General features: G+C 55.2%; 47 protein-coding genes and 1 tRNA gene. 28 read left to right on the top strand and 20 right to left on the bottom strand.

The window, feature by feature from the left end:
* Window positions 1–521: hypothetical protein (locus VLY20_12725; protein ID HUK57509.1), on the bottom strand; the 521-nt coding region annotated here is incomplete at its 3' end.
* A gap of 156 nt (window positions 522–677) precedes the next feature.
* On the opposite strand from VLY20_12725, the gene pabB reads away from it, so the two are divergent.
* Window positions 678–2,153 carry an aminodeoxychorismate synthase component I gene (gene pabB, locus VLY20_12720; GenBank protein ID HUK57508.1) on the top strand — a complete coding sequence of 492 codons (1,476 nt, stop codon included), beginning with the start codon at window positions 678–680 and terminating at the stop codon, window positions 2,151–2,153.
* Between the two features lie 6 nt (window positions 2,154–2,159).
* The gene (locus tag VLY20_12715; protein ID HUK57507.1) at window positions 2,160–3,047 is read left to right on the top strand and encodes an aminotransferase class IV; all 888 of its coding nucleotides are present in this window, start codon (window positions 2,160–2,162) and stop codon (window positions 3,045–3,047) included.
* A 42-nt stretch (window positions 3,048–3,089) separates the two neighbouring features.
* Here VLY20_12715 and VLY20_12710 read toward each other — a convergent pair whose 3' ends face one another.
* Entirely contained in the window at window positions 3,090–4,403 is a 1,314-nt protein-coding gene (locus tag VLY20_12710; protein ID HUK57506.1) for a hemolysin family protein, read from the bottom strand.
* 204 nt (window positions 4,404–4,607) lie between these two features.
* Here VLY20_12710 and VLY20_12705 point away from each other — a divergent pair, with 204 nt between their 5' ends.
* From VLY20_12705 to sat, 6 genes are read left to right on the top strand one after another with little or no spacing between them, the layout of a single operon-like run.
* Entirely contained in the window at window positions 4,608–5,069 is a 462-nt protein-coding gene (locus VLY20_12705; protein HUK57505.1) for an Rrf2 family transcriptional regulator, read from the top strand.
* Window positions 5,070–5,087: 18 nt separating this feature from the next.
* Window positions 5,088–5,957 (top strand): sulfite exporter TauE/SafE family protein, encoded by an 870-nt coding sequence (locus tag VLY20_12700; GenBank protein HUK57504.1) that lies wholly within the window; start codon window positions 5,088–5,090, stop codon window positions 5,955–5,957.
* 14 nt (window positions 5,958–5,971) lie between these two features.
* Window positions 5,972–7,735 (top strand): adenylyl-sulfate reductase subunit alpha, encoded by a 1,764-nt coding sequence (locus tag VLY20_12695; GenBank protein ID HUK57503.1) that lies wholly within the window; start codon window positions 5,972–5,974, stop codon window positions 7,733–7,735.
* Between the two features lie 29 nt (window positions 7,736–7,764).
* Window positions 7,765–8,145, top strand: coding sequence for a 4Fe-4S dicluster domain-containing protein (locus VLY20_12690; protein HUK57502.1), 381 nt, complete (start codon window positions 7,765–7,767; stop codon window positions 8,143–8,145).
* 39 nt (window positions 8,146–8,184) lie between these two features.
* On the top strand, window positions 8,185–10,611 hold the full coding sequence (locus tag VLY20_12685; GenBank protein ID HUK57501.1) for a sulfurtransferase TusA family protein: 2,427 nt from the start codon (window positions 8,185–8,187) through the stop codon (window positions 10,609–10,611).
* Window positions 10,612–10,624: 13 nt separating this feature from the next.
* Complete coding sequence (gene sat / locus VLY20_12680) at window positions 10,625–11,803, top strand: sulfate adenylyltransferase (GenBank protein ID HUK57500.1); 1,179 nt, start codon at window positions 10,625–10,627, stop codon at window positions 11,801–11,803.
* On the opposite strand, the gene VLY20_12675 is transcribed toward sat, so the two are convergent.
* Window positions 11,800–12,498: a helix-turn-helix domain-containing protein gene (locus tag VLY20_12675; protein HUK57499.1), complete on the bottom strand. Its 699-nt coding sequence runs from the start codon at window positions 12,496–12,498 to the stop codon at window positions 11,800–11,802. The genes sat and VLY20_12675 overlap by 4 nt on opposite strands.
* Before the next feature lie 116 nt (window positions 12,499–12,614).
* On the opposite strand from VLY20_12675, the gene VLY20_12670 reads away from it, so the two are divergent.
* The 3 genes from VLY20_12670 (at window position 12,615) to VLY20_12660 (ending at window position 14,832) form a co-directional block, all read left to right on the top strand.
* Window positions 12,615–13,295, top strand: coding sequence for an iron-containing redox enzyme family protein (locus VLY20_12670; protein ID HUK57498.1), 681 nt, complete (start codon window positions 12,615–12,617; stop codon window positions 13,293–13,295).
* A gap of 74 nt (window positions 13,296–13,369) precedes the next feature.
* Entirely contained in the window at window positions 13,370–14,320 is a 951-nt protein-coding gene (locus VLY20_12665) for an Mrp/NBP35 family ATP-binding protein (protein ID HUK57497.1), read from the top strand.
* Window positions 14,317–14,832, top strand: coding sequence for a hypothetical protein (locus VLY20_12660; GenBank protein HUK57496.1), 516 nt, complete (start codon window positions 14,317–14,319; stop codon window positions 14,830–14,832). Before VLY20_12665 ends, VLY20_12660 begins: the two co-directional genes overlap by 4 nt.
* Here the strand turns inward: VLY20_12660 and VLY20_12655 are convergent.
* The gene (locus tag VLY20_12655) at window positions 14,798–15,985 is read right to left on the bottom strand and encodes an anhydro-N-acetylmuramic acid kinase (protein HUK57495.1); all 1,188 of its coding nucleotides are present in this window, start codon (window positions 15,983–15,985) and stop codon (window positions 14,798–14,800) included. The two genes, VLY20_12660 and VLY20_12655, sit on opposite strands and share 35 nt — an antisense overlap.
* A 200-nt stretch (window positions 15,986–16,185) precedes the next feature.
* On the opposite strand from VLY20_12655, the gene VLY20_12650 reads away from it, so the two are divergent.
* On the top strand, window positions 16,186–16,920 hold the full coding sequence (locus VLY20_12650; GenBank protein ID HUK57494.1) for a 50S ribosomal protein L11 methyltransferase: 735 nt from the start codon (window positions 16,186–16,188) through the stop codon (window positions 16,918–16,920).
* Window positions 16,921–16,934: 14 nt separating this feature from the next.
* Here VLY20_12650 and VLY20_12645 read toward each other — a convergent pair whose 3' ends face one another.
* Complete coding sequence (locus VLY20_12645) at window positions 16,935–17,585, bottom strand: bifunctional precorrin-2 dehydrogenase/sirohydrochlorin ferrochelatase (protein ID HUK57493.1); 651 nt, start codon at window positions 17,583–17,585, stop codon at window positions 16,935–16,937.
* Window positions 17,582–18,325, bottom strand: a complete 744-nt coding sequence (gene bamD / locus VLY20_12640) for an outer membrane protein assembly factor BamD (protein HUK57492.1) — start codon at window positions 18,323–18,325, stop codon at window positions 17,582–17,584. Before bamD ends, VLY20_12645 begins: the two co-directional genes overlap by 4 nt.
* Before the next feature lie 104 nt (window positions 18,326–18,429).
* Here bamD and VLY20_12635 point away from each other — a divergent pair, with 104 nt between their 5' ends.
* Both VLY20_12635 and rnr read left to right on the top strand, forming a co-directional pair.
* The gene (locus tag VLY20_12635) at window positions 18,430–19,407 is read left to right on the top strand and encodes a beta-ketoacyl-ACP synthase III (GenBank protein ID HUK57491.1); all 978 of its coding nucleotides are present in this window, start codon (window positions 18,430–18,432) and stop codon (window positions 19,405–19,407) included.
* 43 nt (window positions 19,408–19,450) lie between these two features.
* Entirely contained in the window at window positions 19,451–21,673 is a 2,223-nt protein-coding gene (gene rnr / locus VLY20_12630) for a ribonuclease R (protein HUK57490.1), read from the top strand.
* Window positions 21,674–21,717: 44 nt separating this feature from the next.
* Here rnr and VLY20_12625 read toward each other — a convergent pair whose 3' ends face one another.
* From VLY20_12625 to VLY20_12615, 3 genes are all read right to left on the bottom strand, one after another.
* Entirely contained in the window at window positions 21,718–22,155 is a 438-nt protein-coding gene (locus VLY20_12625) for a CoA-binding protein (GenBank protein HUK57489.1), read from the bottom strand.
* A gap of 2 nt (window positions 22,156–22,157) precedes the next feature.
* A complete protein-coding gene (locus tag VLY20_12620) occupies window positions 22,158–22,409 on the bottom strand; it encodes a hypothetical protein (GenBank protein ID HUK57488.1) in 252 nt (83 codons plus the stop codon).
* Window positions 22,410–22,512: 103 nt separating this feature from the next.
* Complete coding sequence (locus VLY20_12615) at window positions 22,513–23,277, bottom strand: NYN domain-containing protein (protein ID HUK57487.1); 765 nt, start codon at window positions 23,275–23,277, stop codon at window positions 22,513–22,515.
* 211 nt (window positions 23,278–23,488) lie between these two features.
* On the opposite strand from VLY20_12615, the gene smc reads away from it, so the two are divergent.
* Window positions 23,489–27,115 carry a chromosome segregation protein SMC gene (gene smc, locus VLY20_12610; GenBank protein HUK57486.1) on the top strand — a complete coding sequence of 1,209 codons (3,627 nt, stop codon included), beginning with the start codon at window positions 23,489–23,491 and terminating at the stop codon, window positions 27,113–27,115.
* Window positions 27,116–27,207: 92 nt separating this feature from the next.
* Here the strand turns inward: smc and VLY20_12605 are convergent, their stop codons facing one another.
* From VLY20_12605 to VLY20_12595, 3 genes are all read right to left on the bottom strand, one after another.
* Window positions 27,208–27,504, bottom strand: coding sequence for a cell division protein ZapA (locus VLY20_12605; protein HUK57485.1), 297 nt, complete (start codon window positions 27,502–27,504; stop codon window positions 27,208–27,210).
* The gene (locus tag VLY20_12600) at window positions 27,501–27,779 is read right to left on the bottom strand and encodes a hypothetical protein (protein HUK57484.1); all 279 of its coding nucleotides are present in this window, start codon (window positions 27,777–27,779) and stop codon (window positions 27,501–27,503) included. Before VLY20_12600 ends, VLY20_12605 begins: the two co-directional genes overlap by 4 nt.
* 377 nt (window positions 27,780–28,156) lie before the next feature.
* Window positions 28,157–30,538, bottom strand: coding sequence for a tetratricopeptide repeat protein (locus VLY20_12595; GenBank protein ID HUK57483.1), 2,382 nt, complete (start codon window positions 30,536–30,538; stop codon window positions 28,157–28,159).
* 73 nt (window positions 30,539–30,611) lie between these two features.
* Between VLY20_12595 and rlmN the strand changes: the two genes are divergently transcribed.
* From rlmN to VLY20_12570, 5 genes are read left to right on the top strand one after another with little or no spacing between them, the layout of a single operon-like run.
* Window positions 30,612–31,673, top strand: coding sequence for a 23S rRNA (adenine(2503)-C(2))-methyltransferase RlmN (rlmN, locus tag VLY20_12590; protein ID HUK57482.1), 1,062 nt, complete (start codon window positions 30,612–30,614; stop codon window positions 31,671–31,673).
* 41 nt (window positions 31,674–31,714) lie between these two features.
* Window positions 31,715–33,034: a pitrilysin family protein gene (locus tag VLY20_12585; GenBank protein HUK57481.1), complete on the top strand. Its 1,320-nt coding sequence runs from the start codon at window positions 31,715–31,717 to the stop codon at window positions 33,032–33,034.
* Between the two features lie 7 nt (window positions 33,035–33,041).
* The gene (locus tag VLY20_12580) at window positions 33,042–34,415 is read left to right on the top strand and encodes a pitrilysin family protein (protein ID HUK57480.1); all 1,374 of its coding nucleotides are present in this window, start codon (window positions 33,042–33,044) and stop codon (window positions 34,413–34,415) included.
* A gap of 20 nt (window positions 34,416–34,435) precedes the next feature.
* On the top strand, window positions 34,436–35,290 hold the full coding sequence (larE, locus tag VLY20_12575; protein HUK57479.1) for an ATP-dependent sacrificial sulfur transferase LarE: 855 nt from the start codon (window positions 34,436–34,438) through the stop codon (window positions 35,288–35,290).
* Window positions 35,287–35,958, top strand: coding sequence for a hypothetical protein (locus tag VLY20_12570; protein HUK57478.1), 672 nt, complete (start codon window positions 35,287–35,289; stop codon window positions 35,956–35,958). The genes larE and VLY20_12570 overlap by 4 nt, the downstream gene beginning before the upstream one ends.
* A 4-nt stretch (window positions 35,959–35,962) precedes the next feature.
* Here VLY20_12570 and atpF read toward each other — a convergent pair whose 3' ends face one another.
* From atpF to VLY20_12550, 4 genes are read right to left on the bottom strand one after another with little or no spacing between them, the layout of a single operon-like run.
* Window positions 35,963–36,466, bottom strand: a complete 504-nt coding sequence (gene atpF / locus VLY20_12565; protein HUK57477.1) for a F0F1 ATP synthase subunit B — start codon at window positions 36,464–36,466, stop codon at window positions 35,963–35,965.
* Between the two features lie 5 nt (window positions 36,467–36,471).
* Window positions 36,472–36,702: an ATP synthase F0 subunit C gene (atpE, locus tag VLY20_12560; protein ID HUK57476.1), complete on the bottom strand. Its 231-nt coding sequence runs from the start codon at window positions 36,700–36,702 to the stop codon at window positions 36,472–36,474.
* Window positions 36,703–36,722: 20 nt separating this feature from the next.
* Entirely contained in the window at window positions 36,723–37,577 is an 855-nt protein-coding gene (atpB, locus tag VLY20_12555; GenBank protein HUK57475.1) for a F0F1 ATP synthase subunit A, read from the bottom strand.
* Window positions 37,578–37,591: 14 nt separating this feature from the next.
* Window positions 37,592–37,822 (bottom strand): AtpZ/AtpI family protein, encoded by a 231-nt coding sequence (locus VLY20_12550; protein HUK57474.1) that lies wholly within the window; start codon window positions 37,820–37,822, stop codon window positions 37,592–37,594.
* A 166-nt stretch (window positions 37,823–37,988) separates the two neighbouring features.
* Here VLY20_12550 and gltX point away from each other — a divergent pair, with 166 nt between their 5' ends.
* Window positions 37,989–39,422, top strand: coding sequence for a glutamate--tRNA ligase (gene gltX / locus VLY20_12545; GenBank protein HUK57473.1), 1,434 nt, complete (start codon window positions 37,989–37,991; stop codon window positions 39,420–39,422).
* Window positions 39,423–39,466: 44 nt separating this feature from the next.
* Window positions 39,467–39,540, top strand: a tRNA-Gln gene (locus tag VLY20_12540).
* Between the two features lie 1,144 nt (window positions 39,541–40,684).
* Here VLY20_12540 and VLY20_12535 read toward each other — a convergent pair.
* A complete protein-coding gene (locus tag VLY20_12535; GenBank protein ID HUK57472.1) occupies window positions 40,685–41,491 on the bottom strand; it encodes a hypothetical protein in 807 nt (268 codons plus the stop codon).
* A gap of 342 nt (window positions 41,492–41,833) precedes the next feature.
* Between VLY20_12535 and VLY20_12530 the strand changes: the two genes are divergently transcribed.
* The 4 genes from VLY20_12530 to VLY20_12515 all read left to right on the top strand — a co-directional run bounded on the left by VLY20_12530 (window position 41,834) and on the right by VLY20_12515 (window position 43,973).
* On the top strand, window positions 41,834–42,037 hold the full coding sequence (locus VLY20_12530; protein ID HUK57471.1) for a hypothetical protein: 204 nt from the start codon (window positions 41,834–41,836) through the stop codon (window positions 42,035–42,037).
* The gene (locus VLY20_12525) at window positions 42,034–43,122 is read left to right on the top strand and encodes an AAA family ATPase (protein ID HUK57470.1); all 1,089 of its coding nucleotides are present in this window, start codon (window positions 42,034–42,036) and stop codon (window positions 43,120–43,122) included. Before VLY20_12530 ends, VLY20_12525 begins: the two co-directional genes overlap by 4 nt.
* Before the next feature lie 89 nt (window positions 43,123–43,211).
* Window positions 43,212–43,511, top strand: a complete 300-nt coding sequence (locus tag VLY20_12520) for a hypothetical protein (GenBank protein ID HUK57469.1) — start codon at window positions 43,212–43,214, stop codon at window positions 43,509–43,511.
* 42 nt (window positions 43,512–43,553) lie between these two features.
* Window positions 43,554–43,973, top strand: a complete 420-nt coding sequence (locus tag VLY20_12515; GenBank protein ID HUK57468.1) for a hypothetical protein — start codon at window positions 43,554–43,556, stop codon at window positions 43,971–43,973.
* 69 nt (window positions 43,974–44,042) lie between these two features.
* Here VLY20_12515 and VLY20_12510 read toward each other — a convergent pair whose 3' ends face one another.
* The 3 genes from VLY20_12510 to VLY20_12500 all read right to left on the bottom strand — a co-directional run bounded on the left by VLY20_12510 (window position 44,043) and on the right by VLY20_12500 (window position 45,064).
* Window positions 44,043–44,372 (bottom strand): hypothetical protein, encoded by a 330-nt coding sequence (locus VLY20_12510; GenBank protein ID HUK57467.1) that lies wholly within the window; start codon window positions 44,370–44,372, stop codon window positions 44,043–44,045.
* Between the two features lie 189 nt (window positions 44,373–44,561).
* The gene (locus VLY20_12505; protein HUK57466.1) at window positions 44,562–44,837 is read right to left on the bottom strand and encodes a type II toxin-antitoxin system RelE/ParE family toxin; all 276 of its coding nucleotides are present in this window, start codon (window positions 44,835–44,837) and stop codon (window positions 44,562–44,564) included.
* 2 nt (window positions 44,838–44,839) lie between these two features.
* A complete protein-coding gene (locus VLY20_12500; GenBank protein ID HUK57465.1) occupies window positions 44,840–45,064 on the bottom strand; it encodes a toxin-antitoxin system, antitoxin component in 225 nt (74 codons plus the stop codon).
* 430 nt (window positions 45,065–45,494) lie between these two features.
* Between VLY20_12500 and VLY20_12495 the strand changes: the two genes are divergently transcribed.
* Both VLY20_12495 and VLY20_12490 read left to right on the top strand, forming a co-directional pair.
* The gene (locus tag VLY20_12495; protein HUK57464.1) at window positions 45,495–47,903 is read left to right on the top strand and encodes an AsmA-like C-terminal domain-containing protein; all 2,409 of its coding nucleotides are present in this window, start codon (window positions 45,495–45,497) and stop codon (window positions 47,901–47,903) included.
* 213 nt (window positions 47,904–48,116) lie between these two features.
* On the top strand, window positions 48,117–49,844 hold a 1,728-nt coding region (locus VLY20_12490; protein ID HUK57463.1), incomplete at its 3' end, for a hypothetical protein.

Here is a 49,844-nt window from a genome sequence, read left to right as displayed (position 1 = left end):
ATCGGCGTTATGGTTTCACGTATAAAATCACTGGTCACCAAATAGTTAACGTGGATAAAATGTCTTTCCCACAATAGCGTCACCATATCGTCATCCGGATTACTTGGATCATATTCTCTCCCGACGATCTCCAATAAACTCGTAATCTCGTCTTTATCAATGCCTTCATGGAAAGTTACCTCTCGAACCCCGTCCACGAAGAGCTTGAATGCCAAGCTTTCCAGCCTGTTCGTGTTCTCGTACACAACCTGCCCCTTATAGTAAACGGCGTATTGCTTGATTTTCAGCTTTAACGTCTCATATTCACGAAGATGAGTATCGAACCGATTTTGAAGTTCTTGAAGGAATTTTTGGTAGACGGGATTATTGGGAAGATAGATTTTAAGGGTTTTGGCCGTTTTGGTCAGTTGGAGTAGAACGTCTTTGACCGACTTGAGCTCTTCTTTATCAATCTCGCCATCCGCATCGATTTTAGAATCAGGGTCTGAACTTTTAACCGGTTCTGGGAGTTTCGTATCCATCTCTGAACTCTTGTTTGTGATTAATTATAGATGCGGACCGTCTGAATGTCAAAATCGTTTTTTGCGGATATGTCTGCATAACGGCTTGACAAGCCAGTGGATTAAGGTATGATGAAACCCGTTTGACACGGCAACATTTCACGATTGGGAAAACTAATGAAACCTCTTCCAATGGATATCCATACCAGAGAACGCTTTCTAAACAATCCCCTTCCCGGTTCACTGATTAAAAAGGTATCTTGGAATACCATAACACCGGTTGCAGCATACGAACGCATCGCAACCGGTCCGTATAGTTTCCTGTTGGAAAGCGTGAAGGGATCGAAGACAACCGCACGCTATTCATTTGTAGGAGGTGAGCCTTTCCTCGTTTTGAGGACGAAGGGTCTGCAGGCAGAGATTCATCGGTCAGGTTCTCGTCAAGTCATCCAAGAGTCTCCGTTAACGATTCTGAAAACCCTGCTTGATGACTTTTGGGTACCCCGGTCGGAGGGATTACCCTGTTTTCCTGGGGGTGCCGTCGGGTTCTTCAGTTACGACCTCGTCCGTTTGTTTGAAAAACTTCCTCGGCTAAGTCTGGAGCACCCCGGTTGGCCGGATCTTTTGCTCATGTTCACGGATACCGTCATCGCTTTCGATCATGAGCAAAAAACCATCCAGATTATTTACACACCTCCTAAAAGTCATGTTGTGAACACGGACCGGAAGACCCTGCTGGAAAAGGGCCTATGGAAGATTTCACAGATTGAGGAAAAACTGACAGGTCCAATCCAATGTCGTTTTTCCAAACGCCGTTCGACTCCGGCGGGTCGTCCAGATTCGAACTTCACGAAGGAACAATACATTAAAATGGTTCTGCGATGCAAAGAATACATCGCCGCGGGTGACATATATCAGGCCAATCTTTCACAGCGCTTTTCGGCTTCCTTTGATCAGGACCCTTGGTTGTTGTATAAAGTCCTGCGCAAAATCAACCCCTCTCCTTTTGCTGGCTTTCTCCACATGGAAGACCTTTATCTGGTTAGTGCCTCTCCCGAGCGTCTTATCCGGCGGCAAGGCGACTTTCTTGAAACTCGACCGATCGCAGGCACTCGACCCCGAGGGAAAACCTCCGACGAAGACCGGGCTATGCGCACGGAGCTTTTTTCCAGTGCGAAAGAGCGGGCGGAGCATCTAATGCTGGTTGATCTTGAGCGGAATGATCTTGGCAAAGTCTGTCGTTACGGAAGCGTCCAAGTCGATGAGTTCATGGTAGCCGAACGTTACTCACATGTAATGCACATCGTTTCCAATATCCGGGGGACCCTTTCACCCGGCACGCATCTTCTCGATGTCATCCGATCCGTCTTTCCGGGCGGAACCATTACTGGCGTGCCCAAGATCCGTTGCATGGAGATCATCGAGGAATTGGAGCCGGTGGTGCGAGGTCCGTATACAGGCTCCTTCGGATACATCAGCTTTGCGAATGAAATGGACCTCAATCTGATTATCAGGACGTTTGTGATTAAAAATAACCGCGCTTATATCCAGGTTGGGGGCGGCATTGTCGCCGATTCGGAACCTGAACGCGAATATGGAGAAACTCTTTACAAGGCTGAGGCCTTGCTTCGTGCTCTGAATCATTTGCGTTAAGGGACAATGCGCATCTACCTCAACAACAACTTTGTGAGCGAACAGAACGCCGTCATCTCCGTATTCGACCATGGTTTTCTTTACGGAGACGGCGCGTTTGAAACCCTTCGGGCTTATGGCGGCAGGCTCTTTCGGCTCCGCCAACACCTGCGACGGCTAAAAGAATCGGCGCAAGGACTTGAAATCTCCCTTCCTCACACTTTCCCGGTATTAGGTCGCCTCCTCTATCAAACCCTGTCCGTTAACCATCTCGAAAATGCGTTGCTTCGAGTCTGCGTTTCTCGCGGTCGTGGACCGATTGGTTTGGATCCTGCTCTCTGTCGAAAGCCCACGTTTGTAATTATTCCAAGGGTCTTCAATGGCTATGGCCCCCATAAATACCATAACGGTTTAGAAATAACCGTGGTCTCGGTGCGCAGGACCCCTCGTCAGGCCTTGGATCCCAAGATTAAATCGTCCAATTTCCTCAACAATATTCTAGCCAAAATCCAGGCCAAACGAAACCATTCGCACGAAGGGCTGATGCTCTCTGTTAACGGTCATTTAACCGAAGGTAGTATCAGCAATTTTTTTATCGTGAAGCGAGGCCGTCTTTATACACCGGGGGTCAATTTGGACATTTTACCAGGCATCACGCGTGGGCTCGTCGTCGATTTGGCCAAGGAGTCTGGCATTCCTGTGAAAGAAACCCGTCTTAGACCTTCTGACCTTTACAATGCGGATGAGTGTTTTCTGACCAACACTTCTATGGAAGTCATGCCTGTTGTAAAGGCCGACGGATTCACGATCGGGGGCGGAAAACCCGGTCCTATTACTCGTCTTTTACAGGAATTGTATCGAAAAACCGTTCGACGCGAATGTCAAATTCGGATGAGGCCTTCTAGAGCTAAATGACGTGTATTAACGAAGGGGGGCACTCGCTAATGAGATCTCCATCTAAGAAGAAACCTTCTCAGGGATTTTCTCGATCTTGATCTTGGCGATTCGTCGGTCCGCCATGTCAACAACTGTAAACTTATATTTTCCATGCTGAATAATCTCGCCGCCGCGGGGAATACTCTGGATCTGTGAAAGAAAAAACCCGCCCAATGTTTCGTACTCTGAAGATTCAGGCAGAGATAGACCGTAATCATCATGAAGATCACGGATTGACATCGAGGCATCCACCACCATGGACCCATCCTTTAACCGTTCGACGGGGCGTTCGCTCCGGTCTACCTCATCCTGGATTTCACCAACAATTTCTTCGACAAGATCTTCCAACGTAACCAGGCCTTCAACACTACCGTATTCATTAACAACAATGGCCATCTGAATTCGTCGGCGCTGAAGCTCTTTTAATAGATGGCTCACTTTCATCGTTTCCGGAACGAAATAAACGGGTCGAATAAGATCCTTTAAGACAACCGGTTCTTTGCTGACTAATTGACTCATGAGATCCTTGTAGTACAGAATTCCCACGATTTCATTAACCCCTCTGCGATAGACCGGGTAACGAGAAAATTTATGGGTGGACACAATCTTCAATAGGTCATCCGCTGCCGTATCGATCTGTAGAGCATGAATTTTCGGGCGAGGAATCATCACTTCCTTGACCGAAATATCCGTAAATTCAAACACGCTGTGTATTAAATCTTGCTCGGTCTGGTCAAAAATTCCCTTTTCGCGCCCTTCACGGATCAGGATTTTTATTTCCTCTTCCGAGACAAAGGTTTTCTCATGCGAAGTTGGTCCTTTAAATAAACGAAGCAACAGTCGGCTTGAAATGGTCAGGATTTTGATAAACCTCGAAGTAATTTTTGACATCCAAACGATCGGAAGAGCCACGCGAAGCGCAATGTATTCCGAATATTTAAGTGCGAGGGACTTTGGAACCAGTTCCCCCATGATGAGCGAAAGATAGGAAATCACAAGCACGACACTTCCAACCGCCAGAGCTTCACTGGCCTTTTGGACCGTTTCATTCGGGATCAGCTGGATAGCGGGTTTTAATGTTTCCACTGCAATGACGCCACCCACGGCCGCAGCCAAGGAACTCACCAGTGTTATACCGATTTGAATCGTTGCCAAAAAGCGCTCGGTATCTTCCTGAAGTTGATGGACAAAAACCGCCCGACGATTGCCTTGCTCAAGTAGCTGCTTGATCCGACTTCGGCGAACTGCAATAATCGCGATCTCGGAACACGCGAAGAATCCGTTCAACAAAATAAGCAAGAAAATTGAAACTATTTCTACCCAAGTATGAGTCAAATGGCGTCCTTATTTATTCAATAAAACGAGTGCGACGATAACATAAAATAGATTAAATTGCAAGACGGTATTGTATATTGGCAAGACGGTATATTTAGCAATACATTGATTTTATTTTATTTTTTTAATTTTATAAAAAATTATTGACATCACAGTCACAAATCATATATATAATACATAAATTTGATCGGAAAGGTGGGAATTGTGCGCTTTTCAGCAAAGGGAGAATATGGGGTATTGGCTGTATTTGAACTGGCCAACCATGCGCAAGAAACTCCTTTCCAAGCTAAGACAATCGCGAAGAACCAGCGGATCCCGCTTCGCTTTTTGGAACAGGTTTTAAGCAGCCTTCGAAAAGCCGGTCTAATTGAAAGTGTGCGGGGTGCACAAGGCGGATATTCATTGAGCCGGCCGCCCTCCGAGATTCGAATTAGCGATGTTTTAGAAGCGATTGAAGGTCCGATTAATCCATCCAACCGCGCGTCCGGAAACGCCGACCGTTACCGACCGTATGAGGGAATGGACAGCGGTGATGATATTCTAAAACCAATTTGGGAAGAAGCTCGAACGGCCGTGATGGAGGTTCTGGATTCCATTACGATACAAAATCTATGTGAACGAAAGCAGGAAAGGGAACGACAGAAAGTTTTGATGTACCATATATGATGCGAGTTTTGTGAAGCGATGAGCACCCAGTCGGACTTGATTATACTGATATCGATCACTCTTTTTGCCGCATTCGTCAACGGAGGGCTGGGGCATGGTTTTTCGTCCATCACCGTACCGGTCGCGCTACTGTTCTATACCAATCGGATTTTGAACCCTGCCCTGGTTTTGGTCGAAATCTTCATTAACAGTTACATCTTACTGATTAACCGGAAAGGCCTGTCGAAGGTTTGGAGACGTGTCATCCCCATCCTGATCGGGATGGTACCTGGCATCATCTTCGGCAGTTATGTCCTGTCGTACGTACATCCCGGCTGGATCAAATTCACGACCTTCGCCGTTCTTCTCCCTTTAATTCTCTCTCAAGCAGCCGGCGTGCGCAAGCCCATCAATTCCGAACAGGCCGTGGGCCTACCTTTCGGTACCGGTGTCGGTTTTCTTTATTCCGTCACCACCGTTTCGGGCCCTCCGCTGGCCCTCATGTTCAACAACCAAGGCCTTGTGAAAGAAGAATTCCGGGCGGCTCTGGGTCTCATCCGTGTAACCGAAGCTCTGCTTACCGCGAGTGCGTACTACTTCCTGGGTCTATACAGCGTTCAAAGCGGGGGGATCTTTGTATCGATCGCGCCGAGTGTTTTGATCGGCGTTCCTCTGGGCGCTTTTGTAATCCACCGGCTTAATCCGGAAACCTTCCGGAGACTTTGCATGAGCTTTGACGCCTGGGTCGTTGGGTTCGGACTTTCCAGAGTTTTAATCGAGCTTAATCTGGTAACCAGTCCATCGGCGTATCTGCTCTGGTGCTTTGTCATCGCTGTTGACACGTTTCTTCTCTATCAATTTTTCACAAAAGGTAAACTCTATCAATCCCAGAAGGTGAAAACCGTTTAGATTGGGGTGATCGCATGAATAGAGAGTTCTCTTCCGCGCCAAAAGTCAGCCTCGGGCATACCGTCAATCGACAGACGGTGGAAACCGATGTCCTCATTATCGGCGGCGGAACGGCCGGTTGCCTCGCTGCCACCGAGCTACGTGAACGATATCCGCATCTTAAAGTAACGATCTTGGAAAAAGCCCATATCGACCGAAGCGGGTGTCTGGCCGGCGGGATGAACGCCATCAATGCCTATCTGAATCCGGGAGAGACACCGGAGAGTTTCGTAAAGTATGTGCGATTTGATTCCTGCGGCCTGATCCGCGAGGATTTGGTTAAGAGTCAGTCGGAGTTGTTCGAATATTGCGTCAAAAAAGTCGAGCGGTGGGGTCTGCCGATTCTGAGCGATGAAAAAGGCAACTACCTTCCCCGTGGACGATGGAATATCAAAATTAACGGCGAATCCTTAAAACCCATCCTGGCCAAAGCGGTCCGGGACGCTGGCGTCCAGATATTAAACTGGACGGTTGCAACAAATTTTTTACGCCGGGAACGACGCATTATCGGCGCCACCGGCTTCAGCATCCGCAACGGCAAATTTTATATTATAAAGGCAAAGGCCGTGATCGTGGCCACCGGTGGCGCCGCGGGTCTTTACCGACCCAACAACACCCATGATGCTCAACATAAGACCTGGTACTCTCCCTACAACACCGGGGCCGGTTACGCCATGGGGATTCGTGCCGGGGCCGAGATGACCAGCTTTGAAATGCGCTACATCGCTTTGAGGACCAAGGATGCCATCGCGCCGACCGGCACGATCGCCCTCGGGGTCAACGCGCCCCAAATCAATGGCAAAGGCGAAAAATTCATGGCGACGCGCTACACCCATTTGGGTGGCGACAGCGCACCAACGCCGTATCGGGCTTACGGACCCATCATGGAGTTAAAAGAGGGGCGGGGACCGGTTTATCTAGACACACGTCATATCAACGACGAACAGGTTAAGAATCTGAAGGCCGCCTTTCTAGATATGTATCCCTCCCAGGTTCTCTACTGGCTTTCGAACGATATTGACCCGAGCAAAGAACCGGTTGAAGTTCAGTTGACCGAACCCTATATCGTCGGGGGACATTGTCAGGCCGGTTATTGGATCGATATCGATCGTCGAACAACCCTAGAAGGACTTTATGCCGCCGGGGATGTCGCCGGAGGCGCGCCGTTCAAGTTCGTCAGCGGTTGTTGGGCCGAAGGGGTCATCGCGGCCCGTGCGGCGGGAAAGTACGTCGACCAAGTTCAGCGGGCCGAGCCCGATGACGACTGGATCAACCGTGAGCAGGGACGGGTCTTTCAGCCGCTGCATCAGCATGGCAGAATTTTTGCCGGGATCCGGGCCGACGAGGTAGAGTCGAGACTGCAAAAAATCATGGAGGAATACGCCGGGGGTGCTTCTCGATATTACGAAATGAACGAGGCGCAGCTCCTTGTGGCACGAAAACACCTTGCCCAACTCCCGAATCAGCTGGACCTCCTCGTTGCCGAAGAACTCCATGATCTGATGAAGGTTCATGAAATCTTGGACCGGATCGATGTGGCACAAGTTTTGGTCGAACACCTGCTCCATAGACGAGAAACCCGCTGGCCAGCCTATCAGACCCGGATGGACTATGCGGAGCGAGATGATCAAAACTGGTTGAAGTTTGTCAACTCCCGACGGAATCCAAATACGGGAGCCATTACGATGCTTGAACGACCGTATGAACAATTGGTTCCAGGAGACCGATACAAACCCTAAAAGACCGACTGATTAGATAAGGATGCTTTATGCCTGTTATTGTTGACCCAGTAAAATGTGACGGCTGCGGAAATTCTGTTCAACCACCCTGTGTTCGAATGTGCCCGGGCGACCTTATCGTGAAGGACCTAGGAACGAACAAGGCTTATCTCAAGTATCAGGACTGCTGGGATTGTCTTGCCTGCGTGAAGGCCTGCCCGGAAGAGGCCATTCTGTTCCGGCTCTCATTCCAACTGGGCTTTCCCAACGCGAGCCTCCAGCCACATGTGCATACCACACAGAACGTGATCACATGGGAAGCGGTCGACAGCCGCGGCCATAAAGAGACCTTTACCATTCCGACCAAGGTCCTCCCGGTTGCGTTAGATGAAAAGGTCGAAGGATCAGGACCGCCCGATTTTTCGATTTGATTCGATCCTTTTGGGGATGAACGGATGGGAGGTAGCATCATGGGAACAACAATCTCTCCACAGAAATTGACTGTGGATCTTTCCAAGATCCCAGCCGAGGTTTTGAAAGAGATCGAGATCTTCGAAGGCGAAGTCGCCCGTCTGAAACGGGGCGAGATCACGGCGGATCAATTCAAGCCGTTTCGTCTGCAGCACGGGGTGTATGGGCAACGGCAACCGGGCGTTCAGATGTTCCGGGTCAAGATTCCACTGGGACGACTGAACCCGGCACAGCTGAGGCGGTTGGCGGACGTGGCCGAGACCTATGCTTCCGGTGTCTGCCATCTTTCCACTCGCCAGAACATCCAGATGCACTTCGCCATGATCGAAAGCGTCTCGACCATGATGCGGCTGATCGCCGAGGTCGGACTGACGACGCGCGAGGCCTGCGCCGATACCGTCCGCAACGTCACAGCCTGTCCGATGGCCGGCATCAGCCCCACCGAAGTGGTGGATGTCACCCCGTACGGGCTTGCGATCACACAACACTTTCTGCGTAATCCGATCTGTCAGAAGCTGCCTCGGAAATTCAAGATCGCCCTTGAGGGCTGCACCGACCAGGATCACGCCGCCACCGCAGTGCATGATATTGGGGTCACGGCCCGGAAGCGAGACGGACAACTGCGCTTTCGCATCGTGGTGGGAGGCGGGCTGGGCTCTACGCCGCGGACGGCAAACGTTCTGGACGAGTTCGCGCCGCCCGAAGACCTGGTCGCGATCTGCGAAGCGATCATCCGAGTCTTCGACCGACACGGCCAGCGTCAGAACCGGTACAAGGCCCGCATGAAGTTCCTGGTTGAAAAGCTGGGGTTTGAAAAATTCTATCAGCTCTGGAAGACCGAACTCGATCTGGTTAAGTCGCAAAACGGCCACTACACTCTTCCGGCAATTGAAGAGGTCCCGTTAAAGCAACCGGCCTCTCCCCGAGCCTGGAATCGGGAAATGGCGGCCGGTCCGTTTGCGACCTGGTTGAAGTACAATGTCTTGCGGCAAAAGCAACCGGGTTACAACCTCGTCACGATCAAGATTCCACTGGGGGACATCAAGAGCGCCCCGCTTCGCGCCGTGGCGGACATCTGTGAGCGGTTCTCTGACGGATACATTCGGGTCACGGTCCAGCAGAACTTCGCGATGCGTTGGGTCCATGAAGCCGATCTCCCGGCCGTGCACGATGCCTTGGTGAAGACCGGACTGGCCGAGGCCGGATCGGATCGGATCGAGAACATCGTCTCTTGTCCCGGAACGGATTCCTGCGGCCTTTCGATCACATCGTCCAAAGGTCTGGCGCGGGCCCTGTCCGGTCCGTTTCCACCGGGGGATCCGGTCAACGATGATCTCGCCGGAATGTCGCTAAAGGTTTCCGGCTGTCAGAATGCCTGTGCGCAGCACCAACTGGCCTCGATCGGTTTTCAAGGTGTTGGAAAAAAGGTGGGTGGTCACACCGCGCCTTTCTATGAATTGCATCTCGGAGGGTCGCATACACAGATCGGGTTGCAGGTCTTAAAAATCCCGGCCAAGCGGATTTTGGACGCGGTCAAACACCTGGTCCAGTGGTATCGAACCGACCGACAAGGGGGCGAGACTTTCGAACGGTTCGTGCGGCGTATAGGCAAAGACAACCTCAAAGAAAGGCTGATGCCCTTCACGTTCCTTCCGGCCTACCAAGAGGATCGCAGCTTCTACGTCGATTGGGGGGATGAAAAGGATTTTACAACGGAGGATCTAGGCCCGGGCGAATGCGCCGGAGGGGCCTACGAAATGATGGAGGGCTTCCTTTTCGAGGCCGATCAGGAGCTTCATTTGGCTAGCGTCATGGTCGAAAAGGGACAGACCGGACATGCAGTGAACAAGGCTTATCGAGCGATTGTGGCCGCCGCGAAGGGTCTTTTGGTCCTGGAAGGAATCGATTCCTCCATTGATTCCGAGATTCTATTCAAAGCCGAAACGCTACTGGTTGGAAAAGAAATCCTGCCCAGGACGTTTGCCCGCCTGACCGATCAGGTCAAGGATCTTGGACCGAAGTCGCCCACGGTGGAATTTACACAAGAAAAGATCGCTTATGCCAAATCGTTTGTCGAGGCCAGTCATTCGGCCTTCGACAAGCACGGCCGCACGCTTAAACAAGGGAAGACCCATGCCGCTGCCGTAGCACCGGAGGCGGCCGGGCGACCTGCCGAGAAAGCGCCGGCGAAAACGGTTCCGGCCGTCCTGCTCGACCTGAGCGGCGTCGCCTGCCCGATCAATTATGTGAAAACCAAGCTGAAACTGGAGGAGTTGGAGATCGGTCAGCGACTCGAGGTGATTCTGGACGAGGGTGAGCCGATTCGAAACGTTCCGAAGAGTCTCCTGGGCGACGGGCAGAAAATTCTGTCCCAAGAGAAAGCGGACGATCACCATTACCGTCTTCTGGTAGAAAAAGTTTTCTAAATCGGAGAATCAAATGACGACGAACACGCCCCATGAAGAAATCCCGGCGCACGGTGGCCGCTTGATCGACCGCATTGTTCGGGGAGCCGAACGTGAGCGACTGATCAATAAGGCGAATGAGATGAAAAAAATTCCGCTCACACGGCGTAAACTATGCGACCTGGAAATGCTCGCCGTGGGCGCTTACAGTCCGCTCGAAGGCTACATGGGTCGGAAGGATTATGAACGCGTCGTCGCCGAGATGCGCTTATCGAGCGGACTTCCCTGGAGCATTCCGATCACCTTCCGGGTTGATCATAAAACGGCCGCGTCGATCCGCGAAGGTCAGGAAATCGCTCTAACGGACGAACGCCAAGCCGTCCTGGCGATCTTGCATCTTGAGGAAAAATTCGATCACGACAAAAAAGTCGCCGCAAAAGCGGTCTACGGAACCGACAGCCCCGAGCATCCGGGCGTCGATATTCTTTACAAACGCGGAGATGTGCTGTTGGGAGGTAAGATCAGCGTGCTGCAGTTGCCGGATAACCGCGAGTTTCTCCCCTACCGTCTCACACCGCTCGAGACCCGCCAAATTTTCAAAGACCGCGGTTGGAAAACCGTTGTCGGTTTCCAAACCCGTAACCCGGTTCACCGGGCCCATGAATATATCCAAAAATGTGCGCTGGAGATCGTGGACGGGCTTCTGCTCCACCCCCTGATCGGCGAGACGAAGAGCGACGACATTCCAGCGGATGTTCGAATGAAATGCTACGAGGTATTATTGGAGAAGTATTATCCCAAGGACCGCGTCGTGCTCTCGGTGCTTCCCGCGCCGATGCGATATGCCGGCCCCCGGGAGGCGATTCATCATGCGATCGTCCGGAAAAACTACGGCTGCACCCATTTCATCGTCGGACGCGATCATGCCGGCGTCGGCAGTTTCTACGGCTCGTTTGACGCCCACCATATCTTCAACGAATTTGCCCCCGGAGAACTGGGCATTACGCCGCTCTTTTTCGACAACACTTTTTATTGCAAGGCCTGCGGGAGCATGGCTTCGGTCAAAACTTGTCCTCATGATAAAACCGAACATATCAGTCTTTCCGGCACGAAGGTTCGTGAGATGCTCCGAGCCGGAATTCCACCCCCGCCCGAATTCTCACGTCCCGAAGTGGCCAAGATCCTGATCGAAGCGATGAAGAGCGGGCGTTAAACGGCGGCGGGTTTAAGTTGCACATGGACAAGACAGGATTCCTCCCCATGCGCGATGCCGTTTTGCAAGGATGACCTGTACGGCCCGACGAACGGGGTCAGTAATCCTTCCAGCACCCCGTGCAAGAGCGGGCAGACGATTTCCGGGTTGAACTCCACAACCTCTTTGAAGATGCAATTATGCAGTTGGATCTTCACTTGCTGGCCAGCCGCCCCTTCAACCCGGGGTTCAAAACCCCAAGCCCCAAACTGATCCGCTAAAAATCGAGCGATTGTTTCGGCCGACCGTTCGACCGTCTGCCCGCCGGATAATTTCTTTGCAAGGCCCTCACCCCATTGCCGTCCAAAAGTCTTAATTTCATCCGGAGACACCCCCTTGAGCGCCAACAGACCCAAAAGCATTTCAGAGAGCAGGCGGTAGTCTCGCGGAAGCAGTTCGAGTCCGACTACGGGCCGGACCTTCCGGTACACACGCCGGGGTCGGCCCGAGACGCCCGTCTTCATGGCAATGGATGAAACCAACTGGGCTTCCGATAACTTTGAGAGGTGTTGGCGGATTGCGCTGGGATGAAGATGAAAACGTTGGGCCAGTTCCTTGATCGAAACCGCTCGATGCTTTCTTTCCATATATTGAATAATCGCAAAGCGCGTCTCATCCGCCAAAGCCTTGCTGGTTTTTAATAGATTACCTTGCATGTATCACTCCATTTTTTGTTGACTCATAACATAGCGCTGTCTATAATGTCAAACAGTTTTAACAGTAAATACTGTACTTATTGATCAAATTACTTCATGAAACGGGGTGGGCGACAATGGAGACAGATGTTTTTTTGAAAACGATAAAGGAAGAGATTTTGACCCACCCTGTGATGACGCACCGTTTTTGGAATCGGTTTGAGAAGGGTGCGTTTACGATGGAGGGCCTTAAACGATTCTCTCTTCATTATTACCTCCATGTATTGCAGACCCGCCTTTACGATGCTATGGTGTTGGCGCGCACGCCTTCAGAAGCGATCCAGGCCGCCCTCGCCTCGATTCTCTGGGATGAATACGGTCGCGGCAATCCGGAAAGAACACACCCAGCCCAGTTCCGAAAATTTTTGTGCGCCTTGGACCTTCAGGAACACGACTGGAACACGGTAACCCCTCTACCTGAATTTGAGGCCTATCGGGATGTCCATTTGCGTCTTTGCCAGGATTACGATTTTCACGTAGGACTGGGGGTTGTAGGTTTGGCGATGGAATATCCGATCCCGTTTTTATACGAAAAACTTGTCCCTGGTTTTCGACTTCACGGGATATCCGATGACGCATTGGAGTTTTTCCTCGAACACATGCCCATCGATGAGATCCACTCAAGCCTGATGGAGGCGGCAATACGACCGGAACTGGAATCTCCCGAACATCAGGCCTTTGTCCGGGAAGGGGCGAGGCGCTCTCTGGATGCCCGCTATTTGCTTATGGAAGCCCTGGATCGTATCACCTTCCTATAGACAGGGCATTTGACAAACTATTGACAACTTTAACCCTTGTGACATATAGTAAACTCTCTTTTTGGAGAATCGCCATGAAGCAAGAAGGATCAGAGGGTCGGACCATCACCGAGATGGTCAAAGACTTGGAAGAGCAGCAAAAGAAGACCAAGGTGGTTAATCCCATTGTTCAACAAGTTATGGAACAGGTCGCGGCCGTTCAGACACGGATGGGCCGGATCAAACACAAGATCGCGGTCATGAGCGGGAAGGGCGGGGTCGGCAAGAGTTCCGTGACGGTCAATCTCGCCAACAGCTTTGCCTCGCGCGGCTACAAAGTCGGCATCTTGGATGTGGACTTAAGCGGACCATGCATCCCGAAGATGATGGGCGTTCGCGAGCGGGCGCTCAAGATCACACCCGAAGGAGCCCAGCCCGCCGTCGGCGTCAACGGGATCAAGGTCGCCTCAATGGAATTGATGCTGCCCAGCGAAGGCAGCCCCGTAATGTGGAAAGGCCTCTGGGAAGATTCTGCCGTCTGGCGCGGGACGGTCGAGATGAGCGTCATCCGCGAATTCATCAGCGACGTGAATTGGGGGCCTCTGGACCTCCTGCTGATCGACATGCCCCCGGCCTCCTCCGACAAACCGCCGATCATCGCTCAGATGATTCCGGACCTGGACGGCGCGGTGATCGTGACGATCCCTTCCGAAATTTCACAATTTATCGTCAAAAAATCGGTCGTGTTTCTGAACCGGGAGCTTCATATCCCCATCATCGGACTGATCGAGAACATGAGCGGCGCGATCTGCCCGCATTGCGGCGAGGCGCTGGAACTTTTTGAAGACGCGTCCCACGGGGAAAGTCCGCTTCAGAAAATGGGCCTTCCACTATTGGGCCGGGTGCCGTTTGACCGACGGATCGCAAGCTGTGCGGATCACGGCCGCTCGTTTATAGACGAACACGCGCTCACGCCGGCCGCGCAGGCCTTCCGGATCATCACCGATTCGTTACAACAGCATATCGAATCAAGGAGAACGTCATGAAATTTCTGTGCATCAAATGCAACAACTTTATGGATTACGAATCCAAGGAGCAGGTGGACACGCTCCGCCTCGGCATTACCTTTGCCTGCACGCAATGCGGATACAAAGTCGCAATGGTTACGAATCCGGGCGAGACGCAGCTGGTCAGCGGGCTGGGCGTCAAGATCGGCGGCCGCACCGTTCCGGCCGAGCCGATGGAATTCACCCGCGAGGCCATCAAGCCGGAGGGCCAGCCCACCGCGACGATGACGGCCGATATGGGCAAATGTCCCTTCCCGGGCATGCTGGCCGGATCGGGGTTCAAAGACACCGGAATCGCGGCCGGCCTGTCCGGACAGGACTCCAAAGCGTCCGTTCCGTGGACATCGAATGCCGAACAGCGGCTTCAAAACGTTCCGTCCTTCGTCCGGACTCTGGCCCGGGCCGGCATCGAGCAGTATGCGAGAGAGAATGGGTTTACGGAAGTGAATGACCGGGTTATGGACGAGTATCGGGAAAAAGTGGGAATGTAAGCCGTCCGGGAACGATTTTCCCCATCACAACCGCTCGTCGGGCACCGGTGGCGGATGGAACGTTGTTCGGCTCGCCCTGAATCGCCCCGTAGGCGAACAAGGCAAAAGCCATCGCCTCAAGCGCTCGGCTGTCCAGGTCAAACTTCTCAAAGGTGAAAACCGGAACCGGGCCGAAGGCCTGCTGAAGAAACTGCATCAAGGTCGAGTTTCGGGTCCCGCCACCGCCAACGATCACTTCTTCGACGCCCCCGCTGGGCAGAATGAACCGTTTGTACGCCTGGGCGATCGACCGGGCTGTAAAGGCCGTTGCGGTAGCCATTAAATCCTGATGATTTAATTTCAAGCCGTTGGCCCGTCCGATTAACCACCGGATCATGGCTCGCCCAAAAGCCTCGCGCCCCGTCGTCTTCGGGGGCTTCCGACTCAAAAACGGATGCCGAAGCAACTCGCTTATGAGCTTTTCATGGACTTTCCCACGCCGGGCCAGCGCCCCGTCCCCGTCCATCGTCCTGTGACCGTTCGTTCGGTGTTGGATGATGCCATCCATCAACATATTACCGGGGCCGGCGTCGAACGCCACAATGTCCGAGAGACCGCCCTGGGAAGGCAAATAGGTGAGATTGCTGATCCCGCCGATGTTGACGACGAGGCGCGGGCGTTGCGCATGGTGAAAAAGGATGTAGTGGAGATAGGGTGTCAGCGGCGCGCCTTCCCCGCCGGCCGCCATGTCCCGATGACGGAAATCGGCCACGGTAGTCACACCGGTTCGCTCGGCGATGATGGACGGCTCGCCGATCTGGAGCGTCGAACGAATTTTTGCTCCGCTTACTTTGAACGGAACCGGTTGATGACAGATCGTTTGCCCGTGAGATCCGATCAGATCAATCTCGTTCAACGGTATGCCGGCTTCCCGCGCGATCCGTATCGCCGCCTTGGCAAACAATTCTCCCACATGGACATTCAGACGACTGAGATCCTCGACCCGGCCGTCATGGGTCAAGCGAACGAGCCGGGCACGTAATGCGCGAGGATAAGGATAGGTCGCAAAGCGGAGCAACCTCAGTCGGCTTTCCAGCCCCCGACCGGCGATCTCCACCAAGGCAGAGTCAATGCCGTCCGTGGAAGTCCCTGAAATCAACCCGATCACCTTCATGGCCGGTTAGCCTACTTCAACACGGAAAGACCGTCAAGAAAAATTTCGAACCGCCCGGTGAAAACCCGAAGCCGGATGGGTCTGTTTGACTTTTTCCCGATAAAATGCTATTTTAATGTTCGTCTGCGATTCCAGCCTGTTCACTATCTCTTTCCCATATTCTGTCCTGGGCAGACCGAAGCATTGCTAAGGAGTGATTCTTGATTGTCCAGGACACAAGTGTTATCACTAAAAAATGGACTTTTCACGGTCACACGATCCATCTCGAATTATGGCCCGGGCGGGTTTTCGTTCCCACCACGACATCCGAATTGATGGCCGATCAAATTTCCCGTTGCAGCGGGGAAACGGTAATTGATTTGGGATGCGGCAGCGGGTTCTTTGCGGTGCTGGCTGCAAAGATGGGGGCGAAGCAGGTTTACGCACTGGATCTCCACAAAGAGGCCTGCGAACTCACCCGACGCAATGCCGAAAAGAACGGCGTATCCAACCGCATCGATTGCCGACAGGGGGATTTATTCGACTCGCTCAAAGGGCTGGTCGCGGATACCATCATCAACGATGTCTCCGGCGTGGCCGAGGCCGTGGCGCGGTGCACCGGATGGTTTCCGGAGCCGGTCCCGACGGGTGGACCGGACGGCGCAGACCCAACCGTCCGGATGTTCCGGTCCGTCCGATCGCATCTGGTTCCGAACGGGCGATTGCTCTTTCCCGTCATTTCTCTGGCCAATGAGCAACGCATTTTGGATGCCGCACGACAGACGTTTAACGAAGTCCGACTGGTGTACGAAAAACGGCTGCCGCTGCCGGCTTCAATCTCCCCGGAGAGTCTCCCGCTCCGTCAATTGCTCTCGGACGGCGTCGTTCGACTCGTCAAAAAAGGCAGTCGCTGGCTCTGGGAGCTAAGGATTTACGAAGCCCGAAACGTGTGTTAATACGTCCCGCCCGGTCAAAACTTCAGGATCAGGTCTTTCAACCCCACGATCTTTCGAATCCGTTTTTGTATTTGCCTCTTCTTGCCCTGCCGTATCAGCGGAAGAAGATCGGACGCGGTGAGGCGTTGAAGGATTTGGCGGCGGCGCGCCATTAAGGGAACCTGAGATTGAACCTGTTGACGGATGGAACCCAACAGACGGAGAAATTTTCCGTACTCCGCTCCGAACGACTGTTCCAGCTCCATGCGGATCCGGCGGGCGAGGGCGGGGCTCTTTCCGTTGGTTGAAACGGCGATAATCAGGTCCCCTCGCGTCATGACCGCCGGGGAGATGACGTTGCATCGCGAGGGGTCATCCGCCGTGTTGATCAGACGAGCGTCGGGATCGACCCGGCGGGCGATTTCGGCATTGGTCTTCCGATCGTTCGTCGTGGCCATGATTAAGAAGGCCTCTCGAAGATCCGCAGGACGCCAGCGACGTGCACGGCGGCGAATTGCGCCGGCGAGAGCAAGATAGGCCAGTTTCCGGGTCAAGGTCGGGCTAATCACCGTGACTTGCGCTCCACAGGCCAGTAAGGTGAGCACCTTTCGTTCAGCCACGCGGCCCCCGCCGATCACAACTACGGGTTTGTTCCGGAGATCCAAAAGGGCCGGAAAATACCTCATGACCGCGGCTTGTTGTTCAGCTGGTCCAGGAGTTGGCGGGCTTTGGTACGGTAGGGGCTGGCGGGATATTTTACGATCAGGTCCTGAAGACGGGCTACGGCCTGCTCGGGTTTTCCTTCCCCTCCGTAAGAGAGGGCGAGGTAATACAGCGTATCCATCACGATCGGATCGTTTGGATACGTGATCAGGATCTGCTCAAACCGGCGGATCGCGGCCGGGTAGGCTTCCTGCTTGTAGTAGAAATGACCGACATAGAACTGGTACCGGGCCAGTCGTTCCTGGCAGATGGAGATTCGTTTTCGGGCTTCATCGGCGTATTTTGTGTTTGGATACGTGGACAACAATTTTTGAAACGACTCCAGAGCTTTCTGCGCAGGTTCAGGGTCCCGATCGATCGTTGTGAATTGCTGAAAGTAGCTCATGCCCAACTTCAACTGCGCATAGTCGGCCCATTGATGCAGAGGATGCAGATCCAGAAAGTGTTGGTATTCACCGGCGGCCTCGATGTACTCCCCCGCTTGATAAAGGGCCTCGGACCGTTTGAGAATCACCTTGGGGTCATAGTTCCGCTTGACGTCGTCCTTCGTCTCCTCGGCGCTGTTCTTGGTCACGCCGAGTTCTTTGCGGATATCGGCTCCCAGCGGATCGTTCGGCGTCGTACAGCCGACGGACGCCAAAAAGAAGGCCAGGGCAAAACCGACCATCGTTTTTCGAGTTGTTTTCTCCATCGGGATGGGCATGAAAGCGTTTGTCAGAATATCAGATTTTGGTTAAAATGGCAAGACGCGTTCGTTGACTTCCCGCAGGCCGTCTCTTATAATCCCCCTGTAAAGGGAGCTTCACTTTGATTGCACAAATTGCCGGCACCGGATTTTACGTCCCGGAGCGTCGGGTAACGAACCAGGACCTGGCCGTCTCGGTTCATTTGGACGACGCCGGCATTCAAAAACGCACCGGCATACAGGAGCGTCGGTGGGTCAGAAAGAATCAGGCCGCTTCCGATCTGGCGACCGAGGCGGTCCGGGCCGCGTTGGAGCAAGCCGGCTGCGAGGCCATGGATCTCGAAGCGATCATTCTGGCCACCACCTCGCCCGATATGTGGTTTCCCTCGACCGCCTGTCTTGTTCAAAAAAACCTTCATGCCCCAAACGCCTTTGCCATGGACGTCTCGGCATCCTGCTCCGGTTTTCTGTTCGCGCTCTCGGTCGCGGAGCAGTTCATTCGATCCGGACGGGCGAAAACCGTAGCGGCCGTTGCGGCCGAGGTCAAGTCCCGTTTTTTGAACCGGTCCGATCCGGCGACCGCCATCCTTTTTGGCGACGGAGCGGGCGCGGTCGTTCTCAAGCCGAGCGAGGGTGAATCCGGCCTTCTCTCGATCCGTCTCTACTCGGACGGTTCAAGGTCCGGGATGATCCAGATCCCGGCCGGGGGTTCAAGGCGGCCGATCAGCAAGCGGAGCCTGGCCGAAGAGCAGCACGTTATCCGGATGAAGGGGGGGTCGCTTTTCAAGGCCGCCGTCCAGCGGCTGACCGCTGTGACGCACGAGATCCTAAAGTCCCATCGTCTTCAGCCTTCGGACATCCACCACTTTGTCTTCCATCAGGCCAACACCCGGATTCTCTCGGCCGTGGCCAAACGGCTTTGCATTTCGCGGGACCGGCTCGTAATGACGCTGGATCGGTACGGCAATACCTCCTCCGCTTCGCTTCCCATGGCGCTGGATCATCTCATCCGGAGCCGACGCGTCCGGCCCGGAGATTGGATCTACCTCGGCGCGTTCGGCGGCGGTTTGAACTGGGGCGGAGCCCTCGTCCGCTGGTAGATAGGGTCGCTCAAATCATAAAACGTTCTTAGGAGATCCTTCGATTCCGATCTTTCCATCACGCCAAGAAATCCTCAAACGGATCGAGAAACAGACCGCGCATCCCATGTTACTCCGAGAACTGATGCGCTCGCTCGGCATCCCGAAGAAACACCGCTCGGCGTTTCTCGCACGTTTGCAGGAAATCATACGAGACGGCGAGTTGGTCGAGATCAAGGACAACCGCTACGGCCTCCCCGGAAAGATGAACCTGGTGACCGGCCGACTTCAATGCCATCCGGACGGATTCGGGTTTGTTCTCTCCGAGAAAACCGGGGAGCCGGATCTCTTTATCGGCCGACGAAATATGCTGGAGGCGATGCACGGCGACCGCGTCGTGGCGAGGATCGAGGCGACCAAGGCGGACGGCCGACGGGAAGGACGGATCATCCGCGTCCTGGAACGGGGGATGACCCAGATCGTCGGCCGGTTTGAGTCGGGCCGGGAGTTCGGGTTCATCGTTCCCACCGAAAAGCGGATCGGCCGGGACGTGTATGTCAGCCCCGACAGCGCCGCCGGTGCGAAAGACGGCGACTTGGTCGTGGCCGAGATCGTGTCCTACCCCACCCAAAACCGGAACCCGGAAGGAAAAATCGTTCAGGTCCTGGGACAGGCCGGCGATCCCAAGATCGACACCGAGATGGTGATCGCCGAATTCGGTCTTCCCAAGGTGTTTCCCAAGAAGGTCCTCCTCGACACCGAGGCCGTTCCAGAAACGGTCGCGGCCGACGGCATCCGAACCCGGCGAGATCTTCGGAATCTCAACACCGTCACGATTGACGGCGAACGGGCGCGTGATTTCGACGACGCCGTTTCGGTCCAACGGCTGCCCCACGGCCGGATCCGGCTCTGGGTCCATATCGCCGATGTCGGCCATTACGTCCCCTGGGATTCCCCGCTCGATCTGGAGGCCCGCCACCGGGGCACGAGCGTCTATTTCCCCGACCAGGTCGTTCCGATGTTTCCCGAACGACTGTCGAACGGAATCTGCAGCCTCAATCCCAAGGTCGACCGGCTCACCCTGACGGCGGAGATGGTGTTTGACGCTCAAGGACAACGGGCGGAGTACGATATCTATGAAAGCGTCATCCGGAGCAACGAACGGATGACCTACACGGCCGTCAAGAAGATCCTGGTGGATAAGGACCCGGAATTGCGCCGGACGTATGATTATCTCCTTCATGATTTTGAGTTGATGGAAGAGCTCTGTCGCCGGCTCATGGCGGTCCGCGCGCAAAACGGAAGCATCGATTTCGACCTGCCCGAACCGGAGATTATTTTGGACCTCCAGGGCCAGACCACGGACATCATCCGCGAGGAACGCCATATCGCCCACCGGATGATCGAGGAATTCATGCTGGCGGCCAACCGGACCGTAGCCGAGCATATGACGGAACTGAAAATCCCGTTCATCTACCGCATTCATGACGTGCCGGACCCCGAAAAGATCCACGACTTCGTCCAGTTCATCGGAAGCTTCGGATTGCGGTTCGCAAATCCTAAATCCGGATCGGACGCCGGAAAAATCCGACCGAAGGCCTTTCAATCCGTTCTCGATCAGGTCAAGGGGCGGCCCGAGGAACGGCTGATCAATCATGTGCTGCTGCGATCGATGAAGCAGGCCAAATATTCGACCCAAAACGTCGGCCATTTCGGCCTGGCGTTCGAAGACTATACACACTTCACCTCGCCGATCCGACGGTATCCAGACCTGATCGTCCATCGTCTGGTCAAAGAGCTGCTTCATCAGAAGGCATTTTCGGCCCATCGCCTGGACCTGCTCCAAAAACTCCTGCCCGAAATCGCACAGACCAGCTCGGAACGTGAACGCGCGTCGATGGAGGCCGAGCGCGAGGCGGTGGACTTAAAGAAGGTCCGTTTTCTGTCGGACAAGGAAGGCGAGGAGTATTTCGGCTTCATCACGGGCGTGACGGCGTTCGGGTTCTTCGTCGAGTTGGAAGAAATGTTCGTGGAAGGGCTGGTCCATATCAGTTCGATCCCGGACGACTATTACATCTACGAAGAAAAGCAGCACCGACTGATAGGCCGCCGTCGCCGACGGATCTTCCGGCTCGCGGATCGCGTCAAGGTCCGGGTCGAAAAAGTGGACCTGATCAAACGCCAAGCCGACTTCCGGCTGGTGGATGAGGGCGGCAAAATAATTTCGAACGAGAGACCGGCGCCCCCGAGACGAGAGAGGGGGCAAAAAAGGAGGCGCGGAAAATAAATCAACCGAACGGGTGGCGCTGCGGCCCCGTCACATTGCGCACGCTAACGCATGCGATGGACCTTCATCATGCATTTGTCCATGATGACGGTCAGGCCCGCGGCTTTGGCCCTCTCGGCCGCGGCGTTGTTCACGATCCCCTCCTGCATCCAGACCACCTTCGCTCCGATGGCGATCGCGGCCTCCACAATCGGAGGAACATCTTTCGGCGGCCGGAAAATATCGACGATCTCGATCTTCTGCGGAACATCCTTCAGGCCGGCATAAACTTTTTGACCCAGGATTTCTCCCTTGGCCGTCGGGTTCACCGGAATGACGGTGTAGCCGTGCTCTATAAGATACTTCGGAACATAGTGACTCGGTTTTTCGGGATTGCCGGACAGACCGACCACCGCGATCGTTTTGTATCGGTCCATCACCCTGCGGGCTTCCTCGTCCGAAACCCGGTAGGCCGGCAGTTCGCACATCTCTTCGTTGGCCATCATCATCCCCCTTTCAGCTTCGAACCCGCGATCTTTTCGACCGCGACGGTGATGCGATAAAGCAGCCACAGGCCGAACAGGACGATCGCCGCCCTGACCAGGCCGTACAGTCCCCACCACCAAAAGTAGCCGCCCATCAAACCGTAGTGACGGCCTTCATCACTCATCATATACCCGCCGCCCGTCTGAGCCATCGCCCAGGAACTGAATACGACCGTAGAGACTATGATCAGACTCGCAAGGATCTTTTTCATGACCGACTCCTTCCGTACGAAGAATTGAACCGGATGCGATGCACTTTCCGACCGGTACTATAGCATTCCATTCTCGTGAGACGCAAACGGACCGGCGGTTGATTTATGGGGCTTCCATGAGGGGGGTGACGATGTAGGAACGGCTTTTCGCGTCGTGGGTGATCTTGATCAGTTCATGCTTCGCCGCATCCTCAAGCAGCTTGCTGAAGGAGCTGTAACCGTAGTAGGATTCATTGAACGAGGGCTGCTTGCGCTTCATGGTCTGCTTCACCATGGAACCCCAGATCACCTCCTTGTCCTCCCTCTGCAGCGCTTCGATCGTTTCGAGGAGAAGTTCAAAACATTCCTTTTTCTTTTCCGGCAACTGGGCGACGGCCTTGGGCTTCGACTTCGGGGTGCGCACGAGGTCTTCGTAGTAGATAAATTCATCGCAGTTCGAGGACAACAGCACCGAGGTGGAATTCTTCACGCCCACCCCGATGACATGCTTGTCGTTTTCCTTCAGCTTCGAGACCAGCGGCGTGAAATCGCTGTCGCCGGACGCGATCACAAAGATGTTGACATGCTCTTTCGAGGCAGCCAACTCCATCGCGTCCACGACCAGCTTGATGTCGGCGCTGTTTTTCCCGCTGTAGCGTTTGTGCGGAATATCGATCAGCTCGATGCCGGCCTCGTGAAAGGCGCGCTTGTATTCCTTATAAACATCCCAGTCGGCATAGGCCTTCTTGACGATCAACTTGCCCTTCTCCACCAAGCGAGCCAAGACCTTGCTGATTTCGAAGCTGGAATACTTGGCCTCGCGCACGCCGAGCGCGATGTTTTCCAGATCAATGAAAAGCGCCAGCCTGGATTCTTCCGATACCGCCATCCGTCGTCTCCCTTCACGACATGAAGATAACACCATTGAACCGAGCGCGTCAACCGATAGGGATATACACACTGGATATTGTAGTACCCGATGTCCATAACCACTCAATCTTGTATTTTTTTCTTTACTTCATCATTTGGATATGTTATAGGTTTTTGTCAAACTGCGACAAGCAGATCCGGTTTTGCCACCTGAATAACCATGGAGGCATATGTACCTTAAAAAACTGGAGTTGATCGGGTTCAAATCGTTCGCCGAAGCGACCGTGGTGGCGTTTCAACCCGGGATCACGGCGATCGTGGGACCGAATGGCTGCGGGAAGAGCAACATCGTAGACGCCGTGCTCTGGGTCCTGGGAGAGCAGAGCACCAAGGCTCTCCGTTCCGACCGGATGGAGGATGTGATCTTTAACGGCAGCGAAACGCGCCGACCCCTGAACCTTTCACAAGTCATTCTGACCGTCGGCGATGTCACCGGAGAAATCGCCGGCCAGTTCGGAGATTACCAGGAGATCGCGATTAGTCGCCGATTATTCCGAACCGGCGAGAGCGAATACCTGATCAATAAGACCCCCTGCCGCTTAAAAGACATCCGCGACCTTCTCATCGACACGGGTGCAGGTCACAAAGGTCATACCATTATCGAACAGGGAAAGGTCGATCAGCTCTTAAACGCCTCCCCGCTCGAGCGTCGCGAACTGATCGAGGAAACGGCCGGCATCTCCAAATATAAAATACGGAAGGCCGAAGCCGAACGCAAGTTGGACGCCACCCAGCAAAACCTCCTCCGCGTCCGGGACATCATCGGCGAGGTCAAACGGCAGACCAACACCCTTGACCGGCAGGTTAAGAAGGCGGAGATCTACCAGACCCTCCGGACCGAGGCCCGAGACTTGGAGCTGAAACTTCTGGTTTCGGAATACCGGGATCGTCTGACGACGCTCTACGAAGTCTTGCGCCAGATCGCCGATCTAAAGACGAATGAATCCGCGCTCCTGGCCGCGCTGTCCAGGACCGAGGCCGAGCTGCAATCGATTAAAACCGGTGCCCTCCAAAAAGAGGCGGCCCTCTCTTCGTTGAAACAGGCCGTCTACGACACCCAAACCCTGATCCATCGGCAAGAAAACCGGATCGAGCTGTTACGGAGCCAGATCCATTCATGGGAAGAGCAGCGGGCCAAGCTTGTTCAGGAACGGTCGCGCCTCGAACAGTCCGTCACGCAATCCGTAACACAAGGGGAGGAGACGGAACGGCAACAACATGAAGTGGCCACGGCTCTATCGGAACGGCAGGGTCGATTGACGGACCGGGAAACCTCGCTGGTCGGGGTGGAAGAGGAGCGCGCCGTCCAGGACGCCGCGCTTGAAGCCAACAAGACCCGGCTGTTTGAGACCCTGGCGGAGGTGACCGAGGTCAAAAATCGCGTGGCCTCGATCGAGTCACGCAAGAAGGAGATCCAACGAATCCAAGACAAGGGCCAGTCCGAGTTGTCATCGGTGAATCAACAACTCGATCAGATGCGGGAACTCGTGGGAGCGGAACAATCCCGCTTGGCCGACCTCCAAGAAGCACTGAACCGGATCCAGGCCGAAGGAACCCGTCTGGCCGAGGAGTTTGCCCAAAAACAAACCGCACTCGCGACGCAAACCGAGACCATTTTAGGACAGCGGGAGGCGCTGACACTCGCGCAGGCCCGTCTCACTTCGCTGAAGGAGAACGAAAAAGCGATGATGACGACCCAGGCGGGGATCCTGGCCTGGCTTTCCGAACGACCCGAACTCCGGAACCGTCTTCACGGTATTGTGGCCGACCTCTTCGAGGTACCAAAGGCCCTTGAACCGGCCATCGAAGCCGTTTTAGGCGACCAACTCCGGGGCCTGCTCTTGGATGACCACACGACCATCCGGAAAATTATTCAGTCCATGAAATCGGCCCAAATCGGCCGCGGGGCTTTCCTGCCCCGGCTCCCGCGCCTGACCCGCACAGCCCAGGTTCATTCCTCCGGTGAAGCGTTTGAGGGCTTCATCGGGCCGGTGTTGTATCAAATTAAGGTGAAAGCCGGTTTTGAAGACGCGGCCCAAGCCCTTTTGGGCGATGTTCTTCTGGTTCAGGATCTCGATGCCGCCTTCGGACTTTGGAGCCGCCTTCGGATCGGCTATACGATCGTGACCCTGGAAGGAGAAGTTCTTTACCCAAGCGGATTGCTTTGGGCCGGGCAGCGCACCGGATCGCAGCAGGGACTGCTCCTAACCCGGCGGGAAATCCGGGAGGCGGAGGACCAAATCAGGCAACTCGAAACCGAGTTGGTCCGGTCCGAGGCTGAAAAAGCCGCGCTCGCCGTGGATTTAGAGCGGGTTCAACACCGACAACAGGACCAACTCGAACAACGGCAGCAAGAGGAATCAATCCTTGCATCGCAGCGTCAGAAAATCGCGCTTCTGGAAGCGGACCGTATCCGTTTGGAAGAGCGACGAGGTTTGTTACAGATCGAACACACCCAGGAAGCCCAAGAAGCCGGCACGGCGGAGCAGGCCCTGGCCGAGGCCTTACGCCACTTGGACATTCGACAGCAGGAGCAGGAACGGATCGAGACGGAACTCGCTCGTCTCCAAGAAACAGCCAAAACCTCCTCCGAGCGACAGAACCTTCTTCGTTCCGAGGTAACCCAGCTGAAGGTGGATGTCTCGGCGCTGGTTCAACGGGAAGAGGCGCTGTCCAAAGAGCGGCTCCGCCTGCGGGAAGAACAAGCTTTGTTAAAAGAACACCAACAGCGGCAGGCTTCCGAAATGACGACTCTGGAATCGAAAAGCCTCGCCGCCCGCCAGGACATTGAGGAAACCGAAAAGGCCATCGGCGCGTTAAGTGCCCAACTCTTCGAGACACAGCAGCGGCTGTCGGTCGAGACCGAAGGCTACACGGCGGATCTGGGGCAGATCAAGCAGTTGGAAGACCAGCTGGGCCAGATCCGGGCCGACCGGGGCCGTGTGGAAAAACTTCACAACGAACTGGAAGTGCGACAGACCGAATTGAAACTGCGGATCGAGCACTTGGTCGAGCAGGCCTCCAGTCTCCACCAAACCGTTCTTGAAGACGCGGCCGAAGGGGTCACGGACCCGATCGATCCAAACCCGGTTCAGGAACGATTGAACGAGCTGCGGGCCAAGTTGGAGGAGTTGGGCCCCGTAAACCTGGCCGCCATCGATGAGTACAAAGAACTGGATGAGCGGCACCGGTTTCTGACGACACAGGAGACCGACCTCACCCAGTCGATTGAGGATTTGGAGTCCGCCATCTCGAAGATCAACCGGACCACCAAGGAGATGTTTTTTTCGACCTATTCGGCGCTGCGCGAGAAATTCAAGGAGGTCTTCCAGAATTTCTTCGTGGGCGGACAGGCCGATCTGGTCCTGCTTGATGAGAGCAATCCGCTGGAGTCGGGGATCGAAATCGTGGCCCAGCCGCCGGGGAAGCGCCTGAAGAGCATCAGCCTTCTATCCGGAGGAGAAAAGGCACTCACGGCAATCGCCCTGCTGTTTGCCAGTTTTCTGATCCACCCCAGTCCCTTCTGCATTCTGGATGAGATCGACGCCCCCCTGGACGAGGAGAACATCCGTCGATTCCTGAAGGTGCTCCGCGAGATGACGGACCATTCCCAGTTCCTGATCATCACGCATAACAAGCGGACCATGGAACACGCCGATCTTCTCTACGGGGTCACGATGGAAGAGGCCGGGGTCTCCAAGCTGGTCTCGATCAAGCTGGAAGCCAACGGCAACGGCCACACCGCACTTGACCCTTCCCCCCTGACTACCGAGTCCTCCACAACGGCAACGGCCTAGTTCTTTATTCAAGATTATTTTGGGGAAGGAAGCGTTGACGGACGGGGCAAAGGAAGCAGGGCTCCTGCAAATCGCCGGCCAAGCGGATCAAATTAATACAACTTGAGATCTCCGAACTGCTCTTCGATATTCTCGATGAGGTCCTTGGCTTTTTTCTCGATCAAGTTTTCTTTGACCTGCTTATCCTGCCGCAGCTGAAAAAGCTCGTGGGTAATATTGACGGCCGCCAGCAGGGCCAGTTTGGTGGCGGGAAAATTCTTGCCGGTCTTGGCCAGCTCGTGCATCTTTCCGTCCACGTAGCGCGCCAATTTGCCGACGTACTGCTCATCCGCCTCCCCCGCGATGGTATAACGCTGGCCGTAGATTTCAACCTCAACCTGTTTTTTCACGTCTCCCCTCGTTTTCTGGACCTCGCATCGGTCGGTTCCGCCGGATCCAAACGGCCCGACCAGGTCTCCATTTCGGACAGGATTTGTTTCACCCGGGAGCGTAACCGAACCCGGTCATGGTTCCAACGAAGCGTATCGCGCTCCCGCTTGGCCAACCGTTGAGAGATCGCCCTGAGCTTTTGTTCTAAAACAGCGTTGTCCTGTCTCAAACGCTTCACCAATTCCAAGATCTGGTGCACGCGCTTTTCCAACAGCGTCATTTGATCGATGGGCATGACGATGCTTCCTCAATGATTGTGGCTCGCGTCGCCCCCGATCTGATCTGGGGGCCCGTGCGGTGCTGTTGCTCCTCCGATGCCCCCAGACCCCGCGCTCGGACTGGCGGAGCCAGCTCCTCGCTTACTTCACCGGCAAAGCGGCTCGACGGAGCTCGCCGAAGTCCTCCCCCTCTCGTTCACCGTGCTCACTGGGTAGATCGACACGCCTCGGCCGCGGAGGGTCGAATGGATTAATTCGAAAAGGATGGGATGCATCCGACGGCGGAAAAGCCGTCCTGGAGAGGGAGACGGAACCACGGGCCTTCCGATGAGGAGAGATCACGATCGTAACTCCTCAAAATTGAGCCCACTATACCGCCTTCTCGGTGCGCTTGTCAAGGCGAAACCAGGGCTCCCGATAACGGTCGGTCGGAATTTTCTCCCGCGATCCGGAGATATTCACGGTAGCTTCGGAGGACTTTCTTGGTGAAGTATCGGGTTTCGGTAAACGGAATGGATTCGATGAATTCATCCGGGTCCCCCATGCCTTTCTCGGCCCACCGGCCGACCGCTTCCGGGCCGGCGTTGTAGCTGGCGACGGCCAAAACCACGTTTCCGTTGAACTGCTCGATCAGATGTCCGAGATACCATGCCCCCAGTCGGATATTGGTCGCCTCGTCCAGCAGCAGTTCCGGACGGAACCCGTCCAGGCCGATCTGTTTGGCCACCCATTCCGCCGTATAGGGCATGAGTTGCATCAAGCCCAAGGCACCCACCTTGGAAACGGCTTTCGAATCAAACGCGCTTTCCTCGCGGGTAACGGCCGCGACGAGATAAGGATCCGTTCCCACCGCGGAATTTTGTCCCTGAATCCGTTCCACGAAATGATACGGATACGCCTGTTCCCAGAAACTTTTCGGGATCTCGTCCCCTCCTTTTTCCAGGACATCCTGAAAATAGAGCCGCAGGAGATGAAGACTATGGTAATAATCCCCCGCCGCGTAGAGGAGGTCGGCCAGCCTTAATACCGTGGCCTTGTCCGTCGCATACCGATCCGTCAGGTAGGAAAGTTCCTGCGCGGCCTCCGGCTCGAGATGCAGGGCCATTAATTCCGCCGCAGTCGAATAATGCCGATCGTGCGTCAATGCCGGATTGGCCGCTCCGTCCGGCAAGCGAACGGTATTCCCATCGACCGGAACCGTAACGGCATTCGAAATGTCTGCGGGAGCCTCCGACGGGCCATCCGTTTTCCCGGGGTCGGACGCGGCGGAATGGAGACCGGCCAGTCGGACCCGGGCCTGCTGACAATAAAAACTCCGCAGATAGTCCCGGCAGACGTCCCGGTAGTCGTGGACGGCTTGGGCGGGCTGATTCATCTGTTCCGCGCTGCGTCCGATCCAGTACCCGAATTGTCCCCCGGAAAGGCTGGCGGGATGCTGTTGCAAATAGTCTTCGAGGATTCGGATCGCGTCGCTGTATCTCCCGGTTTTGTAGGCGATCCAACCGATCCGCCAAACAGCGTCCTCGGCGGAGGGATCGCCGGGGGCCTCTGCGATCACCCGGTGATACACCGTCAGGGCCTGTTCGAGCTGGTGACGGTCTTCATAATAATCGCCGATCATAAAGAGCAGTTTCACGCGATCCGGACTGGTTGGAACGCGGTCGGCCATTTGCCGCTCGATCTGGAGAAACCGGCTTTCTTCACCTTGACGAATCGCCACGCGTCCCATCCAGAAGAGGGCGCCGGTCAGAAGATCCGGACGTCCGGTACGGCGCGCCAGATCTCCCAAAACGTGATCGGCGTCAGCGTATTGTTTGAGCTGGATCAGGGTTTCGCCTAATTTCAGACTTACTTCATCGTGATTCCCCCGTTCGCCGGCCGACAGCACCGCCTTGAATTCGACCTCGGCCTCGTCGTATCGGGCGGCGTCAAAAAGAGTTCGGCCCCGTTGAGATCGCGCCTCGGCGGAAGGAGTCGGGATCGAGACACCCGATCCACCCAGCTGTTCAAGACGCTTTTGGGCCTCCGGGGCTTCCGGACTGTCGGCGTGAAAAAACCAGACTTGCTGCAGCGCCCAAACGGCCCTGATCGAATCCCCGAGTCTCACGGCGCAGTCGGCCAAGCGAAGCAAGGCCTTCGCGGTATTCGAATCGTTGGGAAATCGTGTCACGAATTCGTCGAACACGATCACGGCGGTCTTATAGTCGCCGGATTGGACCAAGGCATCCGCCTTCTGATAGGTCGCCTGCGCGCTTAATACACTTTCCGGATATTTCCGGAGCAAGCGGTCATAGGTCTGAACCGCCTGTGTCGACTGTCCCCGTTGCATCTCCCCGTCGGCCATGTAAAAGAGGCCGTATTCTTCGAGCGAGGGGAGATCCACGATGGCTTGCGACAGGAGCTCTTCCGCCTGGGGCGATCCGCTTTCGGCGGCCCACCGCCCTAGAAGAAAACCGCTTTGCTTCGACTGGAGAGAATCCGGATATCGGCCTCGAAGGGACTGAAGGACGGTTGCGGCTGCCGCGCGATCCCCGGTATCCGCCATTTTCAGCGCCGAGCTTAAGCAGTCCTCCGCCGACGCGCAGGCCTGCGGAGGGCCGGTCGGCTTTTGAGGCGCGGAGAGCGGCTGGTCCAGGCCGGGATTCTCGTTTCGCTCGGAAGGAGGCGTCGTGGGCACAATCAGCGGCTTTTGGGCGGAGCAGGCCGCAAGCCAACCCCAACCGAAGATCAGTAACGCACCGGCCGCCGTCCATTTATCGAACCGATTCGTCTTCACGCTCTCCATTATAACACAGACATTCCGATCAAGACACCTTGTTCATCGATTCAAACTGTGTTACATTACCCTCATGCAAAAGAGAAACCTTAAACAGTTTTCGTTCGACGAGTTCGAGGACTTTATGCGGGAATTGGGCTGGCCGAAGTATCGCGCCCAACAGCTTCTGGATTGGGTCTATAAGAAACGCGTCTCTCGCTTTGATGAAATGACCAATCTATCTAAATCGGATCGGGCCCTTCTTGAAGCGCGGGCCGGGGTCGGTGAACCCCAGTTGGTCCGCCGACAACATTCGACGGACGGGACGCAAAAGTTTCTGTTCCGCCTGTCGGACGGTCAGGAGGTCGAATCCGTTTTGATCCCGGATGAAGATCGCAACACTCTCTGCATCTCGACCCAGGTCGGTTGCACGCTCGACTGCACCTTTTGCCTCACCGGCACCATGGGCCTCATCCGCAATCTCAAAGCCCACGAGATCGTCGACCAAGTGCTCTGGGTGCTCCGGCACCTCGAATCGGACAATCCCCTGACGAATATCGTCCTGATGGGGATGGGTGAGCCCCTCGCCAATTACCGCGAGGTGATCGAAGCCTTGAAACGCCTCACGCACCCCAAGATGGTCGCCCTCTCTCCTCGAAGGATCACGCTCTCGACCTCCGGCCTCGTTCCCCAGATAAAGAAGCTGGGCGAGAGCGGATTGAATGTGAATCTGGCCATATCGCTCAACGCCACGACCAATGCCGTGCGCGACCGACTGATGCCGGCGGTCAATAAACAGTATCCCCTGGAAACGCTTCTCCGGGCCTGCCGGGATTATCCCCTCCCGCCCCGCCGTCGGATATTTTTCGAGTATGTCCTCTTGAAAGGCGTGAACGATTCCGACACGGATGCCCACCGGCTGCTCCGGCTGCTCAAGGGCATCCGCTGTAAAGTGAATTTGATCCCTTTCAACGACTATCCCGGGTCCCCCTTCGGCCGACCGGATGACGAAACCGTATTGCGCTTTCAAAACATTCTGATCGAAGGACATCTCACCGCCTTTATTCGAAAAAGCCGCGGCCGCGACATTCTGGCCGCCTGCGGCCAACTCCGCACCGAGACCGCCGCACCGGCCCTCATCAACAGTCTCTCGTAACCAGTTGACAACGCCCGAGACTCTTGTTTAGGATGGTTCGTATGCCGATCTTGTTTTATTTCTTGTTCACGTTGCTTCTGGTTTTTTCATCCTCTCCGGCCCGGGCCCGGACGATTCAGACCCACACCCTCGAAAACGGGCTCAAGGTCATCCTCGTTGAAGAGCACAAAGCCCCGGTGGTGACGGTCCAGATCTGGTATCGGGCCGGTTCGCGGAACGAGGTCACCGGAAAAACCGGGCTCGCCCATCTCACGGAACACATGATGTTCAAGGGCACCCCCAAATACGGCAAGGGGGAGTTCTCACGGATGATTGCCAAGGTCGGCGGGACCGAAAACGCCTTCACCTCAAAGGACTACACCGCTTATTTCGAAAATCTGTCGGCCGACCAGATCGGGCTGGCCTTGAATCTCGAATCCGACCGGATGACGAACCTCCTCCTCGACGCCAGGGAGTTTCAGCTCGAGCGAGCCGTAGTCGAGGAAGAGCGGCGGCTCCGGACGGACGACGACCCCCAAAGCCTGGTCGTTGAATACCTGTACGCCATGGCGTTTCTGGTCCATCCGTACCACGCCCCGACTCTTGGATGGATGACGGATCTGAACAGTCTGGAGCGAAACGACGTCACCGCCTTTTATAAACGGTATTACTCGCCCAACAACGCGATTCTGGTCATCGTGGGGGATATCGACCCCGACAAGCTGCTTCCCAGAATCCGGCAGACTTTCGGCCGCGTCCCGAAGGGCTTTCCGGCCCCGGTTTTTCATATTGTCGAGCCGGAACAAAACGGCGAGCGGCGCTTCGTGATCAAAAAGGAGGCCCAACTGCCGTTCGTGTTTGCCGGGTACCCCGTTCCCAATTTTTCGGCTCCGGACAATTATGCCCTGGGTGTCCTGGCCAATATCCTGTTCACCGGGAAAAGTTCGCGCCTCTACCGCAGCCTGGTTTACGAACAGAAACTCGCCCTCGATGTCGGGGGGGAATACCCGAACTTGTCGGCGAATCCCGACCTGTTTTACGTTTACGGAATTCCTCAACCCGGGAAAAGCGCGGAGGATCTGGAGAAAGCGGTGTATGCCGAAATCCAAAGGATGACGACCGAACCGGTCAGCGACCGGGAACTCCAAAAGGCCAAGAACCAGATCGAGGCCGCTTTCATCATGGGGCAGGACTCCAACTTCTATCAGGCCATGCAGATCGGGAGCGCGGAAGCGGTGGGGGCGGGATATCCCTATCAGGAATCGTATGTCGAAAACATCCGGAAGGTCACCCAGGAAGATGTGATGCGCGTCGCCAAGGCGTATCTGATCGAGGATCACCGGACCGCGGGCCTTCTCATCCCTCAGCCTCACAAGGAATAGATTCCCTATGGTCAATTCCCGAATCCGCGCCGCATCCGATCTTTTTGTCCGGTTGTTTTTTTGGGGAACGATCGTATTTTTGTGCCGGGCCGTTTCGATCGAAGCCGCGCCGGCCGAAGATTTTTCGCCCAAACGGGTCGTCACCGACAACGGCCTGATCGTCGTCATCCAAGAAGCCCACGCCCTTCCCATCGTGAACATCCAGATGATCGTCAAGGCCGGCTCCGTTCTGGACCCCGAAGACAAGGCCGGCCTGGCCAATCTGACGGCGGAGCTTTTGGAAGCAGGAACCGCCACGCGAAGCGCCACCCAGATCGCGGACGCGGTCGATTTCATCGGGGCCGGCCTCTCCGTCGGCGGCGGTGAAGATTACGCCACCGCCTCGCTCCGGGTGTTGAAGAGGGATCTGAACACCGGCTTGGACCTGTTGTCCGACATTCTCGTTCACCCGTCTTTTCCCGAGCCGGAGCTGGACCGCGAGCGTCAGGAAATTCTCGGTGAAATCCTCTCCGAGAAAGATCAGCCCGAGGTGGTGGCCGAAAAGGCCTTCAATCAGATCGTGTTCGGTGCGCATCCCTATCGCTGTCCCGCCGAGGGCACGGAACAGACGCTGCCGGCGATCTCCCGCGACGACGTCTCCCGGTTCTACGAGGCGTACTACCGTCCGAACAACACGATCATGACCATCGTGGGCGACATCACCGAATCGGAAGCTCTGGACCTCCTCAAGACCTATTTCGGCTCCTGGACCCAGCGACCGATCCCGGCCGTGACGGTTTCCCCGGCCGTCGGCCTGGAGAAACCCGTCGTCAAGCTGATCGACAAAGATCTGACGCAGGCCAACATCATGCTGGGCCATCTTGGAATCGACCGAAAAAACCCGGACTACTACGCCGTGACCGTCATGAACTACATCCTGGGCGGGGGGGGCTTCTCGTCGCGCATCATGAGCAACATCCGCGACAATCAAGGACTCGCCTACAGCATCTATAGCCGTTTCGACGCCCGTGCGTTCCCCGGAAGCTTTGCCGTCTCCCTCCAGACCCGGAACGCGGCGGCTCAGCAGGCCATTGACGGCGTCCTGGCCGAGCTTCGGAAGATCCGGACCGCGCCCGTCACCGATCGGGAGCTGGAAGATGCCAAGGCTTTTCTTATCGGCAACTTTCCGCTTCGAACCGACACCAGTGAAAAAATCGCCGGCTTTCTCGCCCAGACGGAGTTTTACAACCTCGGGCTGGATTATGCCCAGCGCTATCCCAAACTGATCCGGGCGGTCACCAAAACGGATGTTCAACGGGTGGCGCAAAAATACATCGACCCGGATCATCTGGCGCTGGTCGTCGTCGCCAAGCAGGATGAGGCCAAGATTCGGCAAAATTAGACCTCGTGTCGCCTCCGTTGATGCCTGCGGCCGATCCCGACGCGAGTTCCGCCATAAATATGGACACGCAGACCCACCAAAACCTTGAGCGATTGCAGGACATCTTTCAGAAGATGGATTCTGTTCTGGTTGCCTTTTCCGGAGGAATCGACAGCACGTTGGTTTTGAAAATCGCCCACGACGTTCTGGGCGCGCGGGCCGCCGCCGCGACCTCCGTCTCCCCCACCGTGCCGGCTTCCGAATTGGAAAGCAGCCGACAAATCACGCGTCAGATCGGCGTGTCGCACCACCTGATTTCTTCAAAGGCCATGGAGCATCCGGAATTCCACCAGAACGGTTTGCGGAGATGCTACGCTTGCAAACACGACCTCTATTCGAACGGAACGCGTCTGGCCAAAGAGTTGGGCCTGCGCTGGCTGGCGAACGGGACCAACCTGGACGACCTGAAGGATTTCCGACCGGGGCTTGAGGCGGCCGAGGCGTTCGGGGTTCGTAGCCCTCTGGTCGAAGCCGGCCTGGATAAAATCCAGATCCGGCATTTGAGCCGGGCGATCGGGCTTCCCAATTGGGATAAACCGGCCGAGGCTTGCCTGTCCTCCCGCGTGCCCTTTGGAACGGTGATCACCGTGGAACGCTTGGGTCGAATCGAACGGGCGGAGGAGGCTCTAAAAAGAGAGGGGTTCCGGCAGGTCCGGGTGCGCGATCATGGGGAGGTGGCCCGGATCGAGTTGTCGGCCGCGGATCTCGACCGGCTCCTCGATGCAACGCTTCGCGAACGGGTGGTGGCCGCCGTGAAGGAAACCGGCTTCCGATTTGTCACGCTCGATCTCCAAGGTTACCGACAAGGAGGCCTGAATCCGGAAGCGCTTCCATGACGTCTTCGATCACCGATACCCGTATCGCCTTTACGATCGCCGTCGTTTTGACCGTTGGGATGCCCGCCATCGCGCCCGCCTCGGAAACGGCCTCCCTTTCTCCGACGGCCGCGGGCTTGCCCGATCTTTCCGCTAAACTTCAAACCGTTTTGATCGACCGGAGCGGCCACCGCTCGCTCTCCACCGTGAAAATTTATCGGGTCGGACGCGCCATTCGGTATGAGCATACCGAAACCGACCCCCCCGAGATCTGGATCATGGATTACAAACAGATGAGGGAGTATCGCATCTACACGGCGGACAAGATCTATTTCGAGACGCCGATTTCCAGCCGCTTGTCCTTTAAGGCCCAGCGGGAGGGATTGATCCCCATGGAGAAACGGCCGGACCTTATCGAATCGCGAATTCTTCTGAGAGAGGACACCATTGATGGGCACTCCTGCGATCTGGTCCTGCTCGTCCGTTCGATCAAAGGCCGGACCGACCTCGGCTCGGATTATACCTTGCTGTGGGAAGCCCCGGATCTGAATGGACAGCCGCTTCGCGTGGCCTACTATCAGCCCAACTCCACGCTCGCGGTTATCGATCTTCAAGACGTTCAGGTGGGACAGGTTGACTTGGTGCTTCTGCAGCCCCCATCGGGGTTCGTTAGCATGAGTCCGTACTGAATTGTCATTTCGACGACTGGGCGATTTCCCGCAAGGCCTCCTCGACCAGCCGCCGGTGGTCCGCATCGGTCAGACTGCGGGCCAAGACCTTTTCGGCCGCCAGTAAAGTCAGATCCACCGCGGTGCGCTGAATTTCCTGGACGGCCTGTTGTTGTTCCCGTTGAATCTCGGACCGGGCCTCGGCCAGCATCCGACGGGTTTCCTGCTCCACCCGTTGTTCATTTTCCTCCAGTTGCTGCTGGGCCTGCTTTCGGGCCGTTTCCAGGATTTCCCGGCCCTCCGCATGAACGGATTTTAGCTTGGCCTCGTACTGCTGGAGGAGTTGTTGAGCCTCCTGCTTGAGCCGTTCGGCCTGCTCCAGGCTGTCCTTGATTTTCTTCTCGCGCATCTCCAGCATCTCAACGATTTCGGGAAGCGCGTAGCGCCGGAGCAGAAAAAGAAGGATCCCGAAGGAAACCACCGACCAGAAAAGCAGGGAAGACAGAAAATGCGTGTCAAACTGCGGCATGGCTCTTATTTCCTCAAGCCTAAGATGATGAAGGCCACCACTAGACCGTAAAGCGCGATCGCCTCGACCAGCGCGAAGCCGATCCACATATATTTTCCGACCTTGCCCTCGGCCTCGGGCTGCCGGGCCACGGCCTCGATCATTTTACCGAAGATGTACCCGATACCGACCCCCGCGCCGCCGAATCCGGCCGCGGCCAATCCCATTCCCAACAACGCTGCTGCGTTTGCATCCATGATATTTTCTCTCCTTTCAATCAGTGAAGTTTAATGGCATCGCCGAGATACACGGTGGCCAAGATCGTAAAAATATATGCCTGGATGAACGCGATGAACACTTCAAGAGCGTAGACCAAACCGGCAGCGATAAAAGGCAACCAACCGCTCCCGAAATAGATCGACAATACGATAGTGAGTAGCGACCCAACAAGCAAGGTTATCACTTTTTGTTTTGGTGCCATGTTTTTGGAAAGTATGAGAATTGCGATAGCCATAGCCACGGGGAGCCAGCCGATCCCGAAACTCATGGAGGCTACCATCCCAAAAAGTACAATGAGAATCGTATGCCCCGCCGTCATGTTGGCAAAGAGCCGGACGGCCAAAGTCAAGGGCCGGGCCAGTTGGCTTACCACCTCGATCGGTAACATCAACGGGAGAAGCCAGCCCGGCGTGCCGGGCGGCACCAGGATCTTGAAAAAATGAAGGCCGTGTACCATGAATCCCACAACCAAGCTGGTGATGTAGACCACGATCGCAAATAACGCCGTCACCATGATCTGGCTGGTAATCGTATAAGTGCCCGGAATCAGTCCCAACAGATTGGCGAACAGGATAAAGAAGAACAGCGTCACGATGAACGGGAAGAAGCGCATCCCCTGCTCGCCCATATTTTCCAAAACAAGACCGCGCAGGAACTCCACGCTCATCTCCGCCAGGCCCTGAACTTTCGTGGGCACGAATTGACGGGAACGAACGGCCGTCTGGAAGAAAAGAAAAACGGCCGCCACCACGACCCACATCATCACCACGGCCTGGTTGATCGAGAGATCGAACCCGAAGAGATGGATCGGGATCAAGGGGTGGAGTACAAAATGATCAAGCGGATTTTCCATGGTTCAGCCTAACGTTATTTCATATCTCCGGATCGATCGCCGGTCGTGGCCATTCGATAAATGCTGCGGAACCCCGCCGCCGCCCCGAGGAAGACACCCACAACCATGATCCAGGGGCGCGTTCCCAACCAGGCGTCCAACAGGTACCCCAGAGAAGCGCCCACCACCGTCGAGACAACCAACTCGACGCCGATCCGGGCCGCAAAGGACAATCCCTGACGAAATGGATCCTGCGGATCCGCCATAGCTTCCCCACCGAACGTGGGCAAACAAAGTTGTTATCTAACCAGAAATGTCGAACCTTGTCAAGGTGCAAGTTGTGCGACGCGCGCATCGAATACCGGGCCCGGGATCGTCCGGAGCCACAGCTCATCTTTACTTTATCCCAGCGACCATGCCATAATCCGGCGTATGACGATCACGGAAAACGAAAAAGTCCGCGTCCGGTTTGCGCCCAGCCCGACCGGCTACCTCCATATCGGCGGTGTCCGCACCGCGCTCTTCAACTGGCTGTTCGCGCGGCACAACAAGGGAACGTTGATTCTTCGGATCGAAGACACCGACCGTTCGCGATCGACGGAAGAATCCATCCAGGCGATTCTCGACGGCATGCGCTGGCTGGGACTGGACTGGGATGAAGGCCCGATCCGGCAGATGGACCGGCTTCCCCTCTATAAAGAGCATGCCGAACGACTCCTGAAAGAGGGCAAGGCCTATCTTTGCTATTGCACGCCGGAGGAGTTGGAAGCGCGTCGGAAGGAAGCACAGGCCAAGAAGCTCATTCCGCGTTATGACGGACGGTGCAGGGATCGCAAGGGCCCGCCTCCGGGCCTCCCGGCCGCGATCCGCTTTAAGGCCCCGCAAACCGGACAAACCGTTGTGGAAGACCTCGTCAAGGGCCGCGTTCAATTCGACAACGCGCAGATGGACGACCTGATCATGCTCCGCTCCGACGGCGTTCCGACTTACAACTTCGGCGTCGTGGTGGATGATACGTTGATGGAAATCACGCACGTGATCCGGGGGGACGATCACCTCAACAACACGCCGCGCCAGATCCAGATCTATCATGCACTGGGGTATTCCCTGCCGAAATTCGCGCATCTGTCGATGATCCTCGGTCCGGATAAGAGCCGCCTCTCCAAACGTCACGGCGCAACCTCGGTTACGGAATATCATGACCAGGGCTATCTCCCGGAAGCGCTCATCAATTATCTCGCGCGGCTGGGCTGGTCGCACGGTGATCAGGAGGTGTTCAGCCGCGAGGAATTAATCGAAAATTTTTCCCTGGAAAAGGTCGTCTCTTCTCCGGCCGTTTTCAATCCGGAAAAACTGCTCTGGCTGAACGGCCATTATATCCATCAGGCCGACGGCCGGCGGCTGGCCAGTCTGCTCAAACCGTTTCTGTCAGGGCAAGGGCTTTCAGTGGAAACGATCGAGGAACGCGTATTGGATCAGGTCGTCACCGCGGTCAAATCGCGCGCGCGCACGCTGATCGAGCTGGCGAAGGGAACGGCGTATTTCCTGAAAGAGGAGATACCTTTTGATGAACTGGCCCGGGCAAAATTTTTAACGCCGGACATCCGTCCGGTTTTGACCGACCTCGTGAACCGGCTCGAGGCCGTGACGGCCTTCACCGCGCCGGAGTTGGAAAAACCCTTTAAAGAACTGCTGGACCAGAAAGGACTGAAGCTGGCCCAACTGGCCCAGCCCGTCCGCGTGGCCCTGACCGGCCAGACCGTCAGTCCCGGAATTTACGAGGTGATGGAGATACTCGGGAAAAACACCACTCTCAAACGTCTCAAGAAAGCGATTGACATGATCCCGCCCGATGCTTCAAAATGAAGCCCGTATTTTTGCCATTTCTATTATAATTAAGGTAAGACGGTTGGGGGATCGTCTAATGGCAGGACGACAGACTCTGACTCTGTCTATCGAGGTTCGACCCCTCGTCCCCCAGCCAATTCTTTTCAATGGGTTGTGAAGATTCAACTTCCTCGGCCTTTCCGTCAGTCACGGTTTTAGTCACGGTTCCATCCTGATTTTCCATCCCGGCCCCTATTCGATTGACCGCTTGATGGAGGTATCCCGGCGCAAGGTGGACATAACGAAGGGTGGTCTTTATGTCCCGGTGACCGAGGATCTCCTTGACCGCGTACAGGTCCACACCAGCCATGACAAGGCGACTGGCCGCTGTGTGCCTCAAGGTGTGCCAGCAAGCCCCCTTGATCCCCGCTTTGCGTAGAGCCGGTGCATACTTCCGATTGACGAAAGAATCGGCAGAGCCGGGTAAAAGCCGGTTGCTCTCTCTCGGAAAGACCCACGGAGAGTCCAGGGTATCAAGGGACCGGAGAATTGAAAGCGCAGCATCGCTCAAAGGAACATGCCGGGTCTTGCCGCCTTTGGGAAGCGGGATCGTGAGTGTCCGGCTCTCCCAGCCGACCTGATCCCATCGAAGTGAGAACTGTTCTTCCCGTCGAAGCCCGGTATTGATCGCAAACGCAACCCGTTTGAAGTTGTCCGGGTTCATGACGGCCTTCAAGCTCTTAACCTCCTCATCCGAGAGAAACCGCGTCCGGTTCGACTCCGGGAAGAACTTCACCCCGCTGACGGGATTCCGGCCTATCTTCCCATCCCTCACGGCAATCTGAAGCACATGACGAAGGAATGAAAATTGACGGTTGATAGTGGCTGGCGCATGCCTCTTGACGATTTTAACTTTCTCCTTGCCTGCCATCTTGACCTTCACCCATTCTCTGGTTTTCATCTTGGCTTGAATCCGCCGGAGATCATCTGTCGTGATGCTTGACAGGGTGCGTTTACCCAGGAGCAAGGACCAGAACCGGCCGTATCGCTTTTCGTTGACAAGGCTTCGGTTGGTAGAACCTTCGAGGTATCGTTCAATCCATGCCCGAAGGGTGATTTCTTTTGTCGTAGAGAACTTCTCCGGGAAGAACCTTTCCTCACGGATCTCGGCCCTCAGCCGACCGTAGAGAGCCTTGGCCTGAGTCTTATTGTCCGCCCTGTAGCGTTTCTCTCGGCCATTGACGAAGATCCTTACCCACCATTTACCAGACCCCTTGGGCCATTCCAAGATCCCCCGATCCTTACCGCCTGCTCTTGCCATGTTGAGTCTCCTTGTGTGGTTTCTTCCTTGATCGCTCGACCTTCTCTCTCTTGTAATCCTTCAAACACTCCGGGTCGTAACAAAATTTCCGGCTCTTGTTCTTGGCCTCATCCCAAAAGAGACGGGAGCAAGGCTTTCCCCGAATCGAATGCTGGCATGATTTGAGTCGTTCTGGGTGCTGGGATATGTCCTGAAGCAGACACGCCGCCAATCCCCAGAGATACCCGACGGGTCTGTCCGGGTTGAACTCGGGGACCCATTCAAGCCTCGGAAAGCTCCTGAAACTTTTGTGGGCGAAATGGAGGGTCGCCTCGGTATAGACCCCCTTCCGGAGAAGAGCCACCATCTTGTTGCGAGAATTCTCTTCGGTATAACCCCGCTTAAGAAAATAATCTTCGAGAGGACCCTCTTTGGTACGAACCCTCTTACGCAATTCCTCACTCATGACCGCCTGAGGCTCAAGCCGAAAAACCGCGTCCCGGAGATGCTGGTTAATTAGAGCATAAAAAGAATGCACGCCTGAGGGGCTTGTAATTTGCCGCAGGGCCGTAGCAATCTTCTTCACCGCCTCCCGAAAGGGTTTCTCCTCCGTCCCGGAGGGTTGGTACGCCGGGACATGAAGATAAGCCCGAGATCTACCATCCGTCACTAGCTTAATCTGTCGCGGGTCTTCCTTATGAATAAACCTTATCCCGTCGTTCAGACACCGCAGCAGCTCTACCGACGGAGTGCTAAGCCGGTACTGAGCCCCTAAACGCCTCCTGTCAGGTTTTTTCTTCCGGGCCATGAAAATCTCCGTTACCAAGTAAGGTTTAATTTGCCTTCCATCCACCGTCGATGAAACTAATAATGTAGTTTTGACAGGTAACAAAAAATAGTATAAGATCACCTTTAGGAAAAATCAAGAAAAAACTGAAGCGAGGTCGGCGATGATTAAGAGTGATGAGAAGTTGTTGACTGTTTTTCAGGCTGAAGAGGTGACGGGCCGGAAGGCGGCTACGTGGAGGAAAGACATTTTTCTGAGGCGTGTGGCCTTCGTCAAAATCGGCCGCTCAGTGCGTATTCCCCTGTCTGAGATAGAGCGGCTGGTTAAAGAGGGCTACCGCCCCGCATTGACCGGGGATAGGAAATGATCGGTGAGATCTACAAGATCCCCAACCCGTTGCGGTCCGAGGAGGACTGGATCAAATGGACGCACCGGGATCTCGCTGCGCTCTCCCGCGCTGAGCTTGAGCGGGAAAGAGCGCGCCTACGGATGCGCTTGATTCTTGAAGACAGGCCCCATCACTGGTTGTTAGAACGGCTGGAAGTGATCGAGGAGGCCCTTCGATGACCGACCGGCGCGAAGTCGCAGAGCGATTATTTCCGGAGAAACCTGCAAAGCGGCAGACGTATTTGGACCACGTAAAGCCTCAAGACGTGGGAAATCTAACAGTCCCTTGGGTTCCATCTCACAAACTCAGGCCCCCAGATGAAACCCCCTGGAAGGTTCACGGCCTAATCCCCACGGCGTCGGTGGTCATGCTCTGCGCTCGTGAAGGAGTTTATAAAACGTTCCTGAGCCTGAACATCGCTTTTGCTGTGGCGCAAGGAAAACCATTTTTAAACAGGGAGACGGAAACCGGAGCGGTCTTATACATTGATGCTGAGAACCCGCCGGACCTGTTACCTTTGCGGCTTAGGTCAATCGGGTCGTCCGAGAATCTCCATGTCTGGTGTTGGTGGCATGATCCACCCCCTCTCGCTTTGAACGGACCTTTCATGGAATTGGCCTCTAAAGAATTTAACCTGATTGTGATTGATACCCTCAAGCGGTTTATGGAGGGAAGAGACGAGAACTCGTCCGCAGATATGGCCGAAATCACCGGGCAGTTACGGGCGTTAACGAAACACGGGGCTTCTGTCTTGGTTCTTCATCACGGAGGCAAAGCGGAGACCGCAAAGGACTACCGAGGGTCGTCCGAACTTGGAGCAGGAGTTGACGTTGTTCTGAGCATGGAAAAGAAACGGGAAGGGGAAACCACCATCTTGGAAATCCGGTCCACAAAGCATCGGTGGCTTTCGGATTTTAAACTCACTCTCAAGGTGGCTGACGGCCCGATATTTACTGACATCACTCAGGACCTCAAAAATTCCCAGCGGGAAGAAAACAACGCAAGATATAGCGAAGTCCAGCAGATCATCCGGGAGATGGAACAAACCGGGAATACGCCTAATCAGTCGGATGTAGTTCAACGGGTCAAGGATAAAACCGGTCTGGGCCGTAACGCTATTCTCGGTCTTCTCCGAGAGGGAGAAGAAAGAGGTTTTTGGAAATCCAACGCCGAACGGGGTTCTAAGTTCTACCGGACCTTGTTTAACCTGTCCCCTACCCAGGGTGTAGGACAAGGTAAACAACCCGAACCGGACCTTGTTTAACCTGTCCCCTACCCAGGGCGTAGGACAAGGTAAACAACCCGAAAGCGAGCTGGTAGATCTAACAGACACGAACTTGGAGGTTTTAGAAGATGGTCAAATTCATGGCCGTTCGGACCTTGAAGATCAAGACACCCGCCGGGCCGAAGGTATTTAGGCCAGGGGACGTTTTCATTCCCAAAGATGAGACCAAGGCGATGGAATTTGTTCGGTTGGGCTTGATCCAACCGCTTAAACACCCCATGCCATTCTTGAGGGCTAACAATGATCTTGTGATTCCATTTGATGCCGATCTCCGCTTTCACTGGTGGGCTGGTGGACAGTCAATCGCGGAAACCTTACGGGAGCTAAATGCACTGCCGGAAGTGATGAGACGTTACGGAACATGTTGACCGGGGGTTCACAACAGACGGAAGAAAAGCCGATAAAAGCCGATGGCAAAGGGAATGAAAACAGGCGGTCGGGACTGGAAGAAGGGCGAAGCCCCTAAAAGCTCAGGACGCCCTCCTGACTCCCCAGAGGCCAAGAAGCTCAAGAGCTATCTCCGGTCTTATTTGGAAGAAACCGGGGCGGCCATCGATGACTTCGAGAAACTCCGCAAAGAAGATCCGGGGGCGGCGCTGCGCTTTGCAGCGGACCGGATCTGGGGGAGGCCTAAAGAGTCGGTTGAACACTCCGGCGGTCTTACTCTCCCACCTCCCCCTCCGGTGGACAAACGCACCATCCAAGAGCGAATTGAGGAGCTCCGCCAAATTGCACTCATCCTCATCGAGTGCGGTGCTATCAAAGCGTCTGATCTTGGATTAGACACCGCGACTCACCAAGTACACCCCACCACCGGCCGGAGCCTTTAGGAAGTTCAACGAGGCCACGATTATTATTTTCGGAGCTGGTAAGGCCACAATTCATGAATTGAATTTTTTCTATCGTTTCTGCATCTGTTTAGCCGTAGAGCCGTTGTAGGGTCCGTTATCATTGTAAAGGACGTCAGTGATAACACCCCCCTCAATGATATAAGTAAACGTCCTCAACCCATGTCCTTCACCTAATTGGTAAACAACGGCACGTTTCCCTTCAATCTCAATTATCTTATCAGGAGGGCCTGACTTTAATGTCATTTCTGTCTCGGTAACCGAGCCGAGAGGAAAAGATTCCAGGTAACTTGGAGGTGCAGTATAGATAGATGGTTTGAGTCCACCTGCACCGGCACAAGATACTAAAAATAAGGCAACCAGGACAGCAAGATTACGCATAGAGAGAGCTCCTTTCTGGCCGATGCGGTCCGCGCGCAAAGGCAGTTGGCTCCGGCGCGGGTTCGGTAAGGAGTATATCGCCGTCATCGTTGAGAATCAATAATCCCTTGTCTACTTCGCTACAAGTTCGAAATGGATGGACGGTTGATCTAAGACCAGCTTTCTTTTCGTCGCGGCTCATCTTGTCCGTCATCCAACCCTCTTTTCGATCTTCTCATAAACTTCCTTGCGGTGGCTGATACCTAAAATCCAGACCTCATTTCCCATGATCTTGTAGACGACTCGATAATCACCGACTCGAAGTTTCCAGTACCCTTTGAGGGTCTTTCTCAGAGGTTCTCCGTATTGGTGGGGAGCCGTCGTAAGGCGATTCTCGATAGCCGTCTTGATGCGCTTTTTCAGCCGTTCATCAAGCTGGCGTGTGTCTTCTTTGACCTCGGCATGGTAGAGAAGGGTGAAGGCCACCTCTACCAGACCTCATCGTGCTTGAGCGCGGTGGATCGGCGGAAGGTCTTCTCCCGCTTCTCCGCCAGGACGGACAAGGCCAGATCCTCTTCGATCTCCAGTGCCTCTTTGACCAGATCCCGCACCTTTAAGGAAAGGGAAATCCCATCCCGTTTGGCCAGATGCTCAATCCGGCGATAGAGCGGCTTCTCCAGCACGACGTTGACCCGGGGATTCTTAGTGGGCATGTTTGGCAACCTCCATTTAATTCAGTGTAACACTTACGACACACCAGGTCAAGTTTTCAGTTCCGGTTTTGGTCACGGTTTTAGTCACGGTTCTGTCACGGTTTTGGTCACGGTTGCCGGTATAACAGAATCGCGCTCCGTCGTCAATGGGCAAGGTCTAACTCCTTGACACCTCAAGCAAGCATCGCATACAATCACACTCAATCGTTTTTATTCATTATGAGGCTTTGAGGGACTCTGACTCTGTCTATCGAGGTTCGACCCCTCGTCCCCCAGCCAATTCTTTTCAGCCGGTGGTGAGATTTCCACCCGAACAACCTTATCTTCACTCACGGTCCCAATCCCGACCCCGCGGATCGCCGGGCCAGGGTAATCCACTGAGGTCCGGACAAGACCAGGTCGATCTCCCCCATGACAAAATCGGGTTGACGTGAGTCGATCATTCAAACGGATCGCCCTCTGGATTTTGATTTCCCTCATCCTGTTCCCGCTACTCTTGGCGGCCCTGCAGTTCTTTGCGACGAGAATCATCAATCAAGACGCAATAAAAAACCACATCGAAACAACGGTATCGCAGAAACTCGGCGGTGAACTGCATTATAAGGATGTACGACTCTCGATCTTTCCACGGCCGCGGGTCGTCATCCGGGCTCCATCGATTTCGATTCCCGGGAGCTTCTCCGCAACGTTGAGATCCATCGACATTAATTTCGAGCTGTGGCCGTTGCTCAGAGGACAACCTCGGGTCGAGAATGTCCGGCTCGACCGCCCCGAGATCACGCTGGCCCTGAAACCCCCGAGGCCATCCCCGAACGGAACCGAAACACCTGCCGGCGCCCCGGAGGAACAATCCATCGCGACCCTGCTGGGCGTGGTGGCTTCCGAAATTCCGAGCCTGGAGATTCAAATCCAGCACGGTAGGTTTACCATAAACCAGAACCGCCAGATTCTCTTAACGCTTCGGGACGTCGATGGCCGGATTGTGTTTTTGCCCATTGAAACGCCCGCCGGGGGCTCGGACGCGTTCGAAACGGCTCGGGCGTTTCGGATCACCGGTAGTGTTGAGGCGGTTCTTACCGATGACGCGACAGGTCCCGGCCCGGTTCGAATTCGAATCGGGTCCTTCGATGCTCGCCCGCGGATGATATCGTTTTCAGACAGTCAGGTGCGGATGTTGGACGCGGCCGTCAACGTTTCCGGCCGAATCCAGGACGGCCTGTCGGCGGAACCCGCGGCCGAGGTTATCATGGCCGGTACCGTGGGTTACGACACGGTGCAATGGATTCGGACCGCGGCTGCTCTGCCTGCGGAATGGGTGATTCATGCCCCCGTGTTCCTCTCGCAGGTCCGGCTGCTGTGGCAATACGGCGGATCAACGCGGATCAAAGGTTCGGCTTCCCTGCAGCATGATGTTTCCCTTTCATTCAACCTCGAACGAGGTCCGGATTATTTCACCGTCCACGGGTTGCGTGTGCGGGACAACGATTCGCAGGCGCTTCTCGCGTTGAGTTTTCGGCACAAAGTATTGGACCTGTCCTTTACCGGAAATCTCGCGCAAGCGACCCTGGGTCGTCTATTCGAACGACGGGGCGTCGAGTTCGGCTGGCTGAAAGGTGATTTCCGAACCCGAGTCGTGCTTGATCATCCCAGGGATTCCACCGCGCAGGGCCGATTGGAGGGCGAGCGGCTTGTTTTTCCGTTTCAAACTCGGGTGCCTGTGCTGATCGACCATGTCATCCTGCGAGCAGAAGACAAAACGCTGACACTGGATCCAGTTGTCGTTAGGCTGAGCGCGACGCCGCACACCGTGCGCGGCCAGATCACAGCCGCCCCCGACCAATGGCTGTTGAATCTGACGTCCGATGGATTGGATTGGGAGCCATTGGCCCGGCTGTTCGCGTCGGACGCCAACCGTAACGGGTCGCCGCCGTCCGTGCGGGAGCCGATCCTTCCCCGAGCGACCGTCCTCCTGGCGGCCTCTTCCTTTACGATCGGACACTGGACCGCGGCCCCGGTCCGCTTGGAGATCTCGGTGGGATCCACTCCCCTCCGCATCGCCCTGCATGAAGCGGTGGTCTGCGGCGTGAATCTTCCGGGATTGATTACGATCGCGGCCACCGAAACGCGGATCGCAATCAAGCCGTCGGCCGACGGTCAGAACCTGGAATCGACGCTGGCATGCTTCGGGATCGTGCAGCACCGAATCGCGGGAACCTTCAATCTTTCGGGCGCCCTGAGCGCATCGGGATTCGGTCAGACACTGCTCGACACGCTCGACGGAATCGTAGCCATCAAGGCCAAGGATGGACGCGTCTTTCAGGATTCGGTCGTCGTGCGGATCTTAACGTACCTCAACGTCACCGATCTCCTGCGAGGAAAATTCCCCGGCCCGGAACGCGACGGCATCCCGTACAAGTCGCTGGCGATTCGCGGGACCCTAAAGAAGGGCACTCTGTCATTCGACGAAGCCGTCTTCGTCAGTCCGGTGGTCAATCTCGCAGCACGGGGTTCCGTTCGACTATCAGACAGGACGCTGGATCTCACAGTGCTGGCCGCTCCGTTCACTACGGCCGATGTCGTGATCAAGAGAATTCCATTGCTCAAAGACATCCTGGCCGGCTCGTTGATCAGTATCCCGATTCGCATCACAGGCTCCATCGACCAACCGGAAGTAACGGCCGTTTCGCCCGACGCGGTCGCTAAAGAACTGACCGGTCTCATGAAACGGACGCTCGGAGCCCCGTTTAAAATATTAGAACCCGTACTTCCGGGCCGTAAAAACGATGACCGGACAGGCGGCAGACACAGTACAGATACAGGGTCGGCCCCAGCGCATTGATCTAACCGCCGCCTCGCTTTCCCGGGGCCAAGTCACGGCGCATGTCCATTCCGGTCAATTCGGCACTCCGTCTCCGAAAAATTCCATTGCCTGAATCTCCTAATGCCGCATTTTGACTGATTCTTGAGACATGGTCCCAGTTGACTGTACCTGTATTTCCGCTATCCTTATTCATAGATTCAAGATAAACCTATAAATTAAGGAAGTACGCCCTTGGAAGAATCCTCCCGATCGGTGCCGGTCATCGATCCTCGCTACATCGTGAACGTCCTGATGGAGCTCCAGGTGGCCATTCGAAAGCTGGCGCTCTACTCCTTCTCACATACGATCGTTCCCGGTCTTTTAGAAAACCTCGAGAAGCATTTCAACGCTCTCTTCGAATTTGTCGATGTCGTGACGTTTGGTATCACCCGTCACGAACTTCTCTATCAGGGCAGCACGCTCTCCACCCGCAATCCAGTGATCCATGAACTGGCCCGGGGATTGAATCAGTTTGGACTGGCCGGGATAACCTTTTTCAAGGGGCTCACGAAAGACGAGATCCTCCAATTTTTGAGACTGCTTGTGGAAGGTCGTGGACAGGTCCCGGAGCAACGGGAACGGATGGTGTCCCAGTTGCATAAGGAAGCCCCGTCCATCCAGGTAAAATTGATCCGCTTCGGCGAGGCTCTAAAAGGCCACAAGGAAACCGGCGATCAGGCCAAGCAAGAAAAAACAGAGCAAGAGGGAAAAGAAGTGTGGCGCGGTCTGGTAAGACAATTAATGGAGGAAAACCCCGAGGCCGACCAGCAGATCCTCAACACCGATTCGGAGGAAGAAGCCGATCCGGACCATCTTGCGGAACTCATCAATCGGCTCTGCCGCGCACACGGCGAAGGATCACAAAGTTATGAACGGACCATTGTGAAATACCTGAACAAGCAGGCCGAAAATCACGTCCTCACGGCCGAGCAACGGACCCATCTCAATCAAGAGTTATCCACGTTGCTGTCCAACCTTGAGCCCGATGTGAGAGAACAGATTTTTCGTATCTCGGTGGAGGAGACGCAGAACGGCGAAGCCCCGTTGGAAGAGTTGATGGACTTCTTACCCGAACCCGCGCTCTTGGAAATGTTGAACCAGATCCAATTATCGAATCAGGACATCTCCGCTCCGATGTTGAGTCTGCTGAATAAATTTACCGTTCTCTCGGCTGAAAACCAACGGGTCGAAGAAATGCTCGCCTCAAAGCTGGGGAACCGCCAAGACCTGTATCAGGAACTCCTGACCTATCGAGCGAATCGGGCCTATTATCCTTCGTCTTACCGGTCCCTGCTGGACCAGGAACTGACCCATAAAAATACCGGCGAGCAAGCCTCTCCTTGTCCCGAGATAAGCGCGGTCGATCCGGAGGCGGTCAATCAACACTTGGCCCTCGTCATTCTTGAGCTCCTGGATGGGCCCATTCACACTCAACCGGAGTACCAAACCCTGATCCGGCATATGAATCGCTTGCTGACGGACGGACTGGGTGATAAGACCCACGCCGTGCTGCAGGAAACGCTGGTTCTCCTTTCGCAAAAAATAGGATCGGTCGATCCGGAAAGCCGTTCGTTTCTTCAAAAGGAAATAAAAAATTTCATTAAACCGGAGGTCCTCACACGCCTACTTCAGAGCTACCATGCACAGGGAGACGAGCGGATCGCCGACCTTTTCGGCCACATGAGAGACCTGGCCGGCGCCGACGTGATTCCCATGCTTCTGGATCTTCTGGAGACGGAAGAGAATTTGTCGGTACGGAAACGCCTTTTGGAATGGATCGTCCAATGCGGACCGGCGGTGATCCCTTTGGCCGTGAAACGACTCAGGAACCCAAAGTGGTATGTCGTCAGAAATATGCTGGTCGTGCTAAAGGACCTTCATGCAAAGGAGGCACTTCCCGAAATCGCGCGGTGCCTGCAG

Source organism: Nitrospiria bacterium (genome assembly GCA_035517655.1).
Lineage (GTDB): Bacteria > Nitrospirota > Nitrospiria > JACQBZ01 > JACQBZ01 > JACQBZ01.
This window is presented reverse-complemented; position numbering and strand designations above follow the sequence as displayed.

Excerpts from the sequence above, each read along its gene's own strand:
- VLY20_12585 (HUK57481.1), top strand. The coding sequence starts at position 31,715 with ATGCCGATCTTGTTTTATTTCTTGTTCACGTTGCTTCTGGTTTTTTCA.
- VLY20_12515 (HUK57468.1), top strand. The coding sequence starts at position 43,554 with ATGGCAAAGGGAATGAAAACAGGCGGTCGGGACTGGAAGAAGGGCGAA.
- VLY20_12690 (HUK57502.1), top strand. The coding sequence starts at position 7,765 with ATGCCTGTTATTGTTGACCCAGTAAAATGTGACGGCTGCGGAAATTCT.
- VLY20_12525 (HUK57470.1), top strand. The coding sequence starts at position 42,034 with ATGACCGACCGGCGCGAAGTCGCAGAGCGATTATTTCCGGAGAAACCT.
- gltX (HUK57473.1), top strand. The coding sequence starts at position 37,989 with ATGACGATCACGGAAAACGAAAAAGTCCGCGTCCGGTTTGCGCCCAGC.
- VLY20_12570 (HUK57478.1), top strand. The coding sequence starts at position 35,287 with ATGACGTCTTCGATCACCGATACCCGTATCGCCTTTACGATCGCCGTC.
- VLY20_12580 (HUK57480.1), top strand. The coding sequence starts at position 33,042 with ATGGTCAATTCCCGAATCCGCGCCGCATCCGATCTTTTTGTCCGGTTG.
- atpB (HUK57475.1), bottom strand. The coding sequence starts at position 37,577 with ATGGAAAATCCGCTTGATCATTTTGTACTCCACCCCTTGATCCCGATC.
- VLY20_12510 (HUK57467.1), bottom strand. The coding sequence starts at position 44,372 with ATGCGTAATCTTGCTGTCCTGGTTGCCTTATTTTTAGTATCTTGTGCC.
- VLY20_12685 (HUK57501.1), top strand. The coding sequence starts at position 8,185 with ATGGGAACAACAATCTCTCCACAGAAATTGACTGTGGATCTTTCCAAG.
- VLY20_12700 (HUK57504.1), top strand. The coding sequence starts at position 5,088 with ATGAGCACCCAGTCGGACTTGATTATACTGATATCGATCACTCTTTTT.
- larE (HUK57479.1), top strand. The coding sequence starts at position 34,436 with ATGCCTGCGGCCGATCCCGACGCGAGTTCCGCCATAAATATGGACACG.
- atpE (HUK57476.1), bottom strand. The coding sequence starts at position 36,702 with ATGGATGCAAACGCAGCAGCGTTGTTGGGAATGGGATTGGCCGCGGCC.
- VLY20_12660 (HUK57496.1), top strand. The coding sequence starts at position 14,317 with ATGAAATTTCTGTGCATCAAATGCAACAACTTTATGGATTACGAATCC.
- VLY20_12550 (HUK57474.1), bottom strand. The coding sequence starts at position 37,822 with ATGGCGGATCCGCAGGATCCATTTCGTCAGGGATTGTCCTTTGCGGCC.
- sat (HUK57500.1), top strand. The coding sequence starts at position 10,625 with ATGACGACGAACACGCCCCATGAAGAAATCCCGGCGCACGGTGGCCGC.
- VLY20_12520 (HUK57469.1), top strand. The coding sequence starts at position 43,212 with ATGGTCAAATTCATGGCCGTTCGGACCTTGAAGATCAAGACACCCGCC.
- VLY20_12695 (HUK57503.1), top strand. The coding sequence starts at position 5,972 with ATGAATAGAGAGTTCTCTTCCGCGCCAAAAGTCAGCCTCGGGCATACC.
- VLY20_12615 (HUK57487.1), bottom strand. The coding sequence starts at position 23,277 with ATGGCGGTATCGGAAGAATCCAGGCTGGCGCTTTTCATTGATCTGGAA.
- rlmN (HUK57482.1), top strand. The coding sequence starts at position 30,612 with ATGCAAAAGAGAAACCTTAAACAGTTTTCGTTCGACGAGTTCGAGGAC.
- VLY20_12715 (HUK57507.1), top strand. The coding sequence starts at position 2,160 with ATGCGCATCTACCTCAACAACAACTTTGTGAGCGAACAGAACGCCGTC.
- VLY20_12670 (HUK57498.1), top strand. The coding sequence starts at position 12,615 with ATGGAGACAGATGTTTTTTTGAAAACGATAAAGGAAGAGATTTTGACC.
- pabB (HUK57508.1), top strand. The coding sequence starts at position 678 with ATGAAACCTCTTCCAATGGATATCCATACCAGAGAACGCTTTCTAAAC.
- VLY20_12530 (HUK57471.1), top strand. The coding sequence starts at position 41,834 with ATGATCGGTGAGATCTACAAGATCCCCAACCCGTTGCGGTCCGAGGAG.
- VLY20_12535 (HUK57472.1), bottom strand. The coding sequence starts at position 41,491 with ATGGCCCGGAAGAAAAAACCTGACAGGAGGCGTTTAGGGGCTCAGTAC.
- smc (HUK57486.1), top strand. The coding sequence starts at position 23,489 with ATGTACCTTAAAAAACTGGAGTTGATCGGGTTCAAATCGTTCGCCGAA.
- VLY20_12620 (HUK57488.1), bottom strand. The coding sequence starts at position 22,409 with ATGAAAAAGATCCTTGCGAGTCTGATCATAGTCTCTACGGTCGTATTC.
- VLY20_12500 (HUK57465.1), bottom strand. The coding sequence starts at position 45,064 with ATGCCCACTAAGAATCCCCGGGTCAACGTCGTGCTGGAGAAGCCGCTC.
- VLY20_12600 (HUK57484.1), bottom strand. The coding sequence starts at position 27,779 with ATGCCCATCGATCAAATGACGCTGTTGGAAAAGCGCGTGCACCAGATC.
- VLY20_12625 (HUK57489.1), bottom strand. The coding sequence starts at position 22,155 with ATGGCCAACGAAGAGATGTGCGAACTGCCGGCCTACCGGGTTTCGGAC.
- VLY20_12675 (HUK57499.1), bottom strand. The coding sequence starts at position 12,498 with ATGCAAGGTAATCTATTAAAAACCAGCAAGGCTTTGGCGGATGAGACG.
- VLY20_12655 (HUK57495.1), bottom strand. The coding sequence starts at position 15,985 with ATGAAGGTGATCGGGTTGATTTCAGGGACTTCCACGGACGGCATTGAC.
- atpF (HUK57477.1), bottom strand. The coding sequence starts at position 36,466 with ATGCCGCAGTTTGACACGCATTTTCTGTCTTCCCTGCTTTTCTGGTCG.
- VLY20_12665 (HUK57497.1), top strand. The coding sequence starts at position 13,370 with ATGAAGCAAGAAGGATCAGAGGGTCGGACCATCACCGAGATGGTCAAA.
- VLY20_12645 (HUK57493.1), bottom strand. The coding sequence starts at position 17,585 with ATGAGGTATTTTCCGGCCCTTTTGGATCTCCGGAACAAACCCGTAGTT.
- bamD (HUK57492.1), bottom strand. The coding sequence starts at position 18,325 with ATGCCCATCCCGATGGAGAAAACAACTCGAAAAACGATGGTCGGTTTT.